This window comes from Devosia sp. J20-27 (genome assembly GCF_055808595.1).
The window spans coordinates 3,887,245-3,942,388 of record NZ_CM147875.1; the positions used below are offsets into that span (position 1 = coordinate 3,887,245).

Here is a 55,144-nt window from a genome sequence, read left to right on the forward strand (position 1 = left end):
GCTGCCGGGGTGAACATGCCTGACGCTTCAGCCTGCCGTGCGAGGCCCTCGAGATCCTGCTGACCTTCGGGCACCGGCGTCGCCGCCAGTTCGGCAGACTTCGCCTCGGGAACGAAACCGCGATTGATGAAGACCGAGCCGCCCTCATCAAGCGCCAATGCCGTCAGCAGCCAGTAACCGGGGCCGGAGGCCTGCCCTCTTGGGTCGACGAGGCTGGTGAACACCCGGACGTTGCTCTGCGCGATATAGGTGCCCGACACATTGACCGGCCGGAAGTCGGCCGCCTCGGCGAGGGGCACGGCCGGGCTGGCGACACCCTCGGCAACCGTGGCGATAAGGGCTTCCTTTTCGGCCAGCCGCTCGACCTGCCAGACGCCCAGACCGGCAAAGAGGGCCGTCAGCGCGAGCATCAACAGGACGAAGGCAAGGCGGAGCCATCGGCTCAAGGGGCGGCGTCCTCGTGGTGCATGCGCTGGTACTGCAGGGCAATCAGCGTGGCCTTGAAGGGACGCAAGAGGACGAGGCTGAGGATCACGGTGGCCGGCAGCCAGAGCAGCAGGTGAACGAAGGGGGCGGGATGGAACAGCTTTTCCACCACCGCGGCGGCACCGACGATGACGAAGCCGACGATCAAGATGATAAAGACCGCTGGTCCCTCGGTAGTGGCGGCGAAGCTGAGATCGGCACCGCAGCTTTCGCACCGGTCCACGGTCTTGAGATAGCCGGAAAAGAGCGCACCCTCACCGCAGCGCGGGCAGCGCGATCTAAGACCGGCCGAAAAGGGAGAGGGAAGCCGTTCGGCCATCGATAGTCCTCAAAAACGAAGGGCGCAGTCCGTGCCGCGCCCTTCAAATCGTTCAGCTGGATCAGCCGTGGTGGATGGCCACGCCCCAGCTGCCCCAGACGTAGACCGAGGCAAAGAGGAAGAGCCAGACCACGTCAACGAAGTGCCAGTACCAGGCGGCGAACTCGAAGCTGAGATGGTTCTTGGTGCTGAGGCCGCCACGCATGGCGAGCAGCAGGCACACGGTCAGGAAGATGGTACCGATCAGCACGTGGAAGCCGTGGAAGCCGGTGGCCATGAAGAAGGTGGCACCATAGAGGTTGCCGGAATACTGGAAGCCGGCCTGCGAGTACTCAAGCGCCTGCACCACGGTGAACAGCGCGCCCAGCGCGATGGTCAACGCCAGACCCCACTTGAGGCCATCGCGATCATTGTGCAGCAGGGCATGGTGCGCCCAGGTCACGGTGGTCCCCGAGGTCAGCAGGATCAGCGTGTTGAACAGCGGCAGGTGGAAGGGGTCGAACAACTCGACGCCGGTCGGCGGCCAGTTGGCGCCCATGGCGGCGACGCGGGCCACCTGCTCGGCGGCGTCATGGTTGAAGAAGCCGTCGAAATAGGCCCAGAACCACGCCACGAAGAACATCACTTCGGACGCGATGAACAGGATCATGCCGTAGCGGTGGTGCATCTGCACGACCGGGGTGTGGTCGCCTGTCTCGGCCTCGTGGATGACATCGCTCCACCAAGCGAAGAAGGTGTAGAGGATGCCGGCAAAGCCGACCAGCATCAGCCAGACCGGCATGATGTCGTGGAACCAGAGAATGGCGCCGATGGCGGTGATGAATGCCGACACCGAGCCCACGAACGGCCAGGGGCTGGGATTTACCAGATGATAGTCGTGGTTTGGCTTGGCATGAGCGGCCATGGTCAACGGTCCTCGGATTCGGATGCGTAGAATGTATAGGAGAGGGTGATATTGCGTACAGTGTCGAGATCACCGTTCTCGGCGATATCGGGATCGACAAAGAAGGTGACAGGCATCTGCACTTCCTGTCCAGGCTGGAGGGTCTGCTCGGTAAAGCAGAAGCACTGGATCTTGTTGAAGTAAATACCGGTCTGCTCGGGAACGACGTTGAACGAGGCCTGGCCGGTGACCGGCTTGTCCGAGAGGTTCTTGGCGATGAAGTTGATGGTCTCGACCGTGCCGATCTTGGCGGTGACGGGCGATGCAGGCACGACCTTCCACGGCAGGTCGCCGCCGACATTGGAGTTGAAGCGCACCGTCATCTCGCGGTCGATGACGCCCTTGAGATTGGCGTCCGCCTTCTGCGTGGTGCCGCCAAAGCCGGTGACCTGGCAGAACATCTGGTAGAGCGGCACGGCCGCATAGGCGGCCCCGACCATGCCGAGCACCACTCCGCCGAGGATGACGGCGACGCGCAGGTTGTCATGGGTGTGCGGAGCAAGAACGCGGTCGGCCATCAGAGCACCCGGTCGAAGACGGAGGGGCCCATCTTGACGATGGTCAGCACGTAAAAGATCACCACCAGGCCGCCGAGCACCAGAGCGAGGACGAGCGAGCGCTTGCGGCGGCGCTTGAGGAATTCGTCGGAGTGTGGCTGCGGCACCTGCTCAGGGAGGCTCATGCGAGAACTCCGAACGCGGTCAGCGCATGGTCGGCGAGGAACGCCACAAAGATCAGTGCCAGATAGCTCAGCGAATAGGTGAACAGCGACCGGCCGGCCTTGCGCATCGCCTTGTCCTCGCGCGTGCGGAACAGCCGCCAGGCGAGGAGGATGAACCAGGCGCCGGTGCCGGCGGCCACCAGCGTATAGACGATGCCGCCAAAGCCGATGAAGGCGGGCACCAGGGTCGTCGCCACGAGAATGACGGAATAGAGCAGGATCTGCAGCTTGGTCGCGGCCTCGCCGGCTACATTGGGCAGCATGGGGATGCCGGCCGCGCCGTAGTCGGACTGCTTGTAGAGCGCCAGCGCCCAGAAGTGCGGCGGCGTCCACAGGAAGATGATGAGGAACAGCAACGCGCTTTCGAGCGTGACGGTGCCGGTGACGGCAGCCCAGCCGATCATCGGCGGAAAGGCGCCGGCGGCGCCGCCGATGACGATGTTCTGCGGCGTCGAACGCTTCAGCCACATCGTGTAGATGACGGCGTAAAAGAAGATGGTGAAGGCCAGCAGGCCCGCCGCCAGCCAGTTTGCCGCCAGGCCGAGCAGCAGCACCGAGAAGGCCGAGAGCACAAGTCCGAGGGCCAGCGCGTGGTCGCGCTCGATGCGGCCTGCGGGAATGGGACGATTGGCCGTGCGGCTCATGACGCGGTCGATGTCGGCGTCGTACCACATGTTGAGCGCGCCCGAGGCCCCTGCCCCGACGGCAATGCAGAGGATCGAGATGACGCCGATCACCGGGTTCACACCACCGGGCGCCAGCAACAGGCCGACGAAGGCGGTGAAGACGACAAGCGACATGACGCGTGGCTTGAGGAGCTGGAAGTAGTCCTCTACGCGCGCACCGCCTGCATAGGCGGGAAGGTCACTGCTGTCGTCGATATAGGCCAACTGGTACTCGCCTTTGGAACGGCGGGGCCCGGAGGCCCCGCTTGTGGATCGATCTGCCTAGTGGCCGGCCGAACCGCTGTCGATGCGCGGCAGCGTTTCGAACTGGTGGAACGGCGGCGGCGACGGCAGGGTCCATTCCAGCGTCGTAGCGCCTTCGCCCCACGGATTGGCCGCAGCCGGACGCTTTTTGCGCGCCGCTTCGAACAGCAGGTAGAGGAAGACGCAGAGACCGGCGAAGGTGATGTAGTAGCCGATCGAGGAGACGCGGTTCCACAGTGCGAACGCATCGGGATAGTCGATATAGCGGCGCGGCATGCCGGCAAGGCCGAGGAAATGCTGCGGGAAGAACACCAGGTTCACGCCCACGAAGGTCAGCCAGAAATGCAGGTTGGCCAGCGTCTCGTTGTACATGATGCCGAACATCTTGGGGTACCAGTAGTACCAGGCCGCGAAGATGGCGAACACGGCGCCCAGCGACAGCACGTAGTGGAAGTGGGCAACCACATAATAGGTGTCGTGCAGGGCACGGTCGGCACCGGCATTGGCCAGCACCACGCCCGTCACACCGCCAACGGTGAACAGGAAGATGAAGCCGATGGCCCACAGCATGGGCGTGCGGAACGAGATCGAGCCGCCCCACATGGTTGCGATCCACGAGAAGATCTTCACGCCGGTGGGCACCGCGATGACCATGGTGGCGGCCACGAAGTAGCGCTGCACGTCGAGGCTCATGCCCACGGTATACATGTGGTGGGCCCAGACGATGAAGCCGACGGCACCGATGGCGACCATGGCGTAGACCATGGCGAGGTAGCCGAAGACCGGCTTGCGCGAGAAGGTGGAGACGATGTGGCTGATGATGCCGAAGCCCGGCAGGATCAGGATGTACACCTCGGGGTGGCCGAAGAACCAGAACAGGTGCTGGAAGAGGATTGGGTCACCGCCGCCCTCAGGGGCGAAGAAGGTGGTGCCGAAGTTGCGGTCGGTCAGCAGCATGGTGATGCCGCCGGCGAGAACCGGCAGCGACAGCAGCAGCAGGAAGGCCGTGACCAGCACCGACCACGGGAACAGCGGCATCTTGTGCAGCGTCATGCCCGGGGCGCGCATGTTGAAGATGGTAGTGATGAAGTTGATGGCGCCGAGGATCGAGCTGGCGCCGGCAATGTGCAGCGACAGAATGGCAAAATCCATCGCCGGACCCGGCTGGCCGGAGGTGGAAAGCGGCGGATAGATGGTCCAGCCGCCACCGACGCCCAAGGCACCCGCGGGACCTTCGAAGAACATCGACAGCACCAGCAGCAGGAAGGCCGGCGGCAGCAGCCAGAACGACACGTTGTTCATGCGCGGGAAGGCCATGTCCGGCGCGCCGATCATGAGCGGCACGAACCAGTTGCCATAGCCACCGATCATTGCCGGCATCACCATGAAGAAGATCATGATGAGCGCGTGCGCGGTGGTGAACACGTTGTACATGTGCTTGCCGGCGTCGAGGGCGGCTTCGCCCGAGCTGCCGTAGACCATCGAGGCGAGGCCGTGGAAGATCTGGATCCCCGGCTCCTGCAGTTCGAGGCGCATGGCGCCCGACAGCAGCGCACCGATCACCCCCGCGACAATCGCGAAGATGAGGTACATCGTGCCGATGTCCTTGTGGTTGGTCGAATAGACGTAACGCCGCCAGCCAGTGGGGTGACCGTGATGCTCATGCGCGCCTGCGGCGTGACCGCCGGCGTCGTGGGCTTCCAAGGAGTGAGTGTCGGCCATTGCAGCGTTCCCTATTTAACTTCTTTGCTGGGCAGCGCCGCTGTGCGGGCGCCCTGGTCCTGTTCAGAGTGCGGGGAGAGTGTCGTTGGCATCTTCGACAAAACCCACCTGCAAGGTCTTCCACCAGAGATCGAACTGCTCCTGGCTGACAACGCGCACGCCAATGGGCATGAACGCATGGTCCTTGCCGCACAATTCCGAACACTGACCGTAGTAGATGCCCTCCTTGCGGGCATTGAACCAGGTTTCGTTCAGCTTGCCCGGGACGGCGTCGATCTTGATACCGAAAGACGGCACCGCAAAGGCGTGGATAACGCCATCGGGTGCTGCGGTCACCTGCATGCGGATGGTGGTGTTGACCGGCACGACGATCTCGTTGTCGACGGCCAGCAGGCGCGGCTGATTGGGCTTCTTGGCGGCGCGATCGGTCTCGTTGAGCATGAACGAGGAGAAGGACGCGGTGACCTCGGCAGGAGCCTCGGCCACTGCGTCACCCTCGACCGTGGCAACGGCGTCGACTGCGGCAGCATCGGCGGTGGCGGGCATCTGGTACTCGTATTCCCAGTTCCACTGGTTGCCGGTCGCCTTGATGGTGAAGGCCGGCGCCGGCACCTCTTCCTCGCCGAACGAGAAGATGTTCGAGCCCAGATACTTGCGCTCGCCGTCGGGCATGGTCAGCTGATCGGTCAGCACCGAGAAGGACGGGATGGCGATGACGACGAGCACCAGGATGGGGGCAACCGTCCAGACGATCTCGATCAGCGTGTTGTGCGTGGTCGCCGACGGCTTGGGATTGGCCTTGGCATTGAAGCGCACGATGACCACGATCAGCAGCGCCAGCACCAAGAGGGTGATGAGCACGGCAGTCCACAGCAGGATGCCGTCGTGGAACGCATGGATCGAGTCCATGATCGGGGTCACGGAAGGCTGCAGGCCGATCTGGCCCGACACCGGATGGCCCGGCACTGACGCGGTGTCCTGGGCCAGAGCGGCCGCCGGCATAAGCGCGGCAAAGGCAGCGATCTTGGTCCCGAAAGAACGGAGAAACTGTCCGGTCACCGAATAACCCCCTTGGTCCCGTTGGTGCGGCTGGCTGGCGAGGGTTGAGATGGGGATCGCGGCATAGCAAACGCCGCTCCGACTCAACCTCGGAGCGCTTCTAGTTGAGAACTTGTCTAAACCACATCGGCGCGGCGGTTGCAATTGAGGGCGACTGCACAATGATGCGGCATATCGCGCTTTTTTCGTCAGCCCGCGGGAATTTCCGGCCGCCTCATGTCTGCCGTTTTTGTCTCTGCTCTATGCGCGCCATCGCCGGGCCCCGTGATTGACAAGGGCCGCGCGGTTGCCCGAGACAGGCTGGGTGACCGGAAATGCTGCGATTCGGGAAGAAGTGGATCGGTTGTTGAAGTCTCGTTTGATGCGTATCGCCCTGATGTTCGGGCTGCTCTCGGCTGTTGGCCTGGCGTCGACCGCCCCTTCCCTCGGGCAGGGCGTGGTGAAGGCCCAGTATGGCGACTGGCAGATGAGCTGCGACACGCCGCCGGGCGCCAGCTTCGAGCAATGCGCCATCATCCAGAACGTGACCGCCGAGGATCAGCCCAATGTCGGGTTGTCGGTGATTGTGCTCAAGACGGCCGACCGGCAGGCACGGCTGCTGCGGGTGCTGGCGCCGCTCGGCGTGCTGCTGCCCAACGGCCTGGGCCTCAATATCGACGGCGCCGATATCGGCCGCGTCGCCTTCGTGCGCTGCCTGCCCAATGGCTGCGTCGCCGAGGTCGTGCTCGACGATGAGCTGCTCAAGAAGCTCTCGGACGGCCAGAATGCGATCTTCGTGGTGTTCAAGACCCCCGAAGAAGGCATCGGCATCCCGGTGTCGCTCAACGGCTTTTCGGACGGGTTCGCCCAGCTGCCGTAAGAGCATTGCGGCGGGTTGACGCCGCCCCTCCCCTGTCATCGCAACAAAAAAGCCGGGTCCAAAGACCCGGCAGTTGTCAGGAAACGGGGACCGTCGGTGACGATCCCGAGCATGAAGCGCAGGGTGCTTCATCCAGGCGGGCACGCTGCGGCGGACAGGCAGGCAAGCCCTCCGTGCAGGCGCTCCGGATCGGCCCAATCAGGGATTGAGCCAATTGCGTGAGGCCGCGGCACGGCGCTGCGCCAGGGTCTGGCCGGCGCGTGGCGACTGCAGGGCATCAAACAGATCGGCACGCTCGATGCCGATATCCCTCAGCCTGCTGGCGTCGAAATCGAGAAGGTTGAGCAGGGCGCGGCGCTTGGCACGAGCGGCGCGGGCGTTGGCGAACCACCCCACGATGGTCTGAACCAGGTTGGTGCGCGCAGCGGCCACGGCAGGCCGCTCGCCCGAAAGCAAGTAAGCCATGATACTTCTCCAATGTCTCAGGTGTGTCCGGCGGGGAGCGCGGGACGGCCGGTTGATCGTCGATCACCGATGAATTGAAGATGCGCTCTTGCCATCCATTAATCCAACAAATAGATTTCATCCGGTTCATCAAAATTGGTGATGGAGCTTCTCATGGCCTCCCCCCTCGATCTCGATCAGCTGCAGAGCTTTTGTGCCATCGCCGATTGCGGCAGTTTCACCGAGGCAGCGCGACGGGTGAACAAGACCCAGTCGGCAGTATCGATGCAGATCAAGCGCCTCGAGGAACGCCTGGGGCGAAGTCTGCTGAGCCGTGACGGGCGCGGCGTGACGCTGACCGAGCACGGCGACGCGCTCTACGGGCGGGCGCGCAAGATGCTGCGCACCAATGCCGAGATCATGGACCTCTTCTCGGACGACGACCTCTCCGGCTCGATCCGCTTCGGGGTACCCGACGACTATGCGGTGCGGCTGCTGCCGGTGATCCTGTCGAGCTTCCAGCGCACGCATCCCAGGATCGTGGTCGATGTGCGTTGCCAGCCGTCCGAGGAACTGATCGAGGGCATGAAGACCGGCAAGTACGACCTGATCGTCTTCACCCAGGGCACCAGCCATGAATATGGCGAGCTGTTTCGCACCGAGCGGATGTTCTGGGTGGCCTCGCATGGCGGGCAGGCGCTCAGCACCGATCCGCTGCCGATTGCCGGTGGCCTGCATTGCTGCTGGAAAGAGAACGCCATGGAAGTGCTCAACCGCATCGGCCGCGACTACCGCATCGCCTATACGTCCTCGAACGCCCTCGCCATCACCAGCGCCGTGCTCACCGACCTCGCCGTGGGCTTCCTGCCGGAAAGCGCCCTGCAGCCGGGAATGCGGGTGATTTCCGAGGACAAGGGCCTGCCGCGCCTGCGCGATGCCGAAATCGCCATCATGCGGGGCAGCCACGCCTATGGCGGCATCTATGATGCGCTGGCCAGCCATATCGTTGCCAATATGGGCAACCTGGAAGGCCGGGACAGCCTGAAAGTGGCAGCAGAATAAGCCGGCAGACGGAAAGCTACATGCCCCAACCGATCATCGAGGCACATGGCCTCAAGCGAACCTTCAAGGCGCGCGGCACCAAGGGCAAGGCAGTCGATGCCGTGCGCGGCATCGACCTGACCGTCAGCGACGGCGAGATCGTGGGCTTTCTGGGCCCCAACGGCGCCGGCAAGACAACAACCCTCAAGATGCTGTGCACGCTGCTGGAGCCGACCGACGGCACCGCCACAGTGGCCGGCAGCGATCTGCGCACCGACGCAGCCGACGTCCGCCGCAAGATCGGCTATGTCAGCCAGGCCGGCTCGACCGCCAGGGATGCCCGGGCCGGGGAAGAGATCGTCAGCCACGCCCAGCTTTACGGCATCGAGCGCGCCGCCGCCGAGGCGCGTGGCCGGGAGCTGCTGACGGCGCTCGATCTGGGCGATATCTGGAACCGGACCTGCGGATCGCTGTCGGGCGGGCAGCGGCGGCGCCTCGATATCGTCATGGGACTGATCCACGAGCCCAGGCTGGTGTTCCTCGACGAACCGTCCACCGGCCTTGACCCGCAGAGCCGCGCCAACCTCTGGACCCATATCCGCAAGCTGCGCGACGAGCTGGGCACCACGGTGTTTCTCACCACCCACTATATGGACGAAGCGGATTCGCTGTCGGACCGCATCCTGATCATCGATCACGGCGCCATCGTCGCCGAGGGCACGCCGGCCGAGCTCAAGCAGAAGGTATCGGGCGATACCATCACGTTGACGCTGCGGAGCAGTGAGGATGCTGTGGCGTCCGGCGAGATCGCCCGACGGCTGGCCGGTGCGGATGAGCCAAGCATCGAGGCGCATATCGTGCGCCTGCACGTGCCCGACGGCGGGCGCGCTTTGCCCGTGCTGCTCGGCGACCTGACCAAGTCCGGGATCGACGCCATCGGCGTGGACGTCAACCGGCCGACGCTGGACGATGTGTTCCTGACCCTCACCGGGCGCTCGCTGCGCGACTAAGGAGGATGAGATGAGTGTGCTACGCGATACCGGGGTGATTTTTTCCCGTTCGCTGCGGCTGTCGCTGCGGCAACCCATGTGGGTGGCGATCGGCCTGCTGCAGCCGATCCTCTATCTCACCCTGTTCGGGCCCCTGCTGCAGACCGTGGCGGCGCGTTCGGGCTTTGCGGGCGACGCCTGGCAGGTGTTCGTGCCCGGCCTTCTGGTACAGCTGGGTATTTTTGGCGGCCTGTTCGTCGGTTTCGGCATCATTGCCGAATGGCGGTCGGGCGTGCTGGAGCGGCAGATGGTCTCCCCCGCCTCGCGCGTGGCGATCATCGGCGGACGCACGCTGCGCGATGTGCTGGTGATCACGGTGCAGGGCATCGTGCTGGTCGGCGCGGCCTATCTGATGGGGCTGCGCATCCCGCTCGCGGCGTTCCTGATCGGCCTCGTGCTGGTGGCCATGCTGGGCGCGGCCTTCTCGTTCATCTCCAATGCCATCGGCATCGCCACCAAGAGCGAGGATGCGCTGGCGCCGATGGTCAACTCGCTGGCACTGCCGATCCTGCTGCTCTCGGGCATCCTGCTGCCGATGACGCTGGCGCCGGTCTGGCTGCAGACCATCGCCAACTTCAACCCGTTCAAGCATATCGTCGAGGCGCTGCGGGCGGTGTATCGCGGCGACATGGGCGAGCCGATCGTCCTGGTCGGCCTCGGCCTGGCGTTGATCCTGGTCGCCATCGGCGCCTGGATCGGCACCCGCGTACTGGCCGCGCAGACCAGATAGCGCCCTAGATTTCAGCCTCGTCGAAGATGCGGGTGAGATCGCCGGCCCATTCGCCGTGGTACCTGTCGAGCCAGCGCTCGGCCGGGGTCTTCCTGAGGGCGATGGTTTCCTCGAGCGGGGCGAGATAGACCGTCTCGTCCTTGCCGTTGTCGATCTCGGCCCGGCGGCTGAGGCCGCCCTTGGCCAGGTCGATCATGTCGGCGGCGATCTCGAGTACCGAGCGGTTGCCGCAGCGGGTGGCAAGCGCGGTTCTCGGCACTTCCTCGCGCAGCCGCTGCTGCGCCGCGGTGCCCCAGTTCTTGACCAGTTGCCAGGCGCCGTCGAGCGCCTCGTCGTCATAAAGTAGCCCGACCCAGAGTGCCGGCAGGGCGTTGATATGGGCCTCGTCGCCCATGTCGGTGCCGCGCATTTCGAGGAACTGCTTGAGCCGGACTTCCGGGAACAGCGTCGAGAGGTGGTCTTCCCAGTCCTTGATGGTGGGCTTTTCGCCCGGCAGCTGTGGCAGCTTGCCCTCGAGGAAGGCGCGGAAGCTCTCGCCGGCGACGTTGACGTACTGCTTGTCGCGAATGACGAAATACATCGGCACGTCGAGCGCATGGTCGGCATAGCGCTCAAAGCCCATGCCCGCGTCGAAGGCGAAGGGCAGCATGCCGGTGCGGGCGGCGTCGGTGTTGAGCCAGATATGCGAGCGGAAGCTGAGGTAACCGGAGGGCTTGCCGTCGACGAAGGGCGAATTGGCAAAGAGCGCGGTGACGATCGGCTGCAAAGCCAGCGAGACGCGGAGCTTCTTGACCATGTCGGCTTCGTCGGAGAAGTCGAGATTGGCCTGCACCGTGCACGAGCGGTACATCATCGAGGTACCGAGCGTGCCGACCTTTTCCATGTAGGGGGTCATGATGCCATAACGCGACTTGGGCATGGCCGGGATCTCCTTGACCGACCAGAGCGGCGTGACGCCGAGGCCAAGGAAATGGATGCCGAGTTCGCTGCCGATGGCGTGGCAGTCGAGCAGATGGGCCTTCAGCTCGGCGGCAGCGCCGTGAATGGTGTCCTGCGGCGCGCCGGAGAGTTCGAACTGCCCGCCGGGCTCCAGCGATATGCCGCCGACATCGCCCAGATTACGCAGGCCAATGGGGTTTTCCTTGTCGAAAAACGGGTCCCAGCCGGTCCGTGCCTCGATGCCCTTGAGCAGGGCGTGGACGCCGTCAGGGCCGCCATAGGGCACGGGACGGAGCGGGTTCTTCCGGAAGACGTGCTTTTCGTGCTCGGTACCCACCCGCCACTCCGAGCGGGGTTTCGCCCCGCGCGCCATGGCCTCGATCAGGTCGGCACGCGTTTCGATCGGGGGCGAGGTGTCGTCACCGGCCATAAGAAGTCCTTACCGTAAGTCCGCGACCGGGAACCGGTCGGGGCGGACAATAGCCAGCCGCGGTCCGAAAGCAATGGCTTTTATCGCCAATCACCGATGGTTGCCTGCACCAGCGCCAGGGCGGCCACCGCGGCCGTGTCGGCGCGCAGGATACGCGGTCCGAGGCTGACCGGAATCACAAATGGCTGGGCCAGAAGCAGCAGACGCTCCTCAACCGAGAAACCGCCTTCCGGCCCGATGAGAATGCCGACCGGCAGGCCCTCGAGCCAGGCCAGTTGCTCGGTGGGGGAGCCGGCGGGCGCCGCCTCGTCGCAAAACACCAGGCGGCGCAGGCCATGGGTGTCGCGCCAGGTGCGGAGCAGGTCCTCCAATGAGGTTTCGGCGGCCAGCACGGGGACGCTGAGCACCTCGCATTGCTCGGCGGCCTCAATGATATTGGCAGCGAGCTTGTCGACCTTGAGCCGGCTGACCTGGGTGTAGCGGGTGATCACCGGCTGGATCACCCCTGCCCCCATTTCGGTCGCCTTCTGCACCAGATAGTCGAGACGGCCGGTCTTGAGCGGCGCAAAGCCGAACCAGAGGTCGGGCGTGCGTGTCTGGTGGGCGGTCTGCACCGTCAGTTCCACGGTGACGCCCTTGCGGTGCGGGTCGGTGATGCGCGCCAGCCAGGCGCCATCACGGCCGTTGAACAGAATGACGGAATCACCCGCCTTCATGCGGAGCACCGAGACAAGATAGCTGGTCTGGTCGTGGCCGAGCGTCAGCGTGGCGTGGGCCCGCAGGTCGGCCTCGACATAAAGACGCGAGAAGGATTTGTAGGTACGGGGCATCTTGCCTCGAATGACGCCAGGCGGGATAAGCCTCGCATTACCGCACAGGATTGGGCCCATGCAAACCCCCGACGCATCGACTGGCATGGTTGCTGACGCGCAGCGCGACAACTGGCTGGACCGGCATGCCCCCGAGTGGCTGAAGCCTTACGGGCGGCTGGCGCGCTGGGACCGGCCCATTCCACTGCTGCTGCTGTTCTGGCCATGCGGCTTCTCTCTCGCCCTCGCCACGGTTGCCCGCCCGGGCACCGGCTTTGATCTCTGGGCGCTGCTGCTCTGCCTGGTGGGCGCGGTGGCGATGCGCGGCGCCGGCTGCACCTTCAACGATATCGTCGACACCGATATCGACATGAAGGTGGCGCGGACGCGGTCGCGGCCCATTCCTTCCGGGCAGGTGACCAAGCGGCAGGCCGCGCTGTTTCTTGTCGCGCAGTCGCTCGTCGGCCTCGTGGTGCTGCTGCAGTTCAACAGCCTGACCGTCACCCTGGGGATCGCGTCGCTGGTGCTGGTGGCCATCTATCCGTTCATGAAGCGGGTAACGTGGTGGCCGCAGCTGTTCCTCGGCCTCGCCTTCAACTGGGGCGCGCTGATCGGCTGGACCTCGCAGGTCGACAGCATCGGTGCGGCGCCGATCGTGCTCTATCTGGGCTCGATCCTCTGGACCATCGGCTACGACACCATCTACGCCCTGCAGGACATCGAGGACGACGCCATGATCGGGGTCAAGTCGACCGCCCGGCTCTTCGGCGACAAGGCCCGACCGATCATCGGCCTGTTCTACGCCGGGGCCGTGCTGCTGTGGCTGGCAGCCGGCCTCATCTCGGGCGCCAGCCTGCTGCTCGCGCTGCTCATTGCGGCACCGGCGGCCATCCTCGCCTGGCAGGTGCTGACGCTCAGACGCGCCGATGCTGCCGACGCGCTCAGGAAATTCAGATCCAACCACTGGGTCGGCCTCGCGCTGACGCTCGCACTTCTCGGTGAGGCGCTGCGGATCTGGCTTGCAACCGGCGCCTGACCTTCCCATCATAGGAAGGTATACGGGGAGATATCTCATGCAGATCGGCGAAGCCTCACGCGCCACGGGCGTCTCGACCAAGATGATCCGGCATTACGAAGCCATCGGGCTGATCCCGGCGGCCGACCGGCGCGACAGCAATTATCGCGACTATTCGCACCACGACGTGCACCGGCTCGGTTTCATCCGGCGGGCCCGCGATCTCGGTTTCTCGATGGACGAGATCCGCGACCTGCTGCGCCTCTGGGCCGACAGTTCGCGCTCCAGCAGCCAGGTCAAGGCATTGACCCGGCAGCATGTCGCCGAACTCGAAAAGCGGATCACGCTGTTGCAGGAAATGCGCGACACGCTGAACCACCTGGTGGACAGCTGCGACGGCGATGACCGGCCGCACTGCCCGATCATCAAGAGCCTGGAGGGCGACCTGCCCCTCCCCGAGCGCAAGGGCGGCGTGCCGGTGCACGGCAATCTGGCGCACCAGGGCTGAGGCAAATCCGGACCCAGAACGTGCAAAACCGATCCGGGGGGGACGGATCGGTTTTGCGAGACAGCGCTTGGAGGTCGCTTTTTTTGGCTGCGAGATCGGGGGAAATCTGGCAGCGGGCCAGCGAGAACATGTGCAGTGTTCGTCGCGGTCAGAGCAGTAACGGGCGGCTCCAGGAAAGGTTGCAGAACGCACCACGAAAAAACAACAAAGGCCGGTTCTCGAGAGAACCGGCCTGAAGTCAGCCTTTGGAGGGCAGTGGTAAAGGATCGTCACAGGCGCCCCGGGAGCTTGCATGCCTCGGGTGGGGCGCCGGAAATTCTCAGTCGGCGCTGTCGCCCGGCTTGCGGCGGTTGAGGAAGCGCGGGCGGCGGCCGGCCTCTGCGGCCAGCTTGCGGCGGGACGAGGAGGCGCCGAGCGCCACGCCATCGACCTGTTGGGAATAGGGCAACAGATTGCCGTCGCCGGCCTTGATGAACAGTGGCAGGCGGAGCTTGCGGCCCCAGTTCTGCCATTCGGCCACGACGTTGGCGTTGCCGATCTCTTCAAAGACGCGATAATTCAGTTCCGGGTCGCCATGCACCAGTTCGATCGTGCTCGAGAGCAGACCTTCCTCGGAAATGCTGGTGGACACTGCGACGCCGACAAATTCGTCGACCGGCACCTTGATCTTGATGGCAACGCCGCTCTTTTCGAGCTTCTTTCGCACCGTGACGGTCTTGACCGGGTCCTTGGGACCATTGTCATTTGCCGCGCCGAAAGGGCGTGCTGCCAGGGGCGCCGCAGCGTCTGCGGCCTTCGTCCCGAACAGCATGATGACGGACGAACCCTCGATCCCCACACCACGAACCATTTTCTGCCTCACTGTTAACTTCGAGAGCTTGTTGAGTTTGGTGCTCTCTTATGGACCCAAACCTACGCGACCGCCTTTCCGCGGCGCTTAAGAAACGGGGTTAAATTTAGGTTGTTTTGAAAAGGGTTAGCAGTGAGTCACTGGGTGTAAGGAGCGCTTAAGCACGAAGGGTTTGTTCACCTTGTCTCGGCCTCGGACCGAAAATGGGCTATCTTGCAGGCGAGCTGCAAGGGAGTCGGGCCATGGGGTGGGATCTTCTCGTCATCGTCGGCTGCGTCGTCGTCATTGGCGCGGTCATTGCGGTGCAAATCAAGCGACAGAACAGCCGGGCAGCGGGCGACAACCCGGGTGACGACTTCCGTTCGGACAGCCGGGCCGACGTCGACCCCGGCGGCGATGGCGATGGCGGCGACTGACGCCTAATAGACGTCGGCCTGATAGCGCGACGTCGCCTTGAGCGCGGCGAGATAGGCCTTGGCCTCGGCTTCGGACTTGCCGCCATGCTCCTGTGCCACGTGGACGATGGCCGCCTCGACATCCCTGGCCATGCGCTTGGCATCGCCACAGACGTAAAAGTGCGCGCCCTGCTCCAGCCAGGCGAAGAGTTCGGCGCCCTGCTCGCGCATACGGTCCTGGACATAGGTTTTCGGACCGGCGTCGCGTGACCAGGCCAGCGACAGCTTGCTCAGCGTGCCACGGGCCCGCATCATCTCCCATTCGTCGGCATAGAAGAAATCGCAGGCTTCGCGCTGATGGCCGAAGAACAGCCAGGCCGGCCCCTTGGCCTCGATGGCCAGGCGTTCATGCAGGAAGGCTCGGAACGGCGCAACGCCGGTTCCCGGCCCGACCATGATGATCGGCGTCTCGGGGTTTTCCGGCAGCGCGAAATTGTGGGCCCGCTGCACATAGACCAAGAGCTCCCCGGCCGCCTCGATACGCCCCCCCAGATAGGTGGAGGCGACGCCCAGACGCTCGCGCCCCTCCAGGTCGTAACGCACCGTGTCGACGGTCAGGCTGACCCGGCCGGGATTGGTCTTGGGCGATGACGAGATGGAATAGAGCCGCGGCTGCAGCGGCTCGAGCACTTCGATCAGCGCCTCCGGGTCAGGCCGGATACCGGCAAATTTCTGCAGCGCGCCCAGCACGTCGAGGGTCGCGGCATCGCCATCGGGGTCCTCGCCGCGGGCCAGCGCCTGGGCCTTCTTGCGGCGCTCGCCGCCAGTCAGATAGGAAATGAACTGGAACAGCGCGTCCGGAGCGGCACCCAGCGAGGTTCGCTCGATCAGCACATCGCGGAAGCTCTCGCCGGCAATCGGGAAATCCGGGGGCACGTCAATGGCGGCGATGACGGCATCGGCCAGCGCCGGGTCGTTGCGGGCAAAAACCCCGAGGCTGTCCCCCACGACATAGTCGAGACCGGAGTCCGAGAGATCGATCTCGATGTGGCAGGTCAGCTTCTCCGATGCCTCGCCGTTGAGCCGGGTGCGGCTGACGAAGCGGGCGGGCACGGGATGGCTGCGCGAGTAGCCGGGCGTCGCGTCCGCCGCCTCGGCCGGGGCGGACGCCGGCTTGTCGGGGTCGAGCACGCCACCGCCCATCTCCTCGACCAGCGCCTTGAGCATGCGGGCCGTCGCCTTGCCGCCGGGGGCGCAGAGGTTGAGGCGCGGCTCGGCCTGCTCATGGATGAGACGGGAATAGTCCGAGCAGTTATAGCCGCACTGGCCGCAATCCTGCTGGGCCATGGCGGCCATCAGCTTCCAGCGCACCGGCCGCTCCTTGGCAAGGTCCATGCGCTCCTCGATGGCCATGGCCGGATCTTTCCACGGCGTCGAGTCGTCCTCCTTGGGGGCGGCCGGAGCCGCTGGACTGAGCGTGTCGCCCCATTGCCGGCCAAGCGCTTCGAAAAAGAAGCTGTTCAACCAGGCGCGCTGCGGCGCGCTGAACGGCGCATCGTCGGGGATCAGTTCGGGAACGACGTGAATGCTCATGTGGCGACCTCATCGACGATGGCCTTGAGAGCTTCGGCATCATGGCGGTTGGCGAACTGATAGAAGGTCTCGTCGGGCGCGGTACGGCGCGCCAGATAGGCCCGGAGCAGCCGCTCGACGGCCGCCGGACACTCGTCGCTGGGGATCTCGCGCCACAGTTCGCGGCCGATCTTCGCCTCACTGCCCGCGCCGCCGCCGACAAACAGGTGAAAGCCCTCGACCGGATCGGCATCGCCCTCCGCCTCGATCTTGCAGGCGATCAGGCCGATATCGCCGATATAGTGCTGGGCACAGGAATGGTGGCAGCCGGTCAGGTGGATATTGAGAGGGGTGTCGACCGGCACGCTGGCCTCGATCTGCCGGACGATGGCCTCGCCGGTGCCCTTGGTATTGGCGGCGGCGAACTTGCAGCCGGTATTGCCGGTGCACGACACAAGCCCGGCACGGACCGGGGTCGCCTCCGTGGCGAGACCCAGCGCCGAAACGGCTGCCTCGACATCAACGACATCGGCGTCGCGCACTCCCGAAAGCAGCAGGTTCTGCCAGACGGTGAGACGGATATCGCCATCGCCGTAGGTGCGCGCGATCTCGGCCAGGCCGTGCATCTGAGCCGAGGTGAGCTTGCCGCTCGGCAGCACCACGCCCACCCAGTTGTGGCCGGCCTGCTTTTGCGGATGCACGCCGATATGGGCAAGCCGGTCGACCTCGGGACGCGGCTTGACGCAGTCCTCGGGCACCTTGGCGAAGGGCCGGCCATAAAGTTCCTCGACCGCCATCAGGAATTTCTCGAAGCCCCAGGCGTCGAGCAGATATTTGAGCCGGGCCTTGTTGCGGTCGGTGCGGTCGCCGTGATCGATGAAGACGCGGACGATGGCATCGGCCACCGCTGTCGCCTCGGACGGACGCACGTAGACCCCGGTGGGACGAGCGAAATCCATGTGGCCGGTGATGCCTCCCAGCACGAGACGGAACCAGATGCCCGGTTCCACCCCTGCCCCATCGACGATCTCGACGGCCTGGAAACCGATATCGTTGGTGTCCTCGAGCGCGGCTATCCTGCCGCCGCCGTCGAAGGCGACGTTGAACTTGCGCGGCAGGCCGGTCAGCAGGCGCGCATTGAGCACGTGGAAGTGCCACTGCCGGGCGTAGGGACGGGTATCAAGCAGTTCCTGGGGGTCAATGCCGGCGGTGGGCGAGCCGGTGACGTTGCGGATATTGTCGGCGCCGGAGCCGCGCGCCGTCAGGCCAAGATCCTGGATGGCCTCGAGCAGGCTGGGTCCCTTTTCGGCGGCGATCTCGCGGATCTGCAGGTTGGCGCGGGTGGTGACATGGGCATAGCCGCCACCATGGGTGGAGGCGAGCAGGCCCAGACCGGCCATCTGCCAGTGGTTGAGGATGCCGTTGGGCATGCGCAGCCGGCACATGAAGCTGTTCTGGTTCGGCGCCACGTAGAACAGGCCATGGTAGCGCCAGCGGAAATTATCGGGCGGCTTGGGGTAGTTGCCGGCCTCGGCGTCGGTCTTGAGCCGCTCCCAGGCGTCGAATGGGTGCTCCTCGCGCTTGAACTTCTCCGGGTCGGCGAGGGTGCGCCCCTCGCTCTCGAAGCGGGCCATGGCCAGCAGGTGCGGCGCGTCGGGTCCGGTTGGGTCGCCGGCCACCGGGCCGAGCGCCACGCTGCGGGCCGCGCTCATGCCGGCGACCAGCCCTTCGAGGTAGCGGCGCTGCTCGGGCGAGAAATCGAATGGTGTGGCGTCGGACATCTGGACCCTCGAAAACGAAAAAGCCGCCACCGGATACGCAGGGCCTGGGAGGGCGGGTGCGCGAACCGGTGGCGGCTTTGCCTGTGCGCGCCCAACCTTGGGCGCGGTGCGACCGAAGTCGCTCACATGTCATTATGCAGGGACTGTGCCAGTTTGGTGGAGAGTTCTATTTCACTGAAATGCCAATCGGTTAGCCGTTTGGCCGTGGTCCTTGTCACTGCGGAGGTCGGTGCAATCCGCCCGCCACTCCGGCAGGCTGCACAATAAACGCGCAGCCAGCCCCTCTGCTTACAATCGCGTCAGATCGATCCCCGCTTCTGCCAGCATGCTGGCGACGTCAACGGTCCGCTGGCGTGCCATGGCGGTATTGGCGGCGATGCCGGTGAGGATCGACCAGGCGCCCTCGCGGTGGCTGGAGGCGCGATTGTACCGGTCGGGCTCCATGCCGGCCGGGTCAAACAGATAGCCCAGCATCACCGGATCGGCGCCGCCATGGTCGCCCGATCCCTTCCAGACCTCGATGTCGCGGGGCCGTTCGCCGGCCAGATGCAGCGTCGTGGTCATGTTCTCGTCATGCGCCTTGTCGCGCTGACCGCCGAACACGCCATGCACCTCGATATGCTTGTGGGTGAGTTCACCCTTGGTGCCGTGGAACTTGATCTCCAGGCCTTCCCAGGGGGAGTAGGCACAAAGCGTATAGTTGAGGAATACGTCGTTGGCGTAGCGCACCTGCACCTGCATGGTGTCTTCGATGGTGATGTCGTCGGCGAAGACGCACTTGTCGCGCAGGTAGCCGTCGTCGTCCTCGGCCTCCAGATAGAGTTCGCGCAGGGCCGGATCATTCTCGAGGTCGAGCCGGTAGTCGCATTTGTCGAACACCGGGCAGCCGTGGCAGCGTTCGCCATGGTTCTCGAGCCCGAGTTCCCTGGCCATTTCCGGGGTGTAGAAGACGCGCTTGCCATTGGCACTGACGGTCCTGGGGGTCGAGTCGACCCACCAGTTCATCAGGTCGAAATGGTGCGTGGACTTGTGCACCAGCAGGCCGCCGGACTTTTCCTTGTAGCGATGCCAGCGGCGGAAATAGTCGGCGCCGTGCACGCGATCGAGATACCAGCGGAAATCGACCGCGGTGATGTCGCCGATCACCCCGGACATCAGCAGGTCCTTGAGCTGGGTGCGGGCGGGGGTATAGCGATAGTTGAAGGTGACGGTGAGCTTGCGGCCGCTGGCGGCCTGGGCGTCGAGGATTTCCTTGAGCTTGGCGAGATCGACCGTCATGGGCTTTTCGGTCATCACGTCGCGCCCGTCCTTGAGCGCCCGCACGATATATTCGTGATGCAGGTAGTCTGGCGTCGTGACGATCACGGTATCAGGCTGCTGCTCGGTGAGCATGCGGTCGAACTCGGCGGCCTGGTAGGTAGCGATGCCATTGCCGGACTGGTCCGGAATCTTGCTCGACGACAGCGCCAGGCGCGTCTGATTGACGTCGCACAGCGCCACCAGATCATTGTTGTCGGCGTGGGTCTGGGTCACGGCGGTGCGGAACATGGCATGGCGGCCACCGGTGCCAACGATTGCGTACTTCACTGTCGGGGTATCCTCATTCGCAATTCGGCCGGCATCCTCCCGCCAGCATTCCGGTTACTAATTCACCGTCTGGTTACTTCCGTCAAGGCGCCGTGTCGAACAGGGGCAGGCGATCACCGGACGCGTCGAAATAATGGGCATTGGCGGCCATCATGGAGAGGGTGATGGGTTCGCCGAGCTTGTGCTGCGCCTTGCCGTCGGTCTGCACCAGCACCGTCTGGCCGGAGGCGAGCCGGACATAGACGAAGATCTCGCTGCCCAGATACTCGACCAGCGTGATCGTGCCATCGGCGCTGAGATCGCCGGCATGACCGATGGTGAACTGCTCGGGCCGCACACCGACTGTCACCGGACCGGCGCTTGCGGCCGGTACAGCCAGGGCGCCGAAATCGGGCAGCGTCACCTTGCCGTCGGTGGCGGCGCCCTCGATCATGTTCATCTTGGGCGAGCCGATGAAGCTGGCGACAAAGCGATTGCGCGGGAAGTTGTAGAGCTCGTAAGGCGTACCGACCTGCTCGATATTGCCCTTGGACAGCACCACGATGCGGGTCGCCATGGTCATGGCCTCGACCTGGTCGTGGGTGACGTAAATCATCGTCGTACCCAGCCGGTTGTAGAGGCCGGCCAGTTCGACCCGCATCTGCACGCGCAGTTCGGCATCCAGGTTGGAGAGCGGCTCGTCGAAGAGGAAGAGCTGCGGCTCGCGGACGATGGCGCGGCCGATGGCGACGCGCTGCTTCTGCCCGCCCGAGAGCTGGCGCGGCTTGCGCTCCATCAGTTCCTCGATCTGCAGGATTCTGGCGGCGCCGGAGACCCGCCGCTCGATCTCGGGCTTGGGCATGCGCAGGTTGGACAGGCCGAAGGCGAGGTTCTTGCGCACGCTCATGTGCGGATAGAGCGCGTAGGACTGGAACACCATCGACAGATTGCGCTGGCTGGCAGGCAGGTCGTTGACGATGCGGTCGCCGATGGCGATCGTGCCGTCGGTGATCTCCTCGAGGCCGGCAATCATGCGCAGCAGCGTGGACTTGCCGCAGCCCGACGGGCCGACCAGCACGACGAATTCGCCGGAATGGATGTCGAGATTGACGCCGTGGACGACCTCGAGGCCGCCATAGGACTTGCGCACGTCGTTGAGTTGAACGCCGGACAAACGAAGACTCCTACTTGAGCCCGCTCATCGCGATACCGCGAATGATCAGGCGCTGGAAAATGACGAAGAACAGGAAGATCGGGGCCAGCGAGAGCACCGACATGGCGAACATCTGGCCGAACTGGGTGACGCTGTCCTGGCTGTTGAACATGCGCAGCGCCAGCGGCACCGTGTAGTCCTTGACGTCGTTGAGATAGACGAGCGGCCCGAGGAAATCGTCCCAGGTCCAGATGAAGGAAAAGATCGCGGCCGTGGCGATGGCCGGGATCGACAGCGGCATGATGATCGCCCAGTAGATCTTGAAGGGTGAGCAGCCGTCGATCATGGCCGCCTCGTCGAGGTCGCGCGGCAGCTGCCGGAAGAACTGCACCATCAGGAAGATGAAGAAGGCGTCGCCGGCGAGGAATTGCGGCACGATGAGCGGCAGGTAGGTGTTCACCCAGCCCAGATTGAGGAAGATCAGGTACTGCGGGATGAGCACCACATGGTAGGGGATCATCAGCGTCATCATCATCAGCGCGAACCAGATGTTCTTGCCGGTGAATTCGAGCCGCGCAAAGGCATAGGCGGCAAACGAGCAGCTGATCACGTTGCCGATGACCGAGAGCACCGTGACGAACAGCGAATTGGTGAAGAAGGTGGTGAAGCTCACCGACATGGCGTTCCAGCCCGACGAGTAATTGTCGAAGCGGAACTCGCTGGGCCACAGCGACAGGTCGCCGAAGATCTGGTTGTTGGGCTTGAGCGAGGACGCGAACATCCAGAGCAACGGATAGATCATGATCAGCGAGGTGCCGATCAGGAACAGGTGCTTGAAGAACGCGGCGCGCTTGGCCCGCTTGGCACGCGCCTCGCGGAAGGCCTGGGCGATGACAGCGGTTTCGGCCGAGGTGGGCAGGGTTGCGGTGCTCATGATCAGCCCTTCTGTCCTTCGTAGTGAACCCAGTATTTGCTGCTCCAGAAGGCAATCGCCGTGAAGGCGCCGATGATCACCAGCAGCACCCAGGCGAGCGCCGAGGCATAGCCCATGCGCAGGAAGCTGAACGCCTCGTTGAACAGGAACACGGTGTAGAACAGCAGCGAGTCGAGCGGTGCGCCCGAGCCGCCGGATATGATGAAAGCCCCCGAGAAGCTCTTGAACGCCTCGATCATCTGCAGCACCAGATTGAAGAAGATGACCGGCGCCAGCAGCGGCACGGTGATCGAGAAGAATTTCTTGATCGGCCCCGCCGCGTCGATCTCGGCAGCCTCGTAGAGTTCCTGTGGAATGGCGCGCAGGCCGGCAAGGAAGATCAGCATGGGCGAGCCGAACTGCCAGACCGACAGCACGATCAGGGTGTAGAGCGAATATTTCGGATCGCTGAGCCAATAGGGTCCGCTGATGCCAACGCCGCCCAGGATGGTGTTGACGATGCCCTCATAGGCAAAGAGCTGGCGCCACAGGATGGCAACCGCGATGGAGCCGCCGAGGATGGAGGGCAGATAGAACAGCGCCCGATAGAGCCCGATGGCCCGCACGCCCTTGTCGAGCACCATGGCGACGCCGAGGGCGAAGACCAGCTTGGCCGGTACCGCCATGGCGACGAACGAGAACGTCACCTGCAGCGCCTTCTTGAAGCGGTCGTCGTACTGGAACATGTAGGCGAAGTTGTCCCAGCCGATCCATTTGGGCGGGTTGATGACGTTGTATTTGGTGAAGGCCAGATAGAGCGATGCGAGGATCGGCCCGATGGCGAGCAGGAAAAAGCCGATCAGCCACGGCGTCAAAAACGCGTAGCCGGCGTAGTTGCGCCGCAAGAATTTCCGCATCGCCTGCATGTCGTCGTCCTGTCAAAAAGGTGGGCCCGCCGCGAGCCATCGCGGCGGGCAAGTCTGGCGCATCAGGCGCGGGCGAGGATCGCCTTGGCCTGGCCGAGGAAATCGGCAGCGACGTCCGGGATGGAGCGTTCGCCGAGCAGCACGGCGACGGCGAGACGCTCGAAGGTCTGCTCGACCTCGTTGGCGCCCGACGGCGGCGGCGGCGGCAGGACTGCCGTCTTGCCCTGGATTCCGTCGAAGAAGGCAACCGAGACCTTTTCCGCCTCCGACAGCTGCGGCGCCAGTGCGTCGCGGACATCGGACTGCGACGGGATACCGCGTTCCAGGCCGAGCACCTTGGTCATGTCCAGATCGTTGACGAAGCTGCTCATGTAGGTGGTCGCCGCTTCCGGATTCTTGGAATCGCGGGAGAGACAGACGAACTGGCTGGGCTGCACGATCGAGCCGGGCACCATGGCTGGGGTATTGGGATACATGGCGGCGCCGAGGATGTCCTGCATCAGGGCCTGGGTGCCGACAAGCTGGTTCGACCAGGCATAGGACGTGGCGGTCTTGCCGGTGACCACGCCGGACTGGGCGAGATCGGAGACGCCGGCCAGGCCGGCCGATTCCGCACCGGCCGGGGTAGCGCCGGCATTGCGGATCATTTCCCAGGTCGACCAGTATTCCTCGACGATGTCCTGGGTGACGGTGTACTCGCCGTCGGTGAACATCATGGCGCCCTTCTGGCCGACGAAGTCGGAGAAATTCTGGTAGTCGGCGGTGTTGTCGTCGGTACCGGCGACGCCGGTGGCGTCCTTGATGGCCTTGCCGATGCGGGCGACGTCGTCATAGGTCCAGCCGAAGGGGTCGAAGTTCTCGCCGACCTTGATGCCCGCTTCCTCGTAGAGGCGAGTGTTGTACATGGCCATGTGCGAGTTGGCGCCGATCGAGAGAGCGTAGAACTTGCCGTTGACGGTACCGGCATCGATGGCGCTCTGGTCCATCCTGGAGATGTCGAGGCTCTTGCCGACATAGTCGTCCAGCGGCACCACGGCGCCGTTGTTGATGTACTCGAACAGCACGCCATAGCCCTGCTGGATCACGTCGGGCATGTTGCGGCCGGCGATCTGCGTGGTGAGCTTGGTGAAGTAATCGGCAAAGCCGAGCGTCTCGCCGCTCACCGTGATGTCGGGATGCTTGCCGTTGAAGATGTCGATGACGGCAAAGGTCCGCTTGTCACGTTCCGGGTTGCCCCACCAGAAATGGCGGATCTCGGCAGACTGGGCAAAGGCCCGGCCCCCAAGCGCCGTGCTCAGCGCGAGCGTACCCGCGGCAGTCGCTGTACCGGTCAGAAATTTTCTACGTGTCAGAAAGCTCATTGTAGTCCTCCCATAGTGTTCAGGTGTTGGTCGTTCGTCCTCAGTAGCTTGGTGGCACCAGGCCGGGGTCTCGCACGCTCTGCAGCCGACCGTCCTCAAGGTCGAGCTGCTGGTTGGCAGCGATACGAAAGGAGATGTCGCCGTCCGGGGTCGAGAGCGTGCCCTCGATGTCCTGCACGCTCATGCCGACCAGGGCGCGGATGGTGCCGGCACGATCGGTCACGACGCGGATCCCCCTGGGGGCCCGGAACAGCAGTTCGCCGTCGCGCCAGGCGACGGTTTCGTGTGGCGAATTGGTCAGCTCGAACAGCCGGCCATCGACGCGGCGGGCATAGCCGGTCTGATGCGCGGCATCGCGATGCTCAATCTGGGCAGGCACCAGCCCGGTGAACCAGATCGTGCCGTCGGGCCGGGGCTGGATGCCGCACAGCCGTTCGACGAAGTCGACGAGGCAGAGCAGGCTGGGCGAATAGCCCTCGGTGAAGCCGGCGCGACCGGTAAAGGGGTGCAGCGTCTGCGGAAAGCGGTCGGCCTTCCAGAGGGCCGACAGCGTCGGATGGAGGATCCAGGTCAGCTCGACATGGCGGCCATGGGCCTCGAATGCATGCGGGGTGCGGATCAGCGTGAGGAAGTTCGTGGGGCCGGCCCAGCTGTTGTAGTCGAACGCCGGATCGTAGCGCGGGTCATCCAGCGCCACCGAGGTCAGCGGGTATTTGGCGAAGAATTTTCTGGTGTTGAGCAGGTAGCGGCGCAGGGACGCGGCGAAGAACGCGTCGTCGCCGATCTCGCAGGCCAGCACACGCAGCAGTACGTCGGACTGCACGCGAACCAGCCGGTCGTGCCGGTCCAGATCGTAGAAGAAGCCGTCGTCAGCGTCGTAGCAGCTCGCAAAAAGCGCACGGGCAGAGCGCGCGCTGGCGTCTCGCCAAGGCGCCCCGTCATCTCCCAGTTCCTCGGCCATCAGGGCCAGATAGCTACGCTGGCAGGCGACATTGGCGGTGAGGTCCGGCGCCACGAAGGGCAGCAGCGGATTGTCGGGGTTGCAGACCTTGGGGTCGTTGCCGAACGGGCTGTCGGGCACGTGCCAGAAACGCGGCGACAGGTCGTGACCGGTATCGTAGCAGCAGAACGCCTCGACCCCGCCGGTACCGCGCGTGTCGCGCCATTGCGCCAGCCAGGCGTCGTTGCGGGCCATGGCCTTATAGAGCGGCTTTAGCCAGGCGCGGTCGCGGCCATTGAGCTGGTAATGGGTCCAGACCGAGCGGGCCAACGGCGTCACCGTCTGGATCTGCGAGAAGACGGGACCGCTGGCCGTCAGCTTGTAGGGCAGCAGGCCGTCGTCGCGCTGGCCGTCGGCAAAGGCGGTAAAGGTGCGGGCAGCAACCGAAGGCAGGAAGCGGGACAGCAGTTCGGCATTGATGGTGCCGGTGCTTTCCAGCCAGCAGCCCAGATAGATACCGCCCTCATGCAGGATCGGCGCAGCGGTGCCGGCCGGCTTGATGCAGGAGAACAGTTCGCGCACGGCGCGGTAATACTGCTGCTCCATGCGCGGGTCCGAGGCGGTGAAGCGGACGCCTGAGGCCAGCCACTCGTCGCGCAACGCAAGGCCGGCGCCATCGAGGTCGCCGAGCTGATCGGCAACATCGACGGAGCGCAACTGCGACAGCATATCCGGCGCGCGACTCAGCATTTGAAGTACGTACCTCCTCCCAGTCCGAGCAGTTAATCGCTCGTTCGACTTCAGGCCGCCCGACCGGGCGGCAGCACGACGTCCCCGTGCGGATAGACCAGCCCGCGGCGGCGCGGCGTCAGCCGCTCCAGCAGTTCTGGGCTTGGCCGGTAAGGCAGGCGGAACGAGCCCCAGCTCGGGCCGTAGCGATAGACGGCGATGCGCCGGTTGCCCGGATTGGTACGGCGGGCCGAACCGTGCGCGATCGCGTCGACAAACAGCAGCGCGTCGCCCTTTTCGAGATGCACCTCGATGGCGCCGGCAATGCCGTCGACCGAAGTTTCCTCGCTGCGCTTGTCGAGGGCCACGGTCTGCGGATGGCGCACGTTGGACTTGTGCGACCCCGGAATCACCATGGTGGCGCCGTCGCCCGGACCGATGTCGGTGAAGGCCATCAGGATGTTGATCTGGCCGCAATGGAACTTGCCCGCGTGATAGCGGAACTGCGTGCGGATGGTACCGACATGGCCGCCGGAATGCAGGCGCTGCGCGCCGCCTTCGGGACGGATGGTGCCGAAGCACTCGTCGATGAACGCCGGACCGTGATTGCCGTCAAAATTCTCGGGATCGTCGGTGCCGATGAAGTGGATGGCCTTGTCGTACCAGCTCGGATGGTCGAGCAGTTCTTCCCAAACCGGGCCGGCCTCGTAGAGCTGCTGGAGGGTGACGCCCTCCTGCTGGCCGGAATTGTTGACCGCAACGTTGCCCCACCAGCCGCGGCCCTTGATGGCAGCGGCCTCGATCTCGTCGTAGGTGGCGTTGCAGGCGTCGACCTGGGCCGGCGTCAGTGCGTTCTTGATGATCAGGTAGCCGTTGAGATCGAAGAGATACTCTTCCATCTCGGTGGTTGGCGACTGGGCCCTTGCATGCTCGTTCATAGTGTCCTTCCGACAGCTTTCAGGTCCCCGGCAGGGGACTATCGGCGGTATCGGATGGGGGCAGCTGCATAAGCCTAGCCATCAACCGGGACCGCTCGGTTGAAATCTGTGACGGGTCTCTCAGAAGGTTGCAGCAAACAGTGGCCGTTGGTTCTACGGTCCAACCACAGATGCTGCACGTAGCGCACGCTTAACCGCTTACCCCGGCTGGGCGGCCTGCCCATGACGTGTCTCCGGCCGATCCTGAGGGAATGCATCCCTCTCAGATGCCTTATGTTTCAATCTCGACACGCGGATGTCAATTGCGAAAAATCGCGTCGCTGCCGCGGCGCCGTTCATCTGCCGGCCGGAGCCTGCATCTCGCACCTGTTCTGATCTTCCTTTCACTCTCATTGCCTGCCGCCAGATCACGTCCAGACGACCACAAATCTCCGTCTGCGTTTGTTCTTCCGTCAACTGATCGACAACTTGCAACACTCCACGGGAACCCGGCCCAGGGCGACCCATTCCATGCACAGGCCGAAGCCCCTTCCCGCACCTGCCGCTCTTGTCCTCGGAGGCGCGCAAGCCTAGAAGGGCGCCAGATTTCTTGCGGATCATCGATGCCAGACGCCAAGCTCAGCACAGCGGAACAAGACCTGCAGCTCCTGCGCTCTACCGCCGTTACGGCAGGCATCATTGCCTCGGGCTATTTCCGCCGCGACTTCAAGCACTGGACCAAGGAGCACAACTCGCCGGTGAGCGAGGCCGACATCGTGCTCGACAAGTTCCTGCACTCGGCGCTGACCGCGGCCCGGCCCGACTATGGCTGGCTGAGCGAGGAAACGGCGGACAATGCGGATCGGCTCGGCAAATCCCGGGTCTTCGTCGTCGACCCGATCGACGGCACGCGCGGCTTTATCCGCGGCGAGGATTCGTGGACGGTGTCGCTGGCGGTGGTCGAGGATGGCGTTGCCATTGCCGGGGTGGTCTACGCGCCGGCGCGCGACGAAATGTATGATGCCGCGATCGGTGGCGGGGCGCGGCTGAACGGTCAGCCGCTGCTGCGCCAGAAGGTTGCCGGCCGCACCCAGCCGCTGATTCCTGCGCCTGGCGCGGTGCATCAGGAACTGCAGGCCGAAGGCCTCGACTATACCCGTGGCCCGGCCTATCCCTCGCTGGCCTACCGCATCGTGCAGGTGGCGACCGGCAAGCTCGATGCGGCCGTGGCGCGGCGCGGCGCGCAGGATTGGGACATTGCCGGGGCAGCGGTGATTCTTGCTGAATGCGGACTGGCATTCGAGGATGTGTGCATGGGTGCCTTGCGTTTCAATCGCCCGGAAATCCGGCACGGGGCGCTTGCGGCGCTGGGCGATGCCTCGCTAAAAGCCCCCCTACATGCAGCGCTGATCCGGGTCTATGGTTGTCCCGCCGATACTGTGCAGATGGAGAGACAGACGCCGTGAGCACCACCCCCAAGAAACAACTGTTGCACCTCGTCCTCGGCGGCGAGCTCGAAGACCTCAAGGACATCACCTTCAAGGACCTGAGCAAGGTCGATGTGGTCGGGGTCTATCCCGATTACGCTGCGGCCTACACGGTGTGGAAGCAGAAGGCGCAGCAGACCGTCGACAATGCCGAGATGCGCTATTTCGTCGTGCATCTGCATCGGCTGCTCGAGCCCGGTCTCGATGATTGACGGGTAAGAAAACCCGCCTGCTCGACCGCCCTGCCGTCTACAACTTCGTCGGCCGCCACGTGCTGGGGGCCTATGTCGATCTGGGCATGCGCACCAGCAAGCTGAGCTTTGACCCGCCGGACTATCCGGCGCGGGTGCTGGCGCAGGTGCCGGTCATCTACACCTTCTGGCACGCCAACATGACGGCCATCGGCTACATGGTGCCGGCCGCAGACTATGCGAATGCCCGGGTTCTGGTGTCACCGCACAGCGACGGCCGGCTGGGCGCCGCGGCCATTGCCCGCTGGGGCGGCAAGGTCATCTACGGCACCGGCAATACGTTCAGCGGCGCCCGCGCCGTCGGCGGCACGCTCGAGACGCTGCGCGAGATCAAGGCCGGCCATTCGATCGTCATGTCTGCCGACATCCCGCCCAAGCGTGGCCGCATGGTGTCCAAGGGACTGGTACGGCTGGCGCGGCTGGCCGGATGTCTGGTGCAGCCGGTCGCCATGGCCAGTGCGCGCCGGAGCATCTTGGCGAAGGTGTGGGACCAGACCCAGCTCAACCACCCGTTTTCGAAGGCCGTGGTGGTGGCCGCCGAGCCGCTGCAGGTCGATGAGGCACTGACCGACGAGGCCGCCACGGCCGAGATCAAGTTGCGGCTCGACGCCGCCTATGCAAGGGCGCTGGAGCTTACGTCGCGCTGATCGCGGCAATGATCGCGTCGATCACGCCCGGCCCGCCGATGCGTTCGCGGCCAATCCGGCCCAGCCGGGCAAGTTCCGCCGGATCGCCCAGAAGCTGACGCGTCACCCGGGCGAGGTCGGCCGGATCGTCGCTGGACAGCAAGCGGGCGCCGCCGAACAGCCGGTTTTCCTCGAGGAAACGCTTCATGCGGTCGGTGCTGCGGGTGAAGGTGATGGCCGGCACGCCCAGTCCGAGCGACTGGATGGTTGCCGTCCCGGCCTGCGACAGCACGAGGTCGGAGGCTTCCACCATGTTGCGCATGGCGCCCTGCGCCGCATGGACGGTGAGGTCGCCCGTGAGCCGGTCGCCGTCCTGGGTCAGTCCGGCGGCGCGGGCGAGCCCCTCCAAGTCGACGCCGCCGGCCAGAGCCAGAAAGATGTCGGGCCGCTCGACCTCCGGGATCAGCCGCAGCGCGGCAATCTGCAGCGCGAAGTTGACGGCGGTCTGATCGCGGCTGCCCGGCAGGAGCGTCACCGCCTGCGGGCGGCTGCGGCGCGCCCTGGCGTCATAGTCGCCGGTGGTGATGGTATCCATCATGACATTGCCGGCGGCGACGGCATCGATGCCGGCGGACTGCAAGGTCGCGGCCAGTTGCGGGCTGCGATTGAAGACGCGGCGGCAGGTGCGGCGGATGGCCCATGTCTCGATTGCCGAGTAAGGACGGCCATAGCCGGTCTTGTAGACGTCGAGATAGGTGATGCCGCTGATCCCGGCGAGCAGGCAGCCGGCGACTCCGATGAAATCGCCGATGACGATCACATGGTCATAGGCCTGCCGGGCCGCGCGCATGAAGGCGATGCCGGGCAGCAACGTGCCGAGGCCGCCGCTGGCGATATCGCGGGCGACGGTGCCGCGGGCGACACGCGAGCCTTCGCTCGCCAACTGGGCGCGCGGGCCAACAATCGAACAGACACCGTCATAGGCCTTGCCTGGCCCGAGCGTCGGGTAGGCCTCGGCGCTCAGTTGCGGCGGCAGCCGGCGGATGATTTCAGCGCCGACAGAGTCTTCGCCATAACCGTTGGTGATAAAGAGCAGACGCCGCGGCGGGACCAATTCAGGCGCGGCCAACTCAGCCCCGGCCAAGACCGTGGCGGACAAACGCCTCGTGCGCAGCCTTGGCGTCGACATAGGCCTCCTGGCGGTCGACATTCCAGTAGGTCAGATCGTCGAGCGGAATGGGCGTGCCGGTCACCGCACAGCGCACAAAGCTGCCCGGCTTGACCACGACATAGTCGCCATCAAGGTAGCGGAGCTGCGCTTCGGCGGGTGCGAAACCCTTGTCGAAAATGTTCATGGCAATCTCTTTCACCCGACATATAGGCGAGATCGTGCAGGTTGAAAACCGGGCGCTGACCCGGCCCGATCAGAAGAGGCTTTCCTGACCGCCGCCCCCGGGTGCGGGCCTCGGTTTCTTGCGCGGGGTTGCCGGCGCGCCGCCGACCGTGGCGCCGATCTGGCCATCGGCCACCTCAATCGTGAGGGCCTGACCCGGCTCGACAGCCGTGGCCGAGCGAACGATGTCGCCGTCAGCATCGGTCACGAGGGCAAAACCGCGGGCGAGGACGTTCTTGTAGCTATAGGATTGCAGCAGCTTGTCGAGCGCGGTCAGCCGCTGCCGGCCGGTCTCGATCTGGCGCACCAGACTGGGCTGCAGGCGGGCAGCGACAGGGCCGAGGCGCTGCGCCGAACTGCGCAGTTCGGCCTCCAGCGCCTTGGGGGACACGCGCGCGCCCAGCGCCGCGAAGGCGGCGCGGCGGCGCTCGACCCCGAGCGACATGCCGGCGCCGTTGCGGCGGCCGAAATCGGCAAGGCGCAGCCGCAGGTCGGCGACGCGGCGCTGCAGCAGGGCCGGCGTCAGCAAGGGCGCCGTATCGCGCAGGTCGCCCCGCTTGAGCTGGGCCATGTGGCGCAGAGCCGAAAACAGGTTGGACGCAGCGTGGTCGACGCGCTGCCGGGCGGTGGCCAGCAGGTCGAGCGGCCGCGGCAGGCTGGCGGCAGCCGCCCGCAGCCGGTCGCGATCATTGAGCAGTTGCCGGCGTGTGGTGTTGCGCAGGCGCTGGCCCTGGTCGTCGACATAGGCGATGAGCTCGGCCCTCACCGGCACGGCCGCCTCGGCCGCCGCCGTCGGGGTCGGGGCGCGCATGTCCGAGACATAGTCGATCAGCGTCGTATCGGTCTCGTGGCCGACCGCGGAAATGACCGGGATGGTGCTGGCCGCCACGGCGCGCACCACGGCTTCCTCGTTGAACCCCCAGAGATCCTCGATGGAACCGCCGCCGCGCGCCACGATCAGCAGGTCGGGCCGCGGGATCGGGCCATCCGGCCGGAAGCGGTTGAAGCCGTCGATGGCGGCCACGACTTCGGGGGCGCAGGTGTCGCCCTGGACACGGACCGGCCAGACTAGGACGTGGCTGGGAAAGCGATCCTCGAGCCGGTGCAGGATATCGCGGATCACCGCGCCGGTCGGCGAGGTGACGACGCCGATGACGCGCGGCAGGTAGGGCAGCTGGCGCTTGCGCTCCTTGGCAAACAGGCCCTCGGCAGCGAGCTTCCTCCGACGATCCTCGAGCAGCGCCATCAGCGCCCCGGCGCCGGCCGGCTCGATCTGGTCGATGACGATCTGGTACTTGGACGAGCGCGGGAAGGTCGTCATCCGCCCCGTGGCGATGACCTCGAGCCCTTCCTCGGGCTTGAACAAAAGGCGCGCCCAGCTGCCCTTCCAGACGACCGCGTCGATCGAGGCGTTCTCGTCCTTGAGGGTGAAATAGGCATGGCCGGACGAATGCTGGCCGCGAAAGCCGGAGATCTCGCCGCGCACCCGCACATGGCCGAATTCGTCCTCGACCGTGCGTTTGACCGCCTGCGCGATTTCGGAAACGGTGAACTCGGCGGCATTGGTAAGGGCTTCGGCCATGCCCGAGAGGTGCGGCATGCCGGCGAGTCAGTCAAGCGCCGCAGTCGGGGTGACGCCCCTTTTCACCCGTGCTAGAGGGGCGCAGCAACAGCAAGCCGGGGTCTCATCATGCGCGTACTGGTCATCGGGTCTGGCGGGCGCGAGCATGCGCTGGCCTGGGCGATCTCGAAGTCGCCGCGAGTGGAGAAGCTCTTCGTGGCGCCCGGCAATGCCGGCACCGGCCGTATCGCCGAGAATGCCGAAATCGACATCACCCGGCACGATGCCGTGTTGGCCTTTGCCGAAGCCAACCGTGTCGATTTCGTCGTCATCGGTCCGGACGCCCCGGCGGTCGCCGGACTGGCCGATGACGTGCGGTCCGAGGGCTATCTCTGCTTTGGCCCGTCGAAGGCCGCGGCGCAGCTCGAGGGTTCGAAGTCGTTCACCAAGCAGATCTGCGACGAGGCGCATATTCCAACCGCCGCCTACGGCCGGTTCGAGACCGAAACGGCGGCTCTCGACTATATCCGCGAACGCGGCGCGCCGATCGTGGTCAAGGCCGACGGGCTCGCCGCCGGCAAGGGCGTCACCGTGGCCATGACGCTGCAGGAGGCCGAGGACGCGGTGCGCGACTGCTTCTCCGGGGCCTTTGGCGAGTCGGGATCGTCGGTGGTGATCGAGGAATTCCTCAGCGGCGAGGAAGCCAGCGTCTTTGCCCTCTGCGACGGCGAGAACATCGTCATGCTGGCCAGCGCCCAGGACCACAAACGGGTCTGGGATGGCGACAAGGGACCCAATACCGGCGGCATGGGGGCCTATTCCCCTGCCCCGGTGATGACCGACGACATGATGCAGCGCACCCGTACCGAGATCATCGAGCCGACGGTGCGCCGCATGATCGCGCGCGGCACGCCGTTCACCGGGGTGCTGTTCGCAGGGCTGATGATCACCCCCGAGGGGCCAAAGCTCATCGAATACAACGTGCGGTTCGGCGACCCGGAGTGCCAGGTGCTGATGATGCGGCTCAAGACCGACATCGTCGACCTGCTCGAAGCCACCGCCAAAGGCGAGCTGGCCGGCGTCACGCCGGAATGGTCGGACGAGGTGGCACTGACCGTGGTTCTGGCCACCCGGGGCTACCCGGTGAGCGCCGTCAAGGGCAGCGTCATCAGGGGAGCGGAGAACCAGGACAGCGACACCGTCCGGGTGTTCCAGGCGGGCACGGCGCGCAATGGCACGCATCTGGTGGCCAATGGCGGGCGGGTGCTCAATGTCACGGCCTTGGGCCGTACGGTTGCCGAAGCCCAGAGCCGCGCCTATGCTGCGGTGGACCGCGTGGACTGGCCAGAAGGCTTCTGCCGCCGCGACATCGGATGGCGGGCGATCGCCAGGGAGTCGCTCTAACGACTTGTAAACTCCACGCGCGTAGCCTGAATAGTTACCGCAAGTGGTAGTTGCCGTGAGTGAGCACCTGAAGGACACCGACAGCATTATCCCAATCCTCAAACGGGGTCGGGAAATTGTGAGTCGGCTTCGGGGCGAAGCTACCCCGCCGCCCGAACGCGGGGCGATGCCGCGGATCGGCGTGGCACTTGGCGGCGGATCGGCCCGCGGCCTGACCCATATTCCCTTCATCGAGGCCATGGACGAACTGGGGCTGACACCCAGCGTCATCTCGGGCACCTCGATCGGTGCCTTGATCGGGGCGGGCTGGGCCAGTGGCATGACCGGTGCCGAACTGCGCGACCACTCGTTCGCAACACTGGGCACCATGCGCGACATCGCCAGTCGGCTGTGGGGCGCGCAGGTGCGCAACCTGGGCAAGTTCTTTGCCAACGGTTTCAACGTCCAGCTCGACGCCACCCGGGTGGTGGATGCCTTCCTGCCGCAGCCCTTTCCGCTGGAGTTCAAGGATCTCAAGGTGCCGCTCTATGTCGTGGCGACCGATTTCCAGTCCTGGCACCAGGCGGTGTTCTCGAGCGGACCGCTGCGCGAGGCGATTGCCGGATCGATCTCGATCCCGAGCCTGTTCAAGCCGGTGGTGTTTGCCAATCACATGCTGGTCGATGGCGGCGTGGTGAATCCGCTGCCGCTCGATCAGGCGGCGGCCGACACCGACATCCTGGTCGGCATCGACGTCAATGGCGACCCGTCCGAGGTCATCAAGCGCGTCAATCACAGTGCCGTCGATGTCTGGTTCGGCTCGGCCCAGATCATGATGCACTCGCTGACCGCACACATGATGGCCGCCTATCCGCCCGACGTCTATGTCCGGCCCCACGTCATGCCGTTCGGGGCGCTGGAGTTCTGGCGCGTACGCGAAATCATCGCGCATGTCGAAAAGGACAAGGACAACTTCAAGCGCCATCTGACCCGCAAGGTCGAGGCCTTCATCACCAACACGGCCCTGACCATCCGCGCCGAGGACTAGGACCGCAGGGGTCCTCACGGTTGTGAACGAGGGAAAGATGGCCGGCCATCGCATCTACACGACCAGTTTTGCCAGCGTCTATCCGCTCTACCTCGCCAAGGCCGAGCGCAAGGGGCGCACCAGGGCGGAGGTCGACGAGATCATCTTCTGGCTGACCGGGCATGACCGCAAAACGCTGGACGAGCAGATTGCCCGGCAGACCACCTTCGAGGATTTCTTTGCGCAGGCGCCGCAGCTCAACCCATCCCGGTCGCTGATTAAGGGAGTGGTCTGCGGCGTGCGCGTGGAGGAGATCGAGGAGCCCACGATGCGCGAGATCCGCTATCTCGACAAGCTCGTCGACGAACTGGCCAAGGGCAAGGCGATGGCCAAGATCCTGCGCCAGCCGCCGGCCTGACCGTCAGTGCATCGGCGGCGGTTCCGACGGGCCCGGCCGCAGTTCGGGCTCGCCTTCCGGCACGCGCCGCCAGATCAGCAGCGACAGGCCGACGACAGGCCCACCGAGCAGCGACAGGGTCATGGCGCCGAAGCTGTCCACCACGATGCCCCCCACGGCGGCGGCGAATGCCATGCCGATCATCATGGCCGACATGTTGAGCGAGATGGCGACCGGCACGGCGCCGGGCGCGATCTGGGCCACGTGGCTGGCCACCGCGATCATGTAGGTGCGGCCCACGAAGCCCTGCGCCGCGACCGTCAGCATGAGGGCCGGCAGCGCCAGGTCGACCGGCAGGTAGGGCAACCCGACAAAGACCGCCATCACCACGATGACGGCGAGGCCGGCCATCGTCGCCGTGCGCTTGCTGCCGAAGCGGTCCGACATCCGCCCGGCCGTGGCGCTGCAGGCGATGGCGCCGATGCCGCCGGCCAGCAGCACCAGTGGCAGCGCCTCGTAACCGACATTGGCTGCCGTCAGGATGGCGCTGATATAGACCATCAGCGGCGAAGAGCCGATCATGAAGAACAGCGTCGACAGCAGCGCTGTGCCGATGGCCGGGTTGCGCAGGACCCGCAGCCGCTCGCCGATGGTCATGGTGTCGCCGGGCATGCCGCGCGGCAGCTTGATGTAGAGCGCCAGTGCCGCCAGCGAGGCCATGATGGCCAGCGCCACATATTCGATGCGCCAGCCGAAACTGGCGGCCAGCAGCGCACCCAGCGGCACACCTGCCAGCGACGCGATGGCCTGCCCCATGCTGATCACCTGCATGTAGCGCCCGCGCTTTCCCGGCGGGGCGATCATCGCGGCGGTTGCCATGGCGGTTCCGGTGTAGGTCCCCGCCACCACCGCCAGCACGGTGCGGATAATGACGAGGCCCTCGAAGAAGGGCATCAGCACCATCAGCAGGGCACAGACGGCCAGCCCGAATTCCGACCAGGCAAGGATGCGCCGCCGCCCCACGCCGCCGAGCAGCAGCGCCATGAGAGGGGGGCCGAAGGCATAGGCCAGCGAATAGAACAGCACCAGCAGCCCGGCCTGGCCCAGGCTGACGCCGAGGTCGGCGCTGATCAGCGGCAGGATGCCCGCGATCAGGCCGCCTTCGATGGCGCCGACAAAAGCCGCCAGGGACAGCCAGAACAACCGAGAATCCATAAATGCGTCCTGAGGCCTGGCAGTTTGCGAGGCAAGTCAAAAGGATAAAGATTACAAACTAGACGGGATACCCCCGCACCGCTGCACTGCTTAAGTCGCATATGGGGTGCCGCAGGATGCTGCACTGTGCCAGAATCAGGGTGCCCGATCTCTGAACCAACCGAGCAACGGTAAGCGCATGACCGAAGACCAGGACCCTGCTCCCGAGACATCGCTGACGGGCGGCAGATCCACGGTCACGCGGCAGGGCGACGTGGTCTTCCGGCAGGCGGCCCCGTGGTCGACATCGACAGTGGCCCTGCTCAAGCATCTGGAGCGCGAAGGTTTCGCGCACGCACCACGCATCATCGGCGACGGCTTTGATGCGCACGGCCGCGAGATGCTGAGCTTTGTCGAAGGGGAGAGCCCCCACCCCTATCCCTGGGACGACGCCGCTCTGCCCGTGCTTGGGCAGATGCTGCGGAAGCTGCACGATGCGACGGCCTCCTTCGTGCCGGCAGCCGACGCCACATGGCGACCGTGGTTCGGGCGGCAACTCGGCCAGCCAAGTGTCATCGGCCATTGCGACACCGGTGCGTGGAACATCATCGCCCGCGACAGGCTCCCAGTCGCCCTGATCGATTGGGAGGAAGCCGGGCCGGTCGATCCGGTGATCGAACTGGCGCAGGCCTGCTGGCTCAATGCGCTGCTGTTCGATGATGACCTGGCCGAGTCTCTGGGGCTGGCCTCGGCGGAGGCCAGAGGGCGGCAGGTCAAGTTGCTGCTCGACGGCTATGAACTGGCGCCGTCACGCCGTGGCGGATTTGTCGGCCTGATGCGGGACTTTGCCATTCTGAGTGCCGCCAACGAGGCCATGGACGCCAGGGTGACGCCGGACACCACGGACCCGACTGCTCTATGGGGCGTGACCTGGCGGGCGCGCAGTGGGGCCTGGCTGGTCAGGCATCACGACACCCTCGAGCGCATCGTCACGGCCCGGGCGTAACCTGTCACAGGCGGCGTGCCGTTCAGCCCCTGCGGGCCGCGAAGAAATCCCTGAGCAGCGCGGCCGCCTGGCGTTCGCCGATACCGGAGATCACCTCGGGCGCGTGGTGGCAGGTGGGCTGCTCGAAGAGGCGGACACCGTTCTCGACGGCGCCAGCCTTCTGGTCTTCCGCGCCGAAATAGAGCCGGCGCAGCCGTACATGGGCAATGGCGCCGGCGCACATGGCGCAGGGCTCGAGTGTCACGTAGAGGTCGCAACCGTCGAGCCGGCCGGTGCCGCGTTTGGCCAGCGCCGCCCGGATGGCCAGCATTTCGGCATGGGCGGTGGGGTCGCCCAGCGCCTTCATGCGATTGGCTTCGGCCGCGAGGATCTCGCCATTCTCGACAATCACCGCGCCCACCGGGGCCTCGCCGGCCGCTGCCGCTTCGGCAGCCAGCTCGAGGGCGAGCGTCATCGGCGATGGGGGCGAGGGGTGGAGCATCTCCTCGACCTACCGCCTCCCCGGCCCCGCCACAAGGGGCCGGGCGGAGAGGCGGGAGCGATGGGCATCAGGGGGTGCGGCGTTCGGCGTCGACGCAGCTGAGGATGATGCGCCAGCTCAGCACCGATGCGGGGATGCCGAGCAGGCCGGCAATCACCAGGCCGATGATCATCGATCCGGTCAGCCCGAAGGCGATGCCCGCCAGCATGGCGACGCCAAGCCAGAGGTAGAAGCCGAGCAGGCTGATGGCCGGGATGGCACAGAGAACGGCCATGGGAAAGGAGCGGACGAAATCGTCCGTATGGGAAGTGTCTGTCATTTTACATGCCTCGAACGCCACGCAGCAGCAATCGCCGCTCGGGTGCACGTCCTGGAAGTGGATCTGGAGGTAGCTTTGCGGCCTAGAGGCCGGCGACACGCAGGTGCGGCGGAGCGCAGGCGTCGAAGCCTTTTTCCACGGCCGCCGGGCGACAGATCGCCTGCCAGCTACCGCGAAAATCTCGGGACGCAACCGGAACGTCCGGCACTTCGGCCTGCAGCAGGGCGATGCCGGCAGCATTGCCGGCCGGCCTGTCGGGGGTGGCCGCATCGGCCCGCAGCACGGTAACCGAGGAGGAGAGCTGCATCACCGTGGGTGCGCCGCGATCGGCGGTGATCGTGTTGCGGCCATGCAGCGGCAGCTCGGCGACCGCGTAGCTCCACTGCACCAGCAGCAGCGCCAGCGCCCAGAGCCCGAGGCGAACCATCTGTCTCAATCTCGATGGAGGCAAGTCACGTCCCCGGAGCGGTTTCCGCCAGTGACATATCTGCCTTTTTCCGCCGTCTGCCAAGCGGCATGAATGGCGGGGGGTGGAGGCGGCGCAGCCATCCCATATAGTCGGCGGCCAAGGAGAATCGCCCCCGTGTCCATCCGCCAGTTGCCCGAAGATCTGATCAACCGCATCGCCGCCGGCGAAGTGGTGGAACGGCCGGCCAGCGTGGTCAAGGAACTGGTGGAAAATGCCGTCGATGCCGGGGCCCGCCGCATCGTCATCACCACGGCGGCCGGTGGCAAGGAACTCATCCGCATCGAGGATGACGGGATGGGCATGGACCGCGCCGATCTGGAGCTGTCGGTCGAACGCCATGCCACCAGCAAGCTGGGGGCCGGCGAACTCGACGATATCCGGACGCTCGGCTTTCGCGGCGAGGCGCTGGCCTCGATCGGTTCGGTCGCCGATCTCGCCATCTCCTCCCGCCCGGATGGCGCGCCGTCCGGTTTGCGGATCGAGGTGATCCGTTCGGTCAAACGGCCGGTGATGCCGCAGGCGATGAACCGCGGCACCATTGTCGAGGTGAAGAAGCTTTTCGCAGCGGTGCCGGCGCGACTCAAGTTCCTCAAGTCCGAGCGCGCCGAGGCCGGGGCGATCACCGATGTGGTCAAGCGGCTGGCCATGGCCAACCCGCATGTGCATTTCGTCCTCGACGGCAGCGACCGGTCAGCGGCCAACTGGCCGGCGCAAGAGGGCAGCGGGGCGCTGGCGGCGCGGCTGGCGCAGGTGATGGGCGCCGATTTCACCGCCAATTCGGCGCTGCTGGCCACGACGCGGCATGGCGTGGTGGTGGCGGGGCTGGCCGGGCTGCCGACCTATTCGCGCGCCAATTCGCTGAGCCAGTTCTACTTCGTCAACGGCCGCTCGGTGCGCGACAAGGTGCTGCTGGGTGCGGTGCGGGCGGCCTATGCCGATTTCATCTTCCGCGACCGCTTCCCGGCCATCGCGCTGTTTCTGGCCATCGATCCGGCGGAAGTCGACGTCAACGTCCATCCGGCCAAGGCCGAACTGCGGTTCCGCGATGCCGGGGCGGTGCGCAGCGCGGTGATCCGGGCAATCTCGGAAGCCCTCGAAGCTGCCGGCTATCGTGCCTCATCGACCGTTGCGGATTCGGTGATGGATGCCTTCCGCATGCCGGAGATGGCCGAAAGTGCGCCTGCCTCTGCCCCGGCGCGCAGCGACGCCATCCCCCGTTACGAGCCGGCGCCGCAGGGCTTTGCCGGCTTTGCCGAGCCGAGTGCCCGCTACGAGGCGGCGCCGGAGGCCGACCCCGTCGACTATCCGCTCGGCACGGCACGGGCACAGATGTTCGAGAACTTCATCGTGGCACAGAATGGCGACAGCCTGCTGCTGGTCGACCAGCATGCGGCGCATGAGCGGCTGGTCTACGAGCGCTTCAAGGCACAGATAGCCGCCGGGCCGGTCGCCAGTCAGGCCCAGCTGATCCCGGTGGTCATCGAGCTGCCCGAAGACGACTGCGGACGGCTCGAAGAGGCGGCGCCGACGCTGGAAAAGCTCGGGCTCTATCTCGAACGTTTCGGGCCACGCGCCATTGCCGTGCGGGAGACGCCGGGGCTGCTGGGCCAGACCGATATCAGCGGGCTGATCCAGGACATTGCCGATGGCCTGGCCGAATGGGACAGTTCGGCGGCGCTGGGCGACCGGCTCGACGCCATCATTGCCCGCATGGCCTGCCACGGCTCCGTCCGATCGGGGCGGCGGCTGCGGGTCGACGAGATGAACGCCCTGCTGCGCGAGATGGAAGCGACGCCGCATTCGGGGCAGTGCATCCACGGCCGGCCGACCTATGTCGAGCTCAAGAAGACCGATATCGAGCGGCTGTTCGGGCGCACGCGCTAACCAGTCCGGCGCTTTTGTTGCCGCGGTGCCGTGACAGCGCCCGCCTGCGCCGCGTAGGCTTGTCCGGCGGCGCAAGTCCTGGAGGGGACGCAATGAGATTTCTGATGGCGCTGGCGCTGCTTGCGGGGACCGCAGGCTGGGCCAGCGGGGCGCAGGCCGCGTGCGACGGGGTGAAGGGCGGCTGGATTGCCGATAACTTCCAGATCAGCACCACCGATCTGCTGACATTGTCCGATGTCGGTCTGGCGGCCTATATCATGGGCTATTCGCAGGGTGTGCTGATCTCGGTGCTGGCCGGGACCGACAAGGCCTGCATCGACGCCCTGCACCAGTGCACGCGCGACCATACGCTGGGCGAACTGACCTATCAGTTGCGCCGCTATGTCGCCGACCGGCCGGAACTGGGCGAGCACCTCGCCAGCGAAGTGACCTTCGACGCCATTTTCGGACCGTGCTTCGAAGGCGTGGGCGACTAGGCCAGCGAGATGAAGTGCACGGCGGCGGCACCATAGGCGCGGCGGTCGTCGAGGACGAAGCCCTCGGGCAGGGCGAGCGTCGAGTCGACGCTCTCCTCGAGCACGATGGTCACATCATCGGCCAGCCAGTTGCCGTCGCGCAGCGACAGCAGGGCCTGCTGGCCGAGCCCCTTGCCATAGGGCGGGTCGAGAAACGCCAGATCCATCGGGCCCATGGTGCCGGCAGGGCCGAGCGAGGTGGCGTCGCGGCGCAGCAGCTTGGCCACGCCCCCTGCCCCGAACGCCTCGATATGGTCGCGGATCAGTCCGCGCGACTCGGCGCTGGTATCGACGAAGACGACGCTGGCGGCGCCGCGCGACAGAGCTTCCAGCCCCAGCGCCCCGGTGCCGGCAAACAGATCGAGCACCTTGAGACCGTCGAGATTGGGCGACAGGCGGCTGGCGAGGATGTTGAACATCGACTCGCGGGTGCGGTCGGACGTCGGGCGAATGGACTCGTCCGACGGCGACAGCAGAGACTTGCCGCGAAATTTCCCGGCGACGATCCGCATTTAGCTGCGCGGCTTGCGCGGACCGGCAGGACGGGACGGCTTGCCGCCCGCTCCACCCGGACGCGGGCCACGTGGCTTGCCGGCGAAAGCGGGCTTGTCGCCAGCGGCGCGCGGGCCGCGCGGCTTGTCGCCATAATCGCGCTTCGGACGGTCGCCATCGGGACGCGGCGCGCGCGGCTTGCCGGCAAAGGCCGGCCGGTCACCGACCGGACGGGCCGTACGGGGCTTGTCGCCGTAGTCGCGCTTGGGCTTGTCGCCAAAGCTGCGGGCCGGCTTGTCGCCGTAGCTGCGGGCCGGACGGTCGCTGGCGGCAGCGCGTTGCGGACGATCCCCGAAATCGCGCTTGGGACGATCGGCGAAGTCGCCACGCGGCTTGCCGGCAAAGGGCCGCGCCGGGCGGTCGCCGGCCGGCTTGTCACCATAAGGACGCTTGGGCTTGTCGCCATAGTCACGCTTGGGCTTGTCGCCAAAGCTGCGCGCCGGCTTGTCGCCGTAGTCGCGCTTGGGCCTATCGTCGAAATCGCGCGGAGCGCGGGTGGCGCCACGGCGGAACGGCTTGTCGTCGCCGTCTTCGCGGCGCGGACGCTCCTGCTTGATGCGGACCTGGCTGGTGGTGCCGTCTTCGTTGTGGATGGTGCGCAGCGGAATATATTCGGGCTCGCGCGCCGGCTTGCCGGCCATGGGCTTGCGCTGGGTGTAGCGGCCGCCGGGCCGGTCACGGCGCTGCAGGCTTTCGTCGGTGGTCTTGGGCGCCGGATCGCGGTCGGTAAAGCGGAAGGGCGCCGTCGACTCCTCGATCGCCTTGCGCTGCTTCGGCGCCGGCTTGCCGGGCGCGGCGGCCCGCATCTTGGGATTGATGGCGCGGCGACGGTCGGTGGCGGTTGCCTGTTCGGGCATCTCGCTGTCAAAATCGGCGCCCGATTCTTCGGTCAGGCGCTTGCCGAGCTGCTCGCGCAGGACCCGGGCCTTGACGGTCTCGACCGCACCGATCGGCAGGTCGCCAAGCTGGAACGGACCGTAGCTGATGCGGATCAGGCGGTTGACCTGCAGGCCGAGCGCGGCGAGGACGTTCTTGACCTCGCGGTTCTTGCCTTCGCGCAGCGCCACGACCAGCCAGACATTGCTGCCCAGATCACGCTCCAGCACGGCTTCGATGGGGCCATACTTGATACCCTCGACCTCGATGCCGTCCTTGAGCTGGTCGAGCTGCGCCTGAGTGACGGTGCCAAAGGCCCGCACGCGATATTTACGCAACCAGCCGGTTGCCGGAAGCTCGAGCGTGCGCTTCAGGCCGCCATCATTGGTCAGCAGCAGCAGTCCCTCGGTATTGATGTCGAGGCGGCCAATGGTGACGACGCGCGGCAGACCATGCTGCTCGAGCGCTTCAAAGATCGTCGGGCGACCCTCGGGGTCTTTCTCGGTGACCACCAGGCCTTCGGGCTTGTGGTAGAGCCAGACGCGGGTGCCCTGCTTGGCAGCCAGCGGCTCGCCGTCGACCTTGATCTTGTCCTTGGCGGCAACGTTGAAGGCCGGGGTTTTCACCACCTTGCCGTTGACGGAGACGCGGCCGTCCTTGATCCAGAGTTCGGCGTCGCGACGCGAGCAGAGCCCGGCGCGGGCCATGATCTTGGCGAGACGATCGCCGGCGGAATTGGAGGTGAGGTCGGTCATTGCCGAAGAACACTTTCTATCATGCGGGACCCGGACGGGCGGCGCAAACAAGGAATGCCGCGCCCCATGGCGCGGCAGCAGTCAGCAGGCCTTAGTTGCTTTTCAGGCCAAGCTCATCGGAAAAACTGGCATTCGGATTGGAGGGGGCAGCACCGGTCGGTCCGGAGCGCTTGAGCGCCTTGCGGATTTCCTCGGGGCACTGCTTGCTGTCGATCGGCACCAGGTCGCCATTCTTGGCGGCGCAGACCAGCTCGGTTCCGGCGACGGTGGTGAAGTACTCGTCAGGCGGCAGATAGAGCGGGCGGGCGCCCGGCTTCAGGCGGGCCGCGGTCATGCGGGCCGTCAGGATTTGGGCTTCCTGGTCGGTCAGCGGGCGACCCGAAAGGGTCCGCAGATCGACGACCTTGGCGTTGCGCAGGCGGGCCAGGTCGGCATCCGAGAGCGAGGAAGCGTCGATCTGTACCTTGTCGGAATCTTCGGGCAGCTGGGCGGCAGCGGTCCTGGTCTGCGGCGCCGGCAGTGCACTGCCGTCCTTGGGCAGGACGAGCGGCGCACGCGGCGTCTTGGGCTCTTCCTTTTCCTCGCGCGGAATGCCGCCGAGGCCGATCAGCGTCTCGGTCATCACTTCGCGTTCGAAGGTGCCGAAATCGCCCATGGCGTTGGTGCCTTCGGTGGTGGTGCAGGCCGTCAGGGCCAGACCAGCCAGGACGGCGATCGAGAGGAGGCCTGCACGGGTCGCGGCCGCAATGGCGGAGGACCGCCAGGTCAAGTCAATACGCATGCAACTTCCCTTTTACCCCTCGCGCCCGGCTTATAGCCCATCCCGGGCCGTAAAACCAGATTTGGGCGGTAATGCGTTCACAAGCCATTGGATGGTGCCTTGGCGCGGCCGATTCCCAGCACATCGAGGATCAGCAGCAACACTCCGGCGGTGATCATGGCATCAGCCAGGTTGAAAATGTAGAAAGACGTGTCCTGCCAGTGGAAATGGAAGAAGTCCGCCACGGCGCCGTACAGCAGGCGGTCGAGGGCGTTCGACAGGGCGCCGCCGATGCAGAGCGCCAGTCCGGCGCGGACCAGCGCCGAATCCGAGCGCCACCACCAGACGCAGAGCAGCAGCACCGCTGCCGCCATCAGCAGGCCGATACCCCAGACCGGCAGCGACCCCAGCAGGCCGTAGGAAATGCCGGTATTCCAGACGAGGACGTAGTCGAAGAAATCGGTGACCGGCACGAATTCGCCGCCGCGCCAGCCCTGCCAGCCGATCGGCGTATAGGTGCCGAAGAACTCGACGCAGACGGCCGCGCCGGGCGAGATGCACTCGGCCGCCACGTGGAAGAACTTGTGTGCCCGATCCAGCCCGAAGGCAAAGAGCAGGAGCACGATCGAGAGGCCGAGGCCCTGGCGGTGCTTCACCGACGGGCTCAGAGCCCCGCCGCGGCGCGTTCGCGCATCGCCTGGGCATCGCGGGCCGAGAGGTCGGGATAGTCCGGGTCCGACCCGACATCGGCAAAGAACCGCCAGGAGCGGGCACACTGCCGGCCGGTGGCCTTTTCGAACACCACGGCAACGCCGGGCTGCTCGTCGAGCCGGAAGGCATCGGCCGGTGCGTCCGTCTTGACCACGGAAATGTAGGAGGTGATGGCGATTTCGGCGAAATCGACGTCCTTGACCGCCTCATACAGTGCCGGGTCGGTGATGGCGACGATCGGCGCGGCCTCCAGCGAGGAGCCGATGACCTTGTTCTTGCGCTCGATCTCCAGCGCGCCGGTAACGACGCGGCGGACGGCACGGATCTTGTCCCACTTGGCCATCAGCTTGTCGTCGCGCCAGTCGGCCGGGATTTCGGGGAAGAGCCGCAGGTGCACCGATTCGGTGTCGCCCGGGTGGCGTTCGAGCCAGGCCTCTTCCATGGTGAACACCAGGATCGGCGCCAGCCAGGCGGTCAGCGTGTCGAACACGTCATTGAGCACGGTCAGGCTCGCCCGGCGCTTGGCCGAGGAGATCGGATCGCAATAGAGCGCGTCCTTGCGGATGTCGAAATAGAAGGCCGACAGATCGACGTTCATGAAGTTCGACAGCACCGAGACGACGCGCTTGTAGTCATAGGCCTCGTAGGCCGTCTTGACCGTCACGCCGATCTGGCTGAGGCGGGACAGGATGACGCGCTCGAGTTCGGGCATGTCGGCATAGGCGACACGCTCCTCGGGCCTGTAATGCGCCAGGTTGCCGATCAGCCAGCGGATGGAATTGCGCAGCTTGCGGTAGGAATCGACGGTGGTGTTGATGATTTCCTTGCCGATGCGCAGGTCGTCGGCATAGTCCGACGAGGCCACCCAGAGCCGCAGGATATCGGCGCCATACTGCTTGATGACATCCTGCGGGGCGACGGTATTGCCCAGCGACTTGCTCATCTTCTTGCCCTCGCCGTCGAGGGTGAAGCCGTGCGTCAGCACCGAGGCATAAGGCGCAAAGCCGTTGGTGGCGCAGCTTTCGAGCAGCGAGGAATGGAACCAGCCGCGATGCTGGTCGCTGCCTTCGAGATACATGCCGGCCGGGAACTGCAGGTCGGGCCATTTCTGCTTGTTGCGCAGCACCCATGAGTGCGTCGTGCCGCTCTCGAACCAGACATCGAGGATGTCGTCGATCTTGGTCCAGTTCTCGGGGTCGGGCACGGCATCGCCGAGAAAGCGCTCCTTGGCGCCCGGCTTGAACCAGGCGTCGGCGCCCTCTTCCTCGAAGGCCTGGCCGATGCGGTGATTGACCGCCTCGTCCTTGAGGATCTCATTGGTTTCGAGATTGTAGAACACGGCGATCGGCACGCCCCAGGCGCGCTGACGGCTGAGGACCCAGTCGGGGCGGTCGGCGATCATGGCGCGCAGCCGGGTCTGGCCGGCCTGCGGATAGAATTTCGTCGCGTCGATGGCGTTGAGGGCACGATGGCGCAGCGTATCGCCGGCTTTGCCTTCGATATCGCGGTCCATGTAGACGAACCACTGCGGCGTGTTGCGATAGATGATCGGCTTCTTGGACCGCCACGAATGCGGATACTGGTGCTTGACCCGGCCGCGGGCCACCATGGCGCCCTTTTCGGCCAAGGCAGTGATGACGCGGTTATTGGCGTCGCCCTTCTTGCCGGCATCGTCGATGACGCGCGCGCCTTCGAAGCCCGGCGCGTCCTTGGTGTAAAAGCCTGCGTCATCAACGACATAAGGGATGATCGTGGCGATGCCCAGCTCGATCAGGCGGCGGCTCGATTCCATCCAGATACCGAAGTCGTCGAGGCCGTGGCCCGGCGCGGTGTGCACAAAGCCGGTACCGGCGTCATCGGTCACATGCTCGCCGTCGAGCAGCGGCACTTCGAACTCGTAGCCGCCGGCCAGACCCTTGAGCGGATGGGTGCACGAGGTGATATGGGCCGGATCGACATCGCCGATACGGGCGAATTCCTCGACCTTGGCCTTGGCGAAGACATCGGCGGCCAGATTGTCGCCGAGCACGTATTTCTCGCCGACCGCAGCCCAGTTGCCCGCGGGTGCCTTGATCACTTCATAGAGGCCGTAGCTGATCCGCGACGAGAACGAGATGGCGCGGTTGGCCGGGATGGTCCACGGCGTCGTGGTCCAGATCACTACCGAAGCATTGAGGTCGTGGAAGGCCTTCGAGGTCACTTCGCCGCCCGCCGACCGGATCGGGAATTTCACCCAGATGGTGTCGCTCTCGTGGTCGGCATATTCGACTTCGGCCTCGGCCAGCGCCGTGCGCTCGACCACCGACCACATCACCGGCTTGGAGCCGCGATAGAGCTGGCCGGAGGCGGCGATCTTCATCAGCTCGCGGGCGATCTGCGCCTCGGCGTCAAAGCTCATGGTCAGATAGGGATTGCCCCAGTCGCCGAGCACGCCCAGGCGCTTGAACTCATCGCGCTGGGTATCGACCCAGAACTGCGCAAAGGTCCGGCATTCGGCGCGGAACTGGTTGATCTCGACCTGGCCTTTGTCGAGACCCTTGGCGCGATACTGCTCCTCGATCTTCCACTCGATGGGCAGCCCGTGACAGTCCCAGCCGGGGACATAGGCGGAGTTGAACCCCATCATCTGCTTACTGCGGCTCACCAGATCCTTGAGGATCTTGTTGAGGGCGTGGCCGATGTGAATGTTGCCGTTGGCGTAGGGCGGGCCGTCATGCAGCGTGAATTTCGGCCGGTCGTGGGCCGCCGCGCGCTGACGCTTGTAAAGGTCCATGTCTTCCCAGCGCTGCAGCCACACGGGCTCACGGGCCGGCAGGCCGGCGCGCATCGGGAATTCGGTCTGGGGCAGAAAGAGCGTAGCGCTGTAATCGGCCTCGCCGCCGCTCACTGGAGTATCGTTCATCATTCTCGGCCTGGCTGGAAGTCGGGGGCTTTTAGCAAGGCGAGGCGGTCGGGGCTAGTTTCTTCTTTGCAAAGCGGCGCGCTGGAGATCACGCCACCCCTCTCTGGCTGCGACCAGGGCGCTGACCGGGTCCTGAACCTCTCCCCCGGTGAGGGGGAGACGCGAGACTTGCGAACGCAGTGAACTCGTCGCAGCAGAGAGGGGGACCTCCCTAGCCGAAAAACCCGAGCTTTCTGTCCAGTTCGCCCAGCGGGCCGCAGCGGCTCAGCAGGTCGCGGGCGATGCGCCCGTCGGCGGTCATGGCCTCGATCAGCTCGTCGAGGCCGGAAAATACCTTCTGGCCGCGAACATGGGCGACCAGCGACACCGACAGCTCCGCGCCGTAAATGTTCTCGTCGAAGTCAAAGATCCAGGTCTCGAAGGGCGGGCGCTCGTTGTTGAACATCGGCTTGCCATAGGCGGCGGCGCCGTCGAGCAGGCGATCGCCCAGCCTGACGCGGACGGCATAGATGCCCTGGGCGAGGCCGAAACCGGTGGGGCTGGCGACATTGGCCGTCGGAAAGCCGAGTTCGCGGCCGCGCTGGTCGCCCTTGATCACCGTGCCGCTGAGGAACCAGTGGTAGCCGAGCAGCGCGTTGGCGGCGGGGACGTCCCCGCCCCCGAGGGCGGTGCGGATGCGCGACGACGAGATATGGTCGTCGCCCTCGTCCAGCATGTCGAGAATGTCGACGTCAAAACCCTGCGCAACACCGGCGGCCTGCAGGAACTCGGGGGTGCCGCGGCGCTTGTAGCCGAAATGGAAATCAGCCCCGACGGAGACACCGCGGACCGCCAGCGCCTCGACCAGGAAGCGGCTGACGAAGTCCTCGGCCTCGATCCTCGAAAACTCCATCGAGAACGGCATGACGACAATGCCGTCGAGCCCGAGCGCCTCGACGATACGGGCCTTGGCGTCGGCATGGGTGAGGCGGAACATGAACGGCGCCGGCGCAAACACGTCGCGCGGATGCGGCTCGAAGGTCAGCACGATGGCCGGCACGCCGGCCGCGCGGGCCTTCGCCTTCAGCGCCGAAAACACCCGCTGATGGCCGCGGTGGCAGCCGTCGAAATTGCCAATGGCGACCATGGCGCCCTTGAGCGAGGCAGGCACATGGTCGAGGCCGGAGAGCCTGATAAAGCCGGACAAATCGCTACTCGCCCAGTGTAAAGGTGGGGTTCCATCGCAAGAAACCGGGCGAGGTGCAAGCTCCCCGAACGGCTACCAGGCGAGACGCGGCAGGAAACCGGCAAGATTGGCGCCGCTGGGCGCCACGAGGTCGGCAACCGCCTGCGGGTCGACATTGCCGAAGGCGTCGAGTTCGCCGGCATGGATCGAGCCGGTGATGAACAGCAGGTCGATATCGAACTGGCCGGCGCCCATGGCGTCGGTGCGCACGCTGTCGCCGATGGCCACGATGCGCTTGCGGTCGAGCGTCCGCCCGGCGGCCAGTTCGGCCAGCCGCAGCGCCTCGGTATAGATCGGGCGGTAGGGCTTGCCGGCCATGCGTACCTTGCCGCCGCGCGCTTCGTAGAGATCGCCGAGAGCACCGCCGCAATAGATCAGTTGGTCGCCATGCTCGACCACGCGGTCGGGATTGGCGCAGATCATGGGCAGGCCGCGCTTCAGCCAGAGCGTGGCGCGCTCATTGTACATGTCGGGCGTATCGTCGTCGCTGTCGAGGTCGGTGACAATGACCACCTCGGCCTCCTCGGCCGGGCCGCGAATGACCCCCAGCCCTTCGTAGAGCGAGTCGTCCTCGGTGGCCGGGCCGACATGATGGACGACCTTGCCCTTGTAGGGAGCGATCATGGCGCGGGTGGCGTCGCCCGACGAGACGATGCCGTCATAGGCATCGCGCGGCACCATCATGCGATCGAGCAGTTCCACGATCGGCCCGGAGGGGCGCGGTGCATTGGTGATGAAGACCAGCACGCCGCCCTGCCGGCGGTATTCGACCAGTGCCTTGACGGCGCTCGGGAAGGCGGCGACGCCGTTATGCACGACACCCCAGACGTCGCAGAGCGCCGCATCATAGTTCTGGGCAATCTCGGACAGCCCGGACAGGGCTCGGGCGGGGTCGGACATCGGGGCATTCCCTTTCAGACTTCGGCGCGGCGCGGCTCGGCGGGGAGGACGGGCCGGTCGACGCGCAGGTCCGGACGGACCGGACCGGGGGCGGCAATATGCGGCCCCTGCGCCAATGTGATGCCATCCTCGAACAGGGCAAGCAACTGCTGTTCGCTGGCCACCCCGGTAGCGCAGAGCTCAATGTGGAAGCGCCGCGCATAGGGAGCGATGTCGGCGGTGTGGAAATCGGTGAAGGCCGAGGGCTGACGCAGAAACTTGCTGGCGTCAAAGCGCACCGACTTGAAGCCCAGCCCCTCGATCTCGGCAAAGTCGAAGCGCAGCGACCCGACATGAGTGAGCGAAAAGCCGATGCCGATGCGGCCCAGTTGCTGCAGCACCGCCTTTTCGGGCGTGCCGAGCAGCTTGAAGCTCGACTGCGGGATGGAAAAGAGCAGCGCGTCGTTGATCGCCCGGTTGGCGTCGAGCAGCGCGGCGAATTGCTCGACCAGCCGCTTGTCCTGCAGCGTGGCGTGGGTCAGCGGCACGAACAGCCGCACCGGCTGGCCCGAGGTCTTGGCCCGGCGGGCAATGACAACGGCCTCGTCGAGCGCCATTTCCTCGACCAGCCGCGTCACCTTCTCGCCGCCGGCACGCGGCATGAAATCCGGCGCATCGGCCAGTTCGCCGTCTTCCAGCATCAGGCGCGGCACCAGATCATAGGCGTAGGGGCGGCGCTGCGGCAGAGCCACGACGGGCTCGATGTGGAAGACCAGGCGGTTCTCGTCCAGCGCCTGCTTGAGCAGTTCGGGCGGAATCACCGGTTCGGGGAAAGCGTCCTCGTCGTCCTCGTCCTCCTCGTCGGCGACTGCCGGCGTCGAGACGCCGAGCGCGGCGTCTTCTTCGCGCCGACGGGCTTCCTCGAGTTCGTTGACGGTTTCGGCAACCTGCCGGACCACCGTGCCGAGCACGGAAATATCGGCCTCGATGCTTTCGAGACGGCTCCCGGCATTGGCGTCGGTCAGGGCGTTGATGCGCTGGCTGAGCACGGCGCCGGCCTGCGCATCGGTCGACAGCAGCCGCGCCAGATCCTCGATGGCGCGTTCGAACCGCGCCTCGGCGCGCATGCGTAGCGCCCGCTCCTGCAGGAGAACCGCGACGCAGCCGAACGCCACTGCCGTCACCACCGCCTCAATGGGCGAGAACGTCAGTCCGAAATAGGCTGCTCCTCCGACCCCCACAGCCGCAAGTGCGATAAATATGTAGACCAGACCCTGCACGTGCCGCTTCGCGCCTCCGTACTCACGTGGATTCGACGCCCTGTGGTCATAGCATTGCGCACCGGCAGCCGAAAGCATTGCGCCAAAGAGGTCTGTTCAAAACGGATTATTTACCCTGTTCGTCAACACTCCGGTGAACACGTTGCCAGGAGCTCATCTCAATTGAGCCCATCTGTGAAGGACCATGCATGCCTCCGACGACCGGCCGAGCTTCGGACGCACCCGCCCGCCTCCTCCTGATCGATCGCGATCCGGCCGGCGGCCGGTTGATGGCTGCCAATCTGTCGGGCTGCTTCCTCATCGCGCCCGAAGTGGTCGAGGCGCGGGGTGGACGCCAGGCAGCCGAGCTGCTCAAGGGCACTGGCTTTGACATCGTGCTGATGGATCTCGCCAGCCTCGATGATCTCTCGAGCCAGACCGAAGACGCCGTCATGCGGCTGGTCAAGCTGGCCTCAGGCGCCCTTGTCGTGGCGCTGGCGGATGGCGCCTCGGTCTCCTCGGCGGTCGCCGCCATGCGGGCGGGCGCCCATGACTATGTCGCAAAGCCGGTCAGCGGACCGGCCTTTGCCACCCGAATTGGAGAGCTGGCACAGCGTCACGGCAAGGCCCGGGCGCTGACCATTGAGACCGGATCGGCTGAGTTGGCCGGCGGTTTCTCCGGCTTTGTCGGCGTCTCCACCCAGATGCAGTTCGTCTACGAGCAGATCGACCGCATCGCGCCTTCGGCGGCACCGGTGTTCATCACCGGCGAGAGCGGCGCCGGCAAGGATGTGTGCGCCGAGGCCCTGCACGAGCGCGGGCCGCGCGCCGGCAAGCGCTTCGTGGCCATCAATTGCGCCGCCATCCCGCGCGACCTGATGGAAAGCGAACTGTTCGGCGTCGCCCGCGGCGCCTATACCGGCGCGCATGAGGACCGCAAGGGCGCCGCCGAGCTGGCCGACGGCGGCACGCTGTTTCTCGACGAGATCGGCGAAATGGACCTGTCGCTGCAGTCCAAGCTGCTGCGCTTCCTGCAGACCGGCAGCATCAGCCGGGTGGGCGAGGCCTCGACGCGGCAGATCGATGTGCGCGTCATCTGCGCCACCAATCGCAACCCGATGCAGCTGATCGCCGAAAAGAAGTTCCGCGAGGACCTGTTCTACCGGCTGCACGTGCTGCCCATCCACATTCCGCCGCTGCGGCAGCGGCCGGCCGACATCCTGGTGCTGGCGCGGCATTTTCTCGAACGCTACGCCCGCGAGGAGCGCAAGCAGTTCTCCGGCTTTGCCAACGAGACGGCCAACCAGCTGATTTCCCGCGAATGGCCAGGCAATGTCCGCCAGTTGCAGAACATCATCCGCCGGCTGGTGGTGATGTTCGACGGTGGCGAGATCACCGCCCAGATGGTGGCGGCCGCCGATATCGAGGGCATCGTCTTCGAGCGTGACGCGCCCAAGGCGGTGCCACGGCGCCAGTCGGTGCTGCCGCTCTGGCAGCAGGAGCAGCGGATCATCGAAGACGCCATCGACAGTTTCGACGGCAATATCGCGCTCGCCGCCGCGGCGCTCGAGCTCAGCCCGTCGACGATCTATCGCAAGCGCCAGGCCTGGGCCGAAATGGCCGGCAAGCGCGGCGCCGCCTGATGCCTTCATTTCTCCCTGCCGGTGGCCTATCTTTGGGCGTGCCGAGCGGGAGACAGATATGTCCGAAGACGCCATCGTAGAAACGCATATCGACGCCGAGATCCGCGATCGCGCCGAAAAGGTGCTGCGCGACGCCGGCATGACCATTCCGGAGCTGCTGCGACTGGCGCTGACGCGCACCGCCGAGGACGGCGCCGTGCCCTTCGGCCTGCAGGGCGAGGACCCCGGCTACGACGCCTGGTTCCGCGAACAGGTCCAGGAAGCGCTGGACGATCCACGGCCGCCGCTCAGCGATGAGGAAGTCCGCGAACATATGGCGAAGGTCAGGCGCGAGTTGGCGCAAAAGATGGGCCTGAGCGAGCAGTGAGGGTCGAGTGGACCAGCCGCTCACTCGCCGACCGCGAGAAAATCTATCGCTATCTGGCTGCCGAGACCGGCGGTCTTGCCGTCCCGGACCGGATCGACACCGCCATCGAAGGCAGCAAGGACCTCTTGAGCGACTTCCCGCTGGCAGGTCGCACGGGACGCGTGGTCGCGACGCGGGAGTTGCTTGTGACCGGCACCCCCTACCTGCTGGTCTATCGAGTGACAGCATCCGGCGTGTGGATTCTCAGAGTGATCCACCAGGCGCAGCGCTGGCCGCGCCGGCTCTAGCCCTTGGCGAGCTTGTCGGCGACCTTGCGGGCGGTCGCGAAGGCCTTGGCTTCCTCGCCCAGGGCGCTGCCCTTCTTGACCAGCTTGCCATCGACGTGAATTTCCCACGTCCACTGGGTGTTGGGGCCGGCCCCGCCGGTGCGCTTCAGTCGGATGTCGTGCTTGGTATCGGTCATGTTGAGGTCCTCAGCGCCAGGTAAAGACGCGCGTCACGGAGTAATTGAAAACGACGCTCATGAGTGCGCCGAGTATGCCGGCGAGCAGGAGGTCGGGGCTGGCCTGATAGATCCAGGTGGCGACCGAGACATTGGCCAGGGCGCCGATCGAGCAGACGGCATAAAAGCTCAGCAGCCCGGTCCAGTAGCGACGGCCGCGCAGCTTCTTGTCGGAATAGGTCAGTTCGTTATTGAGCACATAGTTTGTCGTCATTGCGACGACGGTGGCGGCCAGCTGGGCATTGGTGAAATTGAACCCCAGATACTGATGCGTGACCCAGAGCGTCACCAGATGCACGACGACGCCGCTGCCACCGACCATGCCGAACAGCAGGAAACTGGTGGGCAGCAGGCCGCCGGTCAGCTTGGAGATCAGCAGGCCGAGGAACTGGATGACGATGAGCGGGCTCATCTTGCTCTCGCCGGCAAAGCGCGGCCGGAAGGTATAGGGCACCTCGCCGATCCTCAGCTCCCGGTCGGCGCGGCTGCGGAAGCGGGTGGCCGAGACGATGATGTCGAGCAGGATCTTGAAGCCGTCCTTGCTCAGCGTCGGAGCGATCTCGTCGAACACCTCGCGCTTCATCAGGAAAAAGCCGCTCATCGGATCGGAGAGCCGGGTGCCGGTGAGTATGCTGGAGAGCCGCGTGGCAAGCCGGCTGCCGGCCTCGCGCGTCGAGGACAGGCCGTCGCCGGCGCTGCCGTCGCCGGCGTAGCGGGTGCCCACGACGATATCGTCGCCGGCCTGGGCCCGGGCATACATCTGCGGCAGGATCGACTTATCGTGCTGGTGATCGGCGTCGATCACCGCGAAAAACGGCGCAGCGCTGGCGGAGATGCCCTCGACGACGGCCGAGCTCAGGCCCCGCCGGCCGATGCGGTGGATGCACCGGACATTGTGCCGCTCGCGCGCCAGATCCTTGACCACGGCGGCGGTGCCATCGGGCGAATTGTCGTCGACCACGATGAACTCGAAGGCGATGCCCTTGAGGGCTGTCGCCACCTTGTCATAGAGCGGCACGATATTGTCGCGCTCGTTGTAGCTGGGCACGATGACAGCCAGTTGCGGGGCAATCCACGCAGCTGCCATCGCGGGCTGTATGTCGGATCGGTCGTTCAAGGCAGAAGTCCGGGTGCGAAGTCGCGCTTGGTTAGCCGCTCGCACGGGCTAATGCAACGCCGCGCCCCGGCTTTGCGCCGCGAGACGATTTCGCTGCGGCAAAATATTGACTCTGCCCGGTGCCAGCCATATATCCCCGAGCAGCTTGTTAGCACTCACAAACGACGAGTGCTAACAGGCACCGGATTTCAACAAAGAATATGGAGCTATCATGGCTTTCCGTCCCCTGCACGACCGCGTTGTCGTTCGGCGTGTCGACAGCGAAGAGAAATCTTCCGGCGGCATCATCATCCCCGACACTGCCAAGGAAAAGCCCTCCGAGGGCGTGATCGTCTCGGTCGGCCCTGGTGCCCGCGATGAAAGCGGCAAGGTTGTCGCCCTCGACGTCAAGGAGGGCGATCGTGTGCTCTTTGGCAAGTGGAGCGGCACCGAAGTCAAGCTGAATGGTCAGGACCTGCTGATCATGAAGGAAAGCGACATCATGGGCGTGATCACGC

The 55,144-nt window shown here is 65.5% G+C and carries 58 protein-coding genes (2 of these 58 running past the window's edge); 20 read left to right on the top strand and 38 right to left on the bottom strand.

Annotated features, from left to right (window positions below):
• The 8 genes from AC0L4C_RS19305 to coxB form a co-directional block, all read right to left on the bottom strand.
• Positions 1-446, bottom strand: the 5' portion of a protein-coding gene (locus AC0L4C_RS19305; protein ID WP_473401377.1) for an SURF1 family protein. The gene continues 259 nt to the left of window position 1, outside the view; 446 of the gene's 705 nt are visible here — the first part of the coding sequence; the start codon lies at positions 444-446; its stop codon lies beyond the left edge, outside the window.
• Positions 443-805, bottom strand: coding sequence for a DUF983 domain-containing protein (locus AC0L4C_RS19310; protein ID WP_473401378.1), 363 nt, complete (start codon positions 803-805; stop codon positions 443-445). Before AC0L4C_RS19310 ends, AC0L4C_RS19305 begins: the two co-directional genes overlap by 4 nt.
• 61 nt (positions 806-866) lie before the next feature.
• Entirely contained in the window at positions 867-1,709 is an 843-nt protein-coding gene (locus AC0L4C_RS19315; protein WP_473401379.1) for a cytochrome c oxidase subunit 3, read from the bottom strand.
• Between the two features lie 2 nt (positions 1,710-1,711).
• A complete protein-coding gene (locus AC0L4C_RS19320) occupies positions 1,712-2,266 on the bottom strand; it encodes a cytochrome c oxidase assembly protein (protein ID WP_473401380.1) in 555 nt (184 codons plus the stop codon).
• Positions 2,266-2,430, bottom strand: a complete 165-nt coding sequence (locus AC0L4C_RS19325) for a hypothetical protein (RefSeq protein WP_473401381.1) — start codon at positions 2,428-2,430, stop codon at positions 2,266-2,268. The genes AC0L4C_RS19320 and AC0L4C_RS19325 overlap by 1 nt, the downstream gene beginning before the upstream one ends.
• On the bottom strand, positions 2,427-3,359 hold the full coding sequence (locus tag AC0L4C_RS19330) for a heme o synthase (RefSeq protein ID WP_473401382.1): 933 nt from the start codon (positions 3,357-3,359) through the stop codon (positions 2,427-2,429). The genes AC0L4C_RS19325 and AC0L4C_RS19330 overlap by 4 nt, the downstream gene beginning before the upstream one ends.
• Before the next feature lie 57 nt (positions 3,360-3,416).
• A complete protein-coding gene (ctaD, locus tag AC0L4C_RS19335; protein WP_473401383.1) occupies positions 3,417-5,120 on the bottom strand; it encodes a cytochrome c oxidase subunit I in 1,704 nt (567 codons plus the stop codon).
• Between the two features lie 63 nt (positions 5,121-5,183).
• Positions 5,184-6,122 (bottom strand): cytochrome c oxidase subunit II, encoded by a 939-nt coding sequence (gene coxB / locus AC0L4C_RS19340; protein WP_473403562.1) that lies wholly within the window; start codon positions 6,120-6,122, stop codon positions 5,184-5,186.
• 433 nt (positions 6,123-6,555) lie between these two features.
• Here coxB and AC0L4C_RS19345 point away from each other — a divergent pair, with 433 nt between their 5' ends.
• Complete coding sequence (locus tag AC0L4C_RS19345) at positions 6,556-7,038, top strand: invasion associated locus B family protein (protein WP_473403563.1); 483 nt, start codon at positions 6,556-6,558, stop codon at positions 7,036-7,038.
• Between the two features lie 198 nt (positions 7,039-7,236).
• On the opposite strand, the gene AC0L4C_RS19350 is transcribed toward AC0L4C_RS19345, so the two are convergent.
• Entirely contained in the window at positions 7,237-7,503 is a 267-nt protein-coding gene (locus tag AC0L4C_RS19350; RefSeq protein WP_473401384.1) for a hypothetical protein, read from the bottom strand.
• A 153-nt stretch (positions 7,504-7,656) separates the two neighbouring features.
• Here AC0L4C_RS19350 and AC0L4C_RS19355 point away from each other — a divergent pair, with 153 nt between their 5' ends.
• The 3 genes from AC0L4C_RS19355 to AC0L4C_RS19365 are packed head-to-tail and all read left to right on the top strand — an operon-like array spanning position 7,657 to position 10,302.
• The gene (locus AC0L4C_RS19355; RefSeq protein WP_473401385.1) at positions 7,657-8,544 is read left to right on the top strand and encodes a LysR family transcriptional regulator; all 888 of its coding nucleotides are present in this window, start codon (positions 7,657-7,659) and stop codon (positions 8,542-8,544) included.
• Between the two features lie 20 nt (positions 8,545-8,564).
• Entirely contained in the window at positions 8,565-9,533 is a 969-nt protein-coding gene (locus tag AC0L4C_RS19360; protein WP_473401386.1) for an ATP-binding cassette domain-containing protein, read from the top strand.
• Positions 9,534-9,543: 10 nt separating this feature from the next.
• Entirely contained in the window at positions 9,544-10,302 is a 759-nt protein-coding gene (locus AC0L4C_RS19365; protein WP_473401388.1) for an ABC transporter permease, read from the top strand.
• 4 nt (positions 10,303-10,306) lie between these two features.
• Here the strand turns inward: AC0L4C_RS19365 and AC0L4C_RS19370 are convergent, their stop codons facing one another.
• Both AC0L4C_RS19370 and AC0L4C_RS19375 read right to left on the bottom strand, forming a co-directional pair.
• Positions 10,307-11,671, bottom strand: a complete 1,365-nt coding sequence (locus AC0L4C_RS19370; protein WP_473401389.1) for a glutamate--cysteine ligase — start codon at positions 11,669-11,671, stop codon at positions 10,307-10,309.
• Positions 11,672-11,751: 80 nt separating this feature from the next.
• Positions 11,752-12,501 (bottom strand): 16S rRNA (uracil(1498)-N(3))-methyltransferase, encoded by a 750-nt coding sequence (locus AC0L4C_RS19375; protein WP_473401390.1) that lies wholly within the window; start codon positions 12,499-12,501, stop codon positions 11,752-11,754.
• Between the two features lie 58 nt (positions 12,502-12,559).
• Between AC0L4C_RS19375 and ubiA the strand changes: the two genes are divergently transcribed.
• Positions 12,560-13,516: a 4-hydroxybenzoate octaprenyltransferase gene (gene ubiA / locus AC0L4C_RS19380; RefSeq protein ID WP_473401391.1), complete on the top strand. Its 957-nt coding sequence runs from the start codon at positions 12,560-12,562 to the stop codon at positions 13,514-13,516.
• Positions 13,517-13,553: 37 nt separating this feature from the next.
• Positions 13,554-14,003 (top strand): Cu(I)-responsive transcriptional regulator, encoded by a 450-nt coding sequence (gene cueR, locus AC0L4C_RS19385; protein ID WP_473401392.1) that lies wholly within the window; start codon positions 13,554-13,556, stop codon positions 14,001-14,003.
• Between the two features lie 319 nt (positions 14,004-14,322).
• On the opposite strand, the gene AC0L4C_RS19390 is transcribed toward cueR, so the two are convergent.
• Positions 14,323-14,853 carry a DUF6101 family protein gene (locus tag AC0L4C_RS19390; protein ID WP_473401393.1) on the bottom strand — a complete coding sequence of 177 codons (531 nt, stop codon included), beginning with the start codon at positions 14,851-14,853 and terminating at the stop codon, positions 14,323-14,325.
• Positions 14,854-15,095: 242 nt separating this feature from the next.
• Here AC0L4C_RS19390 and AC0L4C_RS19395 point away from each other — a divergent pair, with 242 nt between their 5' ends.
• Complete coding sequence (locus AC0L4C_RS19395) at positions 15,096-15,269, top strand: hypothetical protein (RefSeq protein ID WP_473401394.1); 174 nt, start codon at positions 15,096-15,098, stop codon at positions 15,267-15,269.
• A gap of 3 nt (positions 15,270-15,272) precedes the next feature.
• On the opposite strand, the gene AC0L4C_RS19400 is transcribed toward AC0L4C_RS19395, so the two are convergent.
• The 9 genes from AC0L4C_RS19400 to AC0L4C_RS19440 all read right to left on the bottom strand — a co-directional run bounded on the left by AC0L4C_RS19400 (position 15,273) and on the right by AC0L4C_RS19440 (position 27,127).
• Complete coding sequence (locus tag AC0L4C_RS19400) at positions 15,273-16,841, bottom strand: sulfite reductase subunit alpha (protein ID WP_473401395.1); 1,569 nt, start codon at positions 16,839-16,841, stop codon at positions 15,273-15,275.
• On the bottom strand, positions 16,838-18,601 hold the full coding sequence (locus tag AC0L4C_RS19405; RefSeq protein WP_473401396.1) for a NirA family protein: 1,764 nt from the start codon (positions 18,599-18,601) through the stop codon (positions 16,838-16,840). The genes AC0L4C_RS19400 and AC0L4C_RS19405 overlap by 4 nt, the downstream gene beginning before the upstream one ends.
• Positions 18,602-18,889: 288 nt before the next feature.
• Positions 18,890-20,188 (bottom strand): Gfo/Idh/MocA family protein, encoded by a 1,299-nt coding sequence (locus AC0L4C_RS19410; RefSeq protein ID WP_473401397.1) that lies wholly within the window; start codon positions 20,186-20,188, stop codon positions 18,890-18,892.
• 82 nt (positions 20,189-20,270) lie between these two features.
• A complete protein-coding gene (locus tag AC0L4C_RS19415; protein ID WP_473401398.1) occupies positions 20,271-21,341 on the bottom strand; it encodes an ABC transporter ATP-binding protein in 1,071 nt (356 codons plus the stop codon).
• A gap of 10 nt (positions 21,342-21,351) precedes the next feature.
• Entirely contained in the window at positions 21,352-22,254 is a 903-nt protein-coding gene (locus AC0L4C_RS19420; protein WP_473401399.1) for a carbohydrate ABC transporter permease, read from the bottom strand.
• A 2-nt stretch (positions 22,255-22,256) separates the two neighbouring features.
• Positions 22,257-23,150: a carbohydrate ABC transporter permease gene (locus tag AC0L4C_RS19425; RefSeq protein WP_473401400.1), complete on the bottom strand. Its 894-nt coding sequence runs from the start codon at positions 23,148-23,150 to the stop codon at positions 22,257-22,259.
• A 71-nt stretch (positions 23,151-23,221) separates the two neighbouring features.
• Positions 23,222-24,520, bottom strand: a complete 1,299-nt coding sequence (locus AC0L4C_RS19430; protein WP_473401401.1) for an ABC transporter substrate-binding protein — start codon at positions 24,518-24,520, stop codon at positions 23,222-23,224.
• A 40-nt stretch (positions 24,521-24,560) separates the two neighbouring features.
• Positions 24,561-26,210, bottom strand: a complete 1,650-nt coding sequence (locus AC0L4C_RS19435; RefSeq protein ID WP_473401402.1) for an MGH1-like glycoside hydrolase domain-containing protein — start codon at positions 26,208-26,210, stop codon at positions 24,561-24,563.
• A 50-nt stretch (positions 26,211-26,260) separates the two neighbouring features.
• Positions 26,261-27,127, bottom strand: coding sequence for a phytanoyl-CoA dioxygenase family protein (locus tag AC0L4C_RS19440; protein WP_473401403.1), 867 nt, complete (start codon positions 27,125-27,127; stop codon positions 26,261-26,263).
• 602 nt (positions 27,128-27,729) lie between these two features.
• On the opposite strand from AC0L4C_RS19440, the gene AC0L4C_RS19445 reads away from it, so the two are divergent.
• Genes AC0L4C_RS19445 through AC0L4C_RS19455 form a run of 3 tightly spaced genes read left to right on the top strand, consistent with a single transcriptional unit; the run spans position 27,730 to position 29,491 of the window.
• Positions 27,730-28,572 (top strand): 3'(2'),5'-bisphosphate nucleotidase CysQ, encoded by an 843-nt coding sequence (locus AC0L4C_RS19445; protein ID WP_473401404.1) that lies wholly within the window; start codon positions 27,730-27,732, stop codon positions 28,570-28,572.
• Complete coding sequence (locus tag AC0L4C_RS19450) at positions 28,569-28,805, top strand: DUF4170 domain-containing protein (RefSeq protein ID WP_473401405.1); 237 nt, start codon at positions 28,569-28,571, stop codon at positions 28,803-28,805. Before AC0L4C_RS19445 ends, AC0L4C_RS19450 begins: the two co-directional genes overlap by 4 nt.
• Positions 28,802-29,491 (top strand): lysophospholipid acyltransferase family protein, encoded by a 690-nt coding sequence (locus AC0L4C_RS19455; protein ID WP_473401406.1) that lies wholly within the window; start codon positions 28,802-28,804, stop codon positions 29,489-29,491. The genes AC0L4C_RS19450 and AC0L4C_RS19455 overlap by 4 nt, the downstream gene beginning before the upstream one ends.
• Here the strand turns inward: AC0L4C_RS19455 and AC0L4C_RS19460 are convergent.
• From AC0L4C_RS19460 to xseA, 3 genes are all read right to left on the bottom strand, one after another.
• Positions 29,478-30,584, bottom strand: coding sequence for a hypothetical protein (locus AC0L4C_RS19460; RefSeq protein ID WP_473401407.1), 1,107 nt, complete (start codon positions 30,582-30,584; stop codon positions 29,478-29,480). The two genes, AC0L4C_RS19455 and AC0L4C_RS19460, sit on opposite strands and share 14 nt — an antisense overlap.
• Before the next feature lie 16 nt (positions 30,585-30,600).
• Entirely contained in the window at positions 30,601-30,825 is a 225-nt protein-coding gene (locus AC0L4C_RS19465; RefSeq protein WP_473401408.1) for a DUF2093 domain-containing protein, read from the bottom strand.
• Between the two features lie 69 nt (positions 30,826-30,894).
• Positions 30,895-32,463 carry an exodeoxyribonuclease VII large subunit gene (xseA, locus tag AC0L4C_RS19470; RefSeq protein ID WP_473401409.1) on the bottom strand — a complete coding sequence of 523 codons (1,569 nt, stop codon included), beginning with the start codon at positions 32,461-32,463 and terminating at the stop codon, positions 30,895-30,897.
• A gap of 90 nt (positions 32,464-32,553) precedes the next feature.
• Here xseA and purD point away from each other — a divergent pair, with 90 nt between their 5' ends.
• From purD to AC0L4C_RS19485, 3 genes are all read left to right on the top strand, one after another.
• Positions 32,554-33,828 (top strand): phosphoribosylamine--glycine ligase, encoded by a 1,275-nt coding sequence (gene purD / locus AC0L4C_RS19475; protein WP_473401410.1) that lies wholly within the window; start codon positions 32,554-32,556, stop codon positions 33,826-33,828.
• A 166-nt stretch (positions 33,829-33,994) separates the two neighbouring features.
• On the top strand, positions 33,995-34,855 hold the full coding sequence (locus AC0L4C_RS19480) for a patatin-like phospholipase family protein (RefSeq protein ID WP_473401411.1): 861 nt from the start codon (positions 33,995-33,997) through the stop codon (positions 34,853-34,855).
• 37 nt (positions 34,856-34,892) lie between these two features.
• On the top strand, positions 34,893-35,252 hold the full coding sequence (locus AC0L4C_RS19485; protein WP_473401412.1) for a DUF2200 domain-containing protein: 360 nt from the start codon (positions 34,893-34,895) through the stop codon (positions 35,250-35,252).
• A gap of 3 nt (positions 35,253-35,255) precedes the next feature.
• Here AC0L4C_RS19485 and AC0L4C_RS19490 read toward each other — a convergent pair whose 3' ends face one another.
• Positions 35,256-36,446, bottom strand: a complete 1,191-nt coding sequence (locus AC0L4C_RS19490) for an MFS transporter (RefSeq protein WP_473401413.1) — start codon at positions 36,444-36,446, stop codon at positions 35,256-35,258.
• Positions 36,447-36,624: 178 nt separating this feature from the next.
• Between AC0L4C_RS19490 and AC0L4C_RS19495 the strand changes: the two genes are divergently transcribed.
• Positions 36,625-37,431, top strand: coding sequence for an aminoglycoside phosphotransferase family protein (locus AC0L4C_RS19495; RefSeq protein WP_473401414.1), 807 nt, complete (start codon positions 36,625-36,627; stop codon positions 37,429-37,431).
• 22 nt (positions 37,432-37,453) lie between these two features.
• Here AC0L4C_RS19495 and AC0L4C_RS19500 read toward each other — a convergent pair whose 3' ends face one another.
• The 3 genes from AC0L4C_RS19500 to AC0L4C_RS19510 all read right to left on the bottom strand — a co-directional run bounded on the left by AC0L4C_RS19500 (position 37,454) and on the right by AC0L4C_RS19510 (position 38,658).
• Positions 37,454-37,912 (bottom strand): nucleoside deaminase, encoded by a 459-nt coding sequence (locus tag AC0L4C_RS19500; RefSeq protein ID WP_473401415.1) that lies wholly within the window; start codon positions 37,910-37,912, stop codon positions 37,454-37,456.
• A gap of 67 nt (positions 37,913-37,979) precedes the next feature.
• Positions 37,980-38,231 (bottom strand): hypothetical protein, encoded by a 252-nt coding sequence (locus AC0L4C_RS19505; RefSeq protein ID WP_473401416.1) that lies wholly within the window; start codon positions 38,229-38,231, stop codon positions 37,980-37,982.
• 82 nt (positions 38,232-38,313) lie between these two features.
• Positions 38,314-38,658, bottom strand: coding sequence for a hypothetical protein (locus AC0L4C_RS19510; protein WP_473401417.1), 345 nt, complete (start codon positions 38,656-38,658; stop codon positions 38,314-38,316).
• A 156-nt stretch (positions 38,659-38,814) separates the two neighbouring features.
• Between AC0L4C_RS19510 and mutL the strand changes: the two genes are divergently transcribed.
• The gene (gene mutL / locus AC0L4C_RS19515; protein WP_473401418.1) at positions 38,815-40,584 is read left to right on the top strand and encodes a DNA mismatch repair endonuclease MutL; all 1,770 of its coding nucleotides are present in this window, start codon (positions 38,815-38,817) and stop codon (positions 40,582-40,584) included.
• 92 nt (positions 40,585-40,676) lie between these two features.
• Positions 40,677-41,060 (top strand): hypothetical protein, encoded by a 384-nt coding sequence (locus tag AC0L4C_RS19520; protein ID WP_473401419.1) that lies wholly within the window; start codon positions 40,677-40,679, stop codon positions 41,058-41,060.
• Here the strand turns inward: AC0L4C_RS19520 and rsmD are convergent.
• The 8 genes from rsmD to AC0L4C_RS19560 all read right to left on the bottom strand — a co-directional run bounded on the left by rsmD (position 41,057) and on the right by AC0L4C_RS19560 (position 51,039).
• Positions 41,057-41,611, bottom strand: a complete 555-nt coding sequence (gene rsmD / locus AC0L4C_RS19525; RefSeq protein WP_473401421.1) for a 16S rRNA (guanine(966)-N(2))-methyltransferase RsmD — start codon at positions 41,609-41,611, stop codon at positions 41,057-41,059. The two genes, AC0L4C_RS19520 and rsmD, sit on opposite strands and share 4 nt — an antisense overlap.
• Positions 41,612-43,282 (bottom strand): pseudouridine synthase, encoded by a 1,671-nt coding sequence (locus tag AC0L4C_RS19530; protein ID WP_473401422.1) that lies wholly within the window; start codon positions 43,280-43,282, stop codon positions 41,612-41,614.
• Positions 43,283-43,373: 91 nt separating this feature from the next.
• Positions 43,374-44,063, bottom strand: a complete 690-nt coding sequence (locus AC0L4C_RS19535; protein ID WP_473401423.1) for a hypothetical protein — start codon at positions 44,061-44,063, stop codon at positions 43,374-43,376.
• A 77-nt stretch (positions 44,064-44,140) separates the two neighbouring features.
• Positions 44,141-44,698: a signal peptidase II gene (lspA, locus tag AC0L4C_RS19540; protein WP_473401424.1), complete on the bottom strand. Its 558-nt coding sequence runs from the start codon at positions 44,696-44,698 to the stop codon at positions 44,141-44,143.
• A gap of 8 nt (positions 44,699-44,706) precedes the next feature.
• Entirely contained in the window at positions 44,707-47,655 is a 2,949-nt protein-coding gene (ileS, locus tag AC0L4C_RS19545; RefSeq protein ID WP_473403564.1) for an isoleucine--tRNA ligase, read from the bottom strand.
• A 211-nt stretch (positions 47,656-47,866) separates the two neighbouring features.
• Positions 47,867-48,841, bottom strand: a complete 975-nt coding sequence (locus AC0L4C_RS19550; RefSeq protein WP_473401426.1) for a bifunctional riboflavin kinase/FAD synthetase — start codon at positions 48,839-48,841, stop codon at positions 47,867-47,869.
• Positions 48,842-48,913: 72 nt separating this feature from the next.
• On the bottom strand, positions 48,914-49,780 hold the full coding sequence (locus tag AC0L4C_RS19555; protein WP_473401427.1) for a TIGR01459 family HAD-type hydrolase: 867 nt from the start codon (positions 49,778-49,780) through the stop codon (positions 48,914-48,916).
• A 14-nt stretch (positions 49,781-49,794) separates the two neighbouring features.
• Complete coding sequence (locus AC0L4C_RS19560; protein WP_473401428.1) at positions 49,795-51,039, bottom strand: EAL domain-containing protein; 1,245 nt, start codon at positions 51,037-51,039, stop codon at positions 49,795-49,797.
• A 188-nt stretch (positions 51,040-51,227) separates the two neighbouring features.
• Between AC0L4C_RS19560 and AC0L4C_RS19565 the strand changes: the two genes are divergently transcribed.
• The 3 genes from AC0L4C_RS19565 to AC0L4C_RS19575 are packed head-to-tail and all read left to right on the top strand — an operon-like array spanning position 51,228 to position 53,315.
• Positions 51,228-52,661 carry a sigma-54-dependent transcriptional regulator gene (locus AC0L4C_RS19565; RefSeq protein WP_473401429.1) on the top strand — a complete coding sequence of 478 codons (1,434 nt, stop codon included), beginning with the start codon at positions 51,228-51,230 and terminating at the stop codon, positions 52,659-52,661.
• Between the two features lie 58 nt (positions 52,662-52,719).
• Entirely contained in the window at positions 52,720-53,028 is a 309-nt protein-coding gene (locus AC0L4C_RS19570; RefSeq protein ID WP_473401430.1) for an antitoxin PaaA2 family protein, read from the top strand.
• Positions 53,025-53,315 carry a type II toxin-antitoxin system RelE/ParE family toxin gene (locus tag AC0L4C_RS19575; RefSeq protein ID WP_473401431.1) on the top strand — a complete coding sequence of 97 codons (291 nt, stop codon included), beginning with the start codon at positions 53,025-53,027 and terminating at the stop codon, positions 53,313-53,315. The genes AC0L4C_RS19570 and AC0L4C_RS19575 overlap by 4 nt, the downstream gene beginning before the upstream one ends.
• Here AC0L4C_RS19575 and AC0L4C_RS19580 read toward each other — a convergent pair.
• Positions 53,312-53,491, bottom strand: coding sequence for a hypothetical protein (locus AC0L4C_RS19580; protein WP_473401432.1), 180 nt, complete (start codon positions 53,489-53,491; stop codon positions 53,312-53,314). The two genes, AC0L4C_RS19575 and AC0L4C_RS19580, sit on opposite strands and share 4 nt — an antisense overlap.
• A gap of 10 nt (positions 53,492-53,501) precedes the next feature.
• Complete coding sequence (locus AC0L4C_RS19585) at positions 53,502-54,617, bottom strand: glycosyltransferase (protein ID WP_473401433.1); 1,116 nt, start codon at positions 54,615-54,617, stop codon at positions 53,502-53,504.
• Positions 54,618-54,858: 241 nt separating this feature from the next.
• On the opposite strand from AC0L4C_RS19585, the gene AC0L4C_RS19590 reads away from it, so the two are divergent.
• Positions 54,859-55,144, top strand: the 5' portion of a protein-coding gene (locus AC0L4C_RS19590) for a co-chaperone GroES (protein ID WP_473401434.1). It continues 5 nt past the right edge of the window; the window shows 286 of its 291 coding nt (coding positions 1-286); its start codon is at positions 54,859-54,861; its stop codon lies off the right edge, out of view.

Excerpts from the sequence above, each read along its gene's own strand:
- ubiA (WP_473401391.1), top strand. The coding sequence starts at position 12,560 with ATGCAAACCCCCGACGCATCGACTGGCATGGTTGCTGACGCGCAGCGC.
- AC0L4C_RS19430 (WP_473401401.1), bottom strand. The coding sequence starts at position 24,520 with ATGAGCTTTCTGACACGTAGAAAATTTCTGACCGGTACAGCGACTGCC.
- AC0L4C_RS19520 (WP_473401419.1), top strand. The coding sequence starts at position 40,677 with ATGAGATTTCTGATGGCGCTGGCGCTGCTTGCGGGGACCGCAGGCTGG.
- AC0L4C_RS19315 (WP_473401379.1), bottom strand. The coding sequence starts at position 1,709 with ATGGCCGCTCATGCCAAGCCAAACCACGACTATCATCTGGTAAATCCC.
- AC0L4C_RS19425 (WP_473401400.1), bottom strand. The coding sequence starts at position 23,150 with ATGCGGAAATTCTTGCGGCGCAACTACGCCGGCTACGCGTTTTTGACG.
- AC0L4C_RS19535 (WP_473401423.1), bottom strand. The coding sequence starts at position 44,063 with ATGCGTATTGACTTGACCTGGCGGTCCTCCGCCATTGCGGCCGCGACC.
- purD (WP_473401410.1), top strand. The coding sequence starts at position 32,554 with ATGCGCGTACTGGTCATCGGGTCTGGCGGGCGCGAGCATGCGCTGGCC.
- AC0L4C_RS19360 (WP_473401386.1), top strand. The coding sequence starts at position 8,565 with ATGCCCCAACCGATCATCGAGGCACATGGCCTCAAGCGAACCTTCAAG.
- AC0L4C_RS19435 (WP_473401402.1), bottom strand. The coding sequence starts at position 26,210 with ATGCTGAGTCGCGCGCCGGATATGCTGTCGCAGTTGCGCTCCGTCGAT.
- AC0L4C_RS19500 (WP_473401415.1), bottom strand. The coding sequence starts at position 37,912 with ATGCTCCACCCCTCGCCCCCATCGCCGATGACGCTCGCCCTCGAGCTG.
- AC0L4C_RS19570 (WP_473401430.1), top strand. The coding sequence starts at position 52,720 with ATGTCCGAAGACGCCATCGTAGAAACGCATATCGACGCCGAGATCCGC.
- AC0L4C_RS19400 (WP_473401395.1), bottom strand. The coding sequence starts at position 16,841 with ATGAGCATTCACGTCGTTCCCGAACTGATCCCCGACGATGCGCCGTTC.
- AC0L4C_RS19310 (WP_473401378.1), bottom strand. The coding sequence starts at position 805 with ATGGCCGAACGGCTTCCCTCTCCCTTTTCGGCCGGTCTTAGATCGCGC.
- AC0L4C_RS19365 (WP_473401388.1), top strand. The coding sequence starts at position 9,544 with ATGAGTGTGCTACGCGATACCGGGGTGATTTTTTCCCGTTCGCTGCGG.
- AC0L4C_RS19440 (WP_473401403.1), bottom strand. The coding sequence starts at position 27,127 with ATGAACGAGCATGCAAGGGCCCAGTCGCCAACCACCGAGATGGAAGAG.
- ctaD (WP_473401383.1), bottom strand. The coding sequence starts at position 5,120 with ATGGCCGACACTCACTCCTTGGAAGCCCACGACGCCGGCGGTCACGCC.
- cueR (WP_473401392.1), top strand. The coding sequence starts at position 13,554 with ATGCAGATCGGCGAAGCCTCACGCGCCACGGGCGTCTCGACCAAGATG.
- AC0L4C_RS19505 (WP_473401416.1), bottom strand. The coding sequence starts at position 38,231 with ATGACAGACACTTCCCATACGGACGATTTCGTCCGCTCCTTTCCCATG.
- AC0L4C_RS19390 (WP_473401393.1), bottom strand. The coding sequence starts at position 14,853 with ATGGTTCGTGGTGTGGGGATCGAGGGTTCGTCCGTCATCATGCTGTTC.
- AC0L4C_RS19445 (WP_473401404.1), top strand. The coding sequence starts at position 27,730 with ATGCCAGACGCCAAGCTCAGCACAGCGGAACAAGACCTGCAGCTCCTG.
- AC0L4C_RS19480 (WP_473401411.1), top strand. The coding sequence starts at position 33,995 with ATGCCGCGGATCGGCGTGGCACTTGGCGGCGGATCGGCCCGCGGCCTG.
- AC0L4C_RS19375 (WP_473401390.1), bottom strand. The coding sequence starts at position 12,501 with ATGCCCCGTACCTACAAATCCTTCTCGCGTCTTTATGTCGAGGCCGAC.
- AC0L4C_RS19370 (WP_473401389.1), bottom strand. The coding sequence starts at position 11,671 with ATGGCCGGTGACGACACCTCGCCCCCGATCGAAACGCGTGCCGACCTG.
- AC0L4C_RS19355 (WP_473401385.1), top strand. The coding sequence starts at position 7,657 with ATGGCCTCCCCCCTCGATCTCGATCAGCTGCAGAGCTTTTGTGCCATC.
- AC0L4C_RS19530 (WP_473401422.1), bottom strand. The coding sequence starts at position 43,282 with ATGACCGACCTCACCTCCAATTCCGCCGGCGATCGTCTCGCCAAGATC.
- AC0L4C_RS19510 (WP_473401417.1), bottom strand. The coding sequence starts at position 38,658 with ATGGTTCGCCTCGGGCTCTGGGCGCTGGCGCTGCTGCTGGTGCAGTGG.
- xseA (WP_473401409.1), bottom strand. The coding sequence starts at position 32,463 with ATGCCGCACCTCTCGGGCATGGCCGAAGCCCTTACCAATGCCGCCGAG.
- coxB (WP_473403562.1), bottom strand. The coding sequence starts at position 6,122 with ATGCCGGCGGCCGCTCTGGCCCAGGACACCGCGTCAGTGCCGGGCCAT.
- AC0L4C_RS19420 (WP_473401399.1), bottom strand. The coding sequence starts at position 22,254 with ATGAGCACCGCAACCCTGCCCACCTCGGCCGAAACCGCTGTCATCGCC.
- AC0L4C_RS19585 (WP_473401433.1), bottom strand. The coding sequence starts at position 54,617 with ATGGCAGCTGCGTGGATTGCCCCGCAACTGGCTGTCATCGTGCCCAGC.
- AC0L4C_RS19345 (WP_473403563.1), top strand. The coding sequence starts at position 6,556 with ATGTTCGGGCTGCTCTCGGCTGTTGGCCTGGCGTCGACCGCCCCTTCC.
- AC0L4C_RS19580 (WP_473401432.1), bottom strand. The coding sequence starts at position 53,491 with ATGACCGATACCAAGCACGACATCCGACTGAAGCGCACCGGCGGGGCC.
- AC0L4C_RS19325 (WP_473401381.1), bottom strand. The coding sequence starts at position 2,430 with ATGAGCCTCCCTGAGCAGGTGCCGCAGCCACACTCCGACGAATTCCTC.
- AC0L4C_RS19485 (WP_473401412.1), top strand. The coding sequence starts at position 34,893 with ATGGCCGGCCATCGCATCTACACGACCAGTTTTGCCAGCGTCTATCCG.
- ileS (WP_473403564.1), bottom strand. The coding sequence starts at position 47,655 with ATGAACGATACTCCAGTGAGCGGCGGCGAGGCCGATTACAGCGCTACG.
- AC0L4C_RS19565 (WP_473401429.1), top strand. The coding sequence starts at position 51,228 with ATGCCTCCGACGACCGGCCGAGCTTCGGACGCACCCGCCCGCCTCCTC.
- AC0L4C_RS19495 (WP_473401414.1), top strand. The coding sequence starts at position 36,625 with ATGACCGAAGACCAGGACCCTGCTCCCGAGACATCGCTGACGGGCGGC.
- AC0L4C_RS19320 (WP_473401380.1), bottom strand. The coding sequence starts at position 2,266 with ATGGCCGACCGCGTTCTTGCTCCGCACACCCATGACAACCTGCGCGTC.
- AC0L4C_RS19405 (WP_473401396.1), bottom strand. The coding sequence starts at position 18,601 with ATGTCCGACGCCACACCATTCGATTTCTCGCCCGAGCAGCGCCGCTAC.
- AC0L4C_RS19465 (WP_473401408.1), bottom strand. The coding sequence starts at position 30,825 with ATGAACATTTTCGACAAGGGTTTCGCACCCGCCGAAGCGCAGCTCCGC.
- AC0L4C_RS19490 (WP_473401413.1), bottom strand. The coding sequence starts at position 36,446 with ATGGATTCTCGGTTGTTCTGGCTGTCCCTGGCGGCTTTTGTCGGCGCC.
- AC0L4C_RS19555 (WP_473401427.1), bottom strand. The coding sequence starts at position 49,780 with ATGTCCGACCCCGCCCGAGCCCTGTCCGGGCTGTCCGAGATTGCCCAG.
- rsmD (WP_473401421.1), bottom strand. The coding sequence starts at position 41,611 with ATGCGGATCGTCGCCGGGAAATTTCGCGGCAAGTCTCTGCTGTCGCCG.
- AC0L4C_RS19395 (WP_473401394.1), top strand. The coding sequence starts at position 15,096 with ATGGGGTGGGATCTTCTCGTCATCGTCGGCTGCGTCGTCGTCATTGGC.
- AC0L4C_RS19350 (WP_473401384.1), bottom strand. The coding sequence starts at position 7,503 with ATGGCTTACTTGCTTTCGGGCGAGCGGCCTGCCGTGGCCGCTGCGCGC.